General features: G+C 67.7%; 54 protein-coding genes (2 of these 54 running past the window's edge). 25 read left to right on the top strand and 29 right to left on the bottom strand.

Translation table 11 applies throughout. The annotated features are described in order from the left end of the window. The 4 genes from BS38_RS0110080 to BS38_RS0110065 form a co-directional block, all read left to right on the top strand. Nucleotides 1-777: the 3' portion of a triose-phosphate isomerase family protein gene (locus tag BS38_RS0110080; RefSeq protein WP_028270687.1), read on the top strand. It extends 60 nt beyond the left edge of the window; only the last 777 of its 837 coding nucleotides appear in the window; its start codon lies beyond the left edge, outside the window; the stop codon is at nucleotides 775-777. Beyond that, complete coding sequence (locus BS38_RS0110075) at nucleotides 774-1,586, top strand: sugar phosphate isomerase/epimerase family protein (protein WP_028270686.1); 813 nt, start codon at nucleotides 774-776, stop codon at nucleotides 1,584-1,586. The genes BS38_RS0110080 and BS38_RS0110075 overlap by 4 nt, the downstream gene beginning before the upstream one ends. Before the next feature lies 1 nt (nucleotide 1,587). Then, a complete protein-coding gene (locus BS38_RS0110070) occupies nucleotides 1,588-2,448 on the top strand; it encodes a phosphogluconate dehydrogenase C-terminal domain-containing protein (RefSeq protein ID WP_028270685.1) in 861 nt (286 codons plus the stop codon). Nucleotides 2,449-2,625: 177 nt separating this feature from the next. After that, a complete protein-coding gene (locus BS38_RS0110065; RefSeq protein WP_051628828.1) occupies nucleotides 2,626-2,862 on the top strand; it encodes a hypothetical protein in 237 nt (78 codons plus the stop codon). Between the two features lie 47 nt (nucleotides 2,863-2,909). Here BS38_RS0110065 and BS38_RS0110060 read toward each other — a convergent pair whose 3' ends face one another. The 4 genes from BS38_RS0110060 to BS38_RS0110045 form a co-directional block, all read right to left on the bottom strand. Further along, the gene (locus BS38_RS0110060; protein WP_028270683.1) at nucleotides 2,910-3,146 is read right to left on the bottom strand and encodes a hypothetical protein; all 237 of its coding nucleotides are present in this window, start codon (nucleotides 3,144-3,146) and stop codon (nucleotides 2,910-2,912) included. A gap of 165 nt (nucleotides 3,147-3,311) precedes the next feature. Beyond that, nucleotides 3,312-4,904 carry a histidine ammonia-lyase gene (hutH, locus tag BS38_RS0110055; RefSeq protein WP_028270682.1) on the bottom strand — a complete coding sequence of 531 codons (1,593 nt, stop codon included), beginning with the start codon at nucleotides 4,902-4,904 and terminating at the stop codon, nucleotides 3,312-3,314. Between the two features lie 97 nt (nucleotides 4,905-5,001). Further along, a complete protein-coding gene (hutU, locus tag BS38_RS0110050; RefSeq protein ID WP_028270681.1) occupies nucleotides 5,002-6,699 on the bottom strand; it encodes a urocanate hydratase in 1,698 nt (565 codons plus the stop codon). Nucleotides 6,700-6,913: 214 nt separating this feature from the next. Next, nucleotides 6,914-7,741, bottom strand: a complete 828-nt coding sequence (locus tag BS38_RS0110045; protein ID WP_028270680.1) for an IclR family transcriptional regulator — start codon at nucleotides 7,739-7,741, stop codon at nucleotides 6,914-6,916. A gap of 225 nt (nucleotides 7,742-7,966) precedes the next feature. On the opposite strand from BS38_RS0110045, the gene BS38_RS0110040 reads away from it, so the two are divergent. Together BS38_RS0110040 and BS38_RS0110035 are read left to right on the top strand one after the other, a co-directional pair. Next, on the top strand, nucleotides 7,967-8,305 hold the full coding sequence (locus BS38_RS0110040) for a hypothetical protein (RefSeq protein ID WP_028270679.1): 339 nt from the start codon (nucleotides 7,967-7,969) through the stop codon (nucleotides 8,303-8,305). Nucleotides 8,306-8,315: 10 nt separating this feature from the next. Next, entirely contained in the window at nucleotides 8,316-9,233 is a 918-nt protein-coding gene (locus BS38_RS0110035; RefSeq protein ID WP_028270678.1) for an SDR family oxidoreductase, read from the top strand. Nucleotides 9,234-9,491: 258 nt separating this feature from the next. Here BS38_RS0110035 and BS38_RS24895 read toward each other — a convergent pair whose 3' ends face one another. Then, entirely contained in the window at nucleotides 9,492-11,051 is a 1,560-nt protein-coding gene (locus tag BS38_RS24895; protein WP_043438285.1) for an HNH endonuclease signature motif containing protein, read from the bottom strand. A 264-nt stretch (nucleotides 11,052-11,315) separates the two neighbouring features. Here BS38_RS24895 and BS38_RS24890 point away from each other — a divergent pair, with 264 nt between their 5' ends. The 3 genes from BS38_RS24890 (at nucleotide 11,316) to BS38_RS0110015 (ending at nucleotide 14,023) form a co-directional block, all read left to right on the top strand. Beyond that, nucleotides 11,316-12,866, top strand: coding sequence for an amino acid permease (locus tag BS38_RS24890; protein WP_043438282.1), 1,551 nt, complete (start codon nucleotides 11,316-11,318; stop codon nucleotides 12,864-12,866). 175 nt (nucleotides 12,867-13,041) lie between these two features. Continuing rightward, nucleotides 13,042-13,320, top strand: a complete 279-nt coding sequence (locus BS38_RS24885) for a hypothetical protein (RefSeq protein ID WP_043438280.1) — start codon at nucleotides 13,042-13,044, stop codon at nucleotides 13,318-13,320. 67 nt (nucleotides 13,321-13,387) lie between these two features. Continuing rightward, nucleotides 13,388-14,023, top strand: a complete 636-nt coding sequence (locus BS38_RS0110015) for a LysE family translocator (protein ID WP_028270677.1) — start codon at nucleotides 13,388-13,390, stop codon at nucleotides 14,021-14,023. A 118-nt stretch (nucleotides 14,024-14,141) separates the two neighbouring features. Here BS38_RS0110015 and BS38_RS0110010 read toward each other — a convergent pair whose 3' ends face one another. Next, a complete protein-coding gene (locus BS38_RS0110010) occupies nucleotides 14,142-14,891 on the bottom strand; it encodes a 3-hydroxybutyrate dehydrogenase (RefSeq protein WP_028270676.1) in 750 nt (249 codons plus the stop codon). Nucleotides 14,892-14,972: 81 nt separating this feature from the next. Further along, nucleotides 14,973-16,352 (bottom strand): MFS transporter, encoded by a 1,380-nt coding sequence (locus BS38_RS0110005; protein WP_028270675.1) that lies wholly within the window; start codon nucleotides 16,350-16,352, stop codon nucleotides 14,973-14,975. A 132-nt stretch (nucleotides 16,353-16,484) separates the two neighbouring features. On the opposite strand from BS38_RS0110005, the gene BS38_RS0110000 reads away from it, so the two are divergent. Together BS38_RS0110000 and BS38_RS24880 are read left to right on the top strand one after the other, a co-directional pair. Continuing rightward, entirely contained in the window at nucleotides 16,485-17,381 is an 897-nt protein-coding gene (locus tag BS38_RS0110000; RefSeq protein ID WP_028270674.1) for a LysR family transcriptional regulator, read from the top strand. A gap of 175 nt (nucleotides 17,382-17,556) precedes the next feature. Next, a complete protein-coding gene (locus BS38_RS24880) occupies nucleotides 17,557-18,315 on the top strand; it encodes a GAF and ANTAR domain-containing protein (protein WP_051628827.1) in 759 nt (252 codons plus the stop codon). Nucleotides 18,316-18,544: 229 nt separating this feature from the next. Here BS38_RS24880 and BS38_RS0109990 read toward each other — a convergent pair whose 3' ends face one another. Then, nucleotides 18,545-19,462, bottom strand: a complete 918-nt coding sequence (locus BS38_RS0109990) for a spermidine synthase (protein WP_028270673.1) — start codon at nucleotides 19,460-19,462, stop codon at nucleotides 18,545-18,547. 182 nt (nucleotides 19,463-19,644) lie between these two features. Here BS38_RS0109990 and BS38_RS0109985 point away from each other — a divergent pair, with 182 nt between their 5' ends. The 7 genes from BS38_RS0109985 (at nucleotide 19,645) to BS38_RS0109955 (ending at nucleotide 26,254) form a co-directional block, all read left to right on the top strand. Continuing rightward, nucleotides 19,645-20,709, top strand: coding sequence for an NAD-dependent epimerase/dehydratase family protein (locus tag BS38_RS0109985; protein ID WP_028270672.1), 1,065 nt, complete (start codon nucleotides 19,645-19,647; stop codon nucleotides 20,707-20,709). A 269-nt stretch (nucleotides 20,710-20,978) separates the two neighbouring features. After that, nucleotides 20,979-21,935 (top strand): hypothetical protein, encoded by a 957-nt coding sequence (locus BS38_RS24875; protein ID WP_331280047.1) that lies wholly within the window; start codon nucleotides 20,979-20,981, stop codon nucleotides 21,933-21,935. Further along, the gene (locus tag BS38_RS0109975) at nucleotides 21,932-22,354 is read left to right on the top strand and encodes a phage holin family protein (RefSeq protein WP_028270670.1); all 423 of its coding nucleotides are present in this window, start codon (nucleotides 21,932-21,934) and stop codon (nucleotides 22,352-22,354) included. Before BS38_RS24875 ends, BS38_RS0109975 begins: the two co-directional genes overlap by 4 nt. 33 nt (nucleotides 22,355-22,387) lie before the next feature. Beyond that, on the top strand, nucleotides 22,388-22,984 hold the full coding sequence (locus tag BS38_RS0109970) for a DUF3618 domain-containing protein (protein WP_028270669.1): 597 nt from the start codon (nucleotides 22,388-22,390) through the stop codon (nucleotides 22,982-22,984). A gap of 77 nt (nucleotides 22,985-23,061) precedes the next feature. Continuing rightward, nucleotides 23,062-24,195, top strand: a complete 1,134-nt coding sequence (locus tag BS38_RS0109965) for a YihY/virulence factor BrkB family protein (protein WP_028270668.1) — start codon at nucleotides 23,062-23,064, stop codon at nucleotides 24,193-24,195. Nucleotides 24,196-24,260: 65 nt separating this feature from the next. After that, nucleotides 24,261-25,199 (top strand): universal stress protein, encoded by a 939-nt coding sequence (locus BS38_RS0109960; protein ID WP_028270667.1) that lies wholly within the window; start codon nucleotides 24,261-24,263, stop codon nucleotides 25,197-25,199. 53 nt (nucleotides 25,200-25,252) lie between these two features. Continuing rightward, a complete protein-coding gene (locus BS38_RS0109955) occupies nucleotides 25,253-26,254 on the top strand; it encodes a zinc-dependent alcohol dehydrogenase family protein (protein WP_028270666.1) in 1,002 nt (333 codons plus the stop codon). A 13-nt stretch (nucleotides 26,255-26,267) separates the two neighbouring features. Here BS38_RS0109955 and BS38_RS0109950 read toward each other — a convergent pair whose 3' ends face one another. Together BS38_RS0109950 and BS38_RS27610 are read right to left on the bottom strand one after the other, a co-directional pair. Beyond that, nucleotides 26,268-29,435: a beta-phosphoglucomutase family hydrolase gene (locus tag BS38_RS0109950; protein ID WP_028270665.1), complete on the bottom strand. Its 3,168-nt coding sequence runs from the start codon at nucleotides 29,433-29,435 to the stop codon at nucleotides 26,268-26,270. Nucleotides 29,436-29,546: 111 nt separating this feature from the next. After that, nucleotides 29,547-30,197 carry a polysaccharide deacetylase family protein gene (locus tag BS38_RS27610; RefSeq protein ID WP_231511177.1) on the bottom strand — a complete coding sequence of 217 codons (651 nt, stop codon included), beginning with the start codon at nucleotides 30,195-30,197 and terminating at the stop codon, nucleotides 29,547-29,549. Nucleotides 30,198-30,240: 43 nt separating this feature from the next. On the opposite strand from BS38_RS27610, the gene BS38_RS27605 reads away from it, so the two are divergent. After that, nucleotides 30,241-30,624 carry a hypothetical protein gene (locus tag BS38_RS27605; protein WP_231511174.1) on the top strand — a complete coding sequence of 128 codons (384 nt, stop codon included), beginning with the start codon at nucleotides 30,241-30,243 and terminating at the stop codon, nucleotides 30,622-30,624. A 237-nt stretch (nucleotides 30,625-30,861) separates the two neighbouring features. Continuing rightward, entirely contained in the window at nucleotides 30,862-32,748 is a 1,887-nt protein-coding gene (locus BS38_RS0109940) for a heavy metal translocating P-type ATPase (RefSeq protein ID WP_231511202.1), read from the top strand. On the opposite strand, the gene ppsA is transcribed toward BS38_RS0109940, so the two are convergent. The 8 genes from ppsA to BS38_RS0109900 all read right to left on the bottom strand — a co-directional run bounded on the left by ppsA (nucleotide 32,700) and on the right by BS38_RS0109900 (nucleotide 42,816). Beyond that, complete coding sequence (ppsA, locus tag BS38_RS0109935) at nucleotides 32,700-35,081, bottom strand: phosphoenolpyruvate synthase (protein ID WP_028270662.1); 2,382 nt, start codon at nucleotides 35,079-35,081, stop codon at nucleotides 32,700-32,702. The two genes, BS38_RS0109940 and ppsA, sit on opposite strands and share 49 nt — an antisense overlap. Beyond that, nucleotides 35,074-37,707: a cation-translocating P-type ATPase gene (locus tag BS38_RS0109930; RefSeq protein ID WP_197024925.1), complete on the bottom strand. Its 2,634-nt coding sequence runs from the start codon at nucleotides 37,705-37,707 to the stop codon at nucleotides 35,074-35,076. Before BS38_RS0109930 ends, ppsA begins: the two co-directional genes overlap by 8 nt. Before the next feature lie 138 nt (nucleotides 37,708-37,845). After that, complete coding sequence (locus tag BS38_RS0109925; RefSeq protein ID WP_081818864.1) at nucleotides 37,846-38,700, bottom strand: glycosyltransferase; 855 nt, start codon at nucleotides 38,698-38,700, stop codon at nucleotides 37,846-37,848. 1 nt (nucleotide 38,701) lies between these two features. Next, the gene (locus tag BS38_RS0109920) at nucleotides 38,702-40,069 is read right to left on the bottom strand and encodes a bifunctional PIG-L family deacetylase/class I SAM-dependent methyltransferase (protein WP_028270659.1); all 1,368 of its coding nucleotides are present in this window, start codon (nucleotides 40,067-40,069) and stop codon (nucleotides 38,702-38,704) included. Continuing rightward, nucleotides 40,063-41,133 (bottom strand): acyl-CoA dehydrogenase family protein, encoded by a 1,071-nt coding sequence (locus tag BS38_RS0109915; protein WP_043438276.1) that lies wholly within the window; start codon nucleotides 41,131-41,133, stop codon nucleotides 40,063-40,065. Before BS38_RS0109915 ends, BS38_RS0109920 begins: the two co-directional genes overlap by 7 nt. Before the next feature lie 21 nt (nucleotides 41,134-41,154). Next, complete coding sequence (locus BS38_RS0109910) at nucleotides 41,155-41,634, bottom strand: Dps family protein (protein WP_028270657.1); 480 nt, start codon at nucleotides 41,632-41,634, stop codon at nucleotides 41,155-41,157. An 85-nt stretch (nucleotides 41,635-41,719) separates the two neighbouring features. Beyond that, nucleotides 41,720-42,367 (bottom strand): O-methyltransferase, encoded by a 648-nt coding sequence (locus BS38_RS0109905; protein ID WP_028270656.1) that lies wholly within the window; start codon nucleotides 42,365-42,367, stop codon nucleotides 41,720-41,722. 86 nt (nucleotides 42,368-42,453) lie between these two features. After that, entirely contained in the window at nucleotides 42,454-42,816 is a 363-nt protein-coding gene (locus BS38_RS0109900; RefSeq protein ID WP_028270655.1) for a thiamine-binding protein, read from the bottom strand. Nucleotides 42,817-42,929: 113 nt separating this feature from the next. Between BS38_RS0109900 and BS38_RS0109895 the strand changes: the two genes are divergently transcribed. Beyond that, nucleotides 42,930-43,565, top strand: a complete 636-nt coding sequence (locus BS38_RS0109895; RefSeq protein WP_028270654.1) for a TetR/AcrR family transcriptional regulator — start codon at nucleotides 42,930-42,932, stop codon at nucleotides 43,563-43,565. A 53-nt stretch (nucleotides 43,566-43,618) separates the two neighbouring features. On the opposite strand, the gene BS38_RS0109890 is transcribed toward BS38_RS0109895, so the two are convergent. From BS38_RS0109890 to BS38_RS24870, 3 genes are all read right to left on the bottom strand, one after another. Beyond that, complete coding sequence (locus BS38_RS0109890; protein ID WP_028270653.1) at nucleotides 43,619-43,957, bottom strand: hypothetical protein; 339 nt, start codon at nucleotides 43,955-43,957, stop codon at nucleotides 43,619-43,621. 13 nt (nucleotides 43,958-43,970) lie between these two features. Then, entirely contained in the window at nucleotides 43,971-44,690 is a 720-nt protein-coding gene (locus BS38_RS0109885; protein WP_028270652.1) for a GAF and ANTAR domain-containing protein, read from the bottom strand. 78 nt (nucleotides 44,691-44,768) lie between these two features. After that, entirely contained in the window at nucleotides 44,769-45,506 is a 738-nt protein-coding gene (locus BS38_RS24870) for a GAF and ANTAR domain-containing protein (protein ID WP_051628826.1), read from the bottom strand. Between the two features lie 168 nt (nucleotides 45,507-45,674). Here BS38_RS24870 and BS38_RS24865 point away from each other — a divergent pair, with 168 nt between their 5' ends. Then, complete coding sequence (locus BS38_RS24865; RefSeq protein WP_043438273.1) at nucleotides 45,675-45,923, top strand: hypothetical protein; 249 nt, start codon at nucleotides 45,675-45,677, stop codon at nucleotides 45,921-45,923. Nucleotides 45,924-45,987: 64 nt separating this feature from the next. On the opposite strand, the gene BS38_RS24860 is transcribed toward BS38_RS24865, so the two are convergent. Genes BS38_RS24860 through BS38_RS0109855 form a run of 4 tightly spaced genes read right to left on the bottom strand, consistent with a single transcriptional unit; the run spans nucleotide 45,988 to nucleotide 47,894 of the window. Further along, nucleotides 45,988-46,305: a hypothetical protein gene (locus BS38_RS24860; RefSeq protein WP_043438270.1), complete on the bottom strand. Its 318-nt coding sequence runs from the start codon at nucleotides 46,303-46,305 to the stop codon at nucleotides 45,988-45,990. A gap of 52 nt (nucleotides 46,306-46,357) precedes the next feature. After that, nucleotides 46,358-46,669, bottom strand: a complete 312-nt coding sequence (locus BS38_RS0109865; RefSeq protein WP_028270651.1) for an AzlD domain-containing protein — start codon at nucleotides 46,667-46,669, stop codon at nucleotides 46,358-46,360. After that, nucleotides 46,666-47,421, bottom strand: coding sequence for an AzlC family ABC transporter permease (locus BS38_RS0109860; protein ID WP_028270650.1), 756 nt, complete (start codon nucleotides 47,419-47,421; stop codon nucleotides 46,666-46,668). The genes BS38_RS0109865 and BS38_RS0109860 overlap by 4 nt, the downstream gene beginning before the upstream one ends. Next, a complete protein-coding gene (locus tag BS38_RS0109855) occupies nucleotides 47,418-47,894 on the bottom strand; it encodes a DoxX family protein (RefSeq protein WP_028270649.1) in 477 nt (158 codons plus the stop codon). Before BS38_RS0109855 ends, BS38_RS0109860 begins: the two co-directional genes overlap by 4 nt. Before the next feature lie 137 nt (nucleotides 47,895-48,031). Between BS38_RS0109855 and BS38_RS0109850 the strand changes: the two genes are divergently transcribed. Both BS38_RS0109850 and BS38_RS0109845 read left to right on the top strand, forming a co-directional pair. Then, entirely contained in the window at nucleotides 48,032-48,940 is a 909-nt protein-coding gene (locus BS38_RS0109850) for an ABC transporter ATP-binding protein (RefSeq protein ID WP_028270648.1), read from the top strand. After that, nucleotides 48,937-50,589: an ABC transporter permease gene (locus BS38_RS0109845; RefSeq protein ID WP_081818863.1), complete on the top strand. Its 1,653-nt coding sequence runs from the start codon at nucleotides 48,937-48,939 to the stop codon at nucleotides 50,587-50,589. The genes BS38_RS0109850 and BS38_RS0109845 overlap by 4 nt, the downstream gene beginning before the upstream one ends. A 15-nt stretch (nucleotides 50,590-50,604) precedes the next feature. On the opposite strand, the gene BS38_RS0109840 is transcribed toward BS38_RS0109845, so the two are convergent. Beyond that, nucleotides 50,605-51,504 carry a glycerophosphodiester phosphodiesterase gene (locus BS38_RS0109840; protein WP_028270646.1) on the bottom strand — a complete coding sequence of 300 codons (900 nt, stop codon included), beginning with the start codon at nucleotides 51,502-51,504 and terminating at the stop codon, nucleotides 50,605-50,607. Nucleotides 51,505-51,554: 50 nt separating this feature from the next. Between BS38_RS0109840 and BS38_RS0109835 the strand changes: the two genes are divergently transcribed. After that, nucleotides 51,555-52,904 (top strand): DUF445 domain-containing protein, encoded by a 1,350-nt coding sequence (locus BS38_RS0109835; RefSeq protein ID WP_028270645.1) that lies wholly within the window; start codon nucleotides 51,555-51,557, stop codon nucleotides 52,902-52,904. A 162-nt stretch (nucleotides 52,905-53,066) separates the two neighbouring features. Here BS38_RS0109835 and BS38_RS0109830 read toward each other — a convergent pair whose 3' ends face one another. The 3 genes in view from BS38_RS0109830 to narJ are tightly spaced (at most 46 nt apart) and all read right to left on the bottom strand, a layout consistent with a single transcriptional unit that may run on beyond the window. Then, nucleotides 53,067-54,290: an MFS transporter gene (locus tag BS38_RS0109830; RefSeq protein WP_028270644.1), complete on the bottom strand. Its 1,224-nt coding sequence runs from the start codon at nucleotides 54,288-54,290 to the stop codon at nucleotides 53,067-53,069. A 46-nt stretch (nucleotides 54,291-54,336) separates the two neighbouring features. Further along, the gene (gene narI / locus BS38_RS0109825) at nucleotides 54,337-55,134 is read right to left on the bottom strand and encodes a respiratory nitrate reductase subunit gamma (protein ID WP_028270643.1); all 798 of its coding nucleotides are present in this window, start codon (nucleotides 55,132-55,134) and stop codon (nucleotides 54,337-54,339) included. Between the two features lie 2 nt (nucleotides 55,135-55,136). Beyond that, on the bottom strand, nucleotides 55,137-55,456 hold the 3' portion of the coding sequence (gene narJ / locus BS38_RS0109820; protein WP_028270642.1) for a nitrate reductase molybdenum cofactor assembly chaperone. Its footprint extends 301 nt past the window's final position; only the last 320 of its 621 coding nucleotides appear in the window; its start codon lies beyond the right edge, outside the window — the gene reads right to left on this strand; the stop codon is at nucleotides 55,137-55,139.

The following is a 55,456-nucleotide window of genomic DNA, read 5'->3' as shown; positions in this document are numbered from 1 at the left end:
GCCATCATCGGCGTCAGCCTGAAGATGTACTTCGGCTACCAGCGCTCGGTCGACTACTGCCGCGACGTGGCCACCATCGCGTTCGCCCACCCGGCGGTCCAGAGCGGCGACATCGAACTGTTCGTGCTGCCCACCCTGCCGGTGCTGCCCGAAGCGGCCCGCATCCTGGGTGCGGCCGGCGCCGCCGCCGGAGCCCAGGACATCTTCTGGGAAGACGAAGGCGCGTTCACCGGCGAGGTCGGCGGCACGACGGTGGCCGAACTCGGTGGCCGCTACGCCGAGGTGGGCCATGCCGAACGCCGCCGGATCTTTGGCGAGGACGACCGAGTCATCGGGCTCAAGACCGCCGCAGCCTACCGCAACGGCCTCACGCCAATCCTGTGCGTCGGCGAACTCAACGCCGGGTCACCGGAAGAAGCCATCGCCCAGTGCAGCGCCGAGATCGATGCCGCCCTGAACCGCGCGCAGTCCCTGGGACCGGCCGGACGCACCATCGTGGCGTATGAGCCGCAGTGGGCCATCGGCGCCCCCGAACCGGCGTCACCGCAGTACATCAGTGCCGTCATCACCGGCCTGGACGCACACCTCCGGGCACTGCCCGGCCAGGCGGACAGCCGGGTGATCTACGGCGGCAGCGCCGGCCCAGGCCTGATCACGGAACTGGACACCGCCGTCGCCGGCCTGTTCCTGGGCCGGTTTGCCCACGACCCCCAGGCACTCAAGACCATCCTTGACGAGACCGCCGCACGGCTGGCCGCGAAGAAGGTGGCCGCGTGAGCTCCCCCGCCAAGAGCCGGATCGGCCTGAGCAGCTACGCGTTCTTCTGGCAACTCTCGGACCAGGTGTCCGAACCGCTCAGCATCCACCAGGCACTGGAACGGACCGCCGCCCTGGGCGTGGACCTCTTCCAGATCTGCGACTACGCCCCGCTGGAAGCCATGACGGACGCCGAACTGGAAGCCGTCCGCGCCACCGCGGACTCGATGGGGATAGCGCTGGAGCTCGGCACCAAGGGCATCCGCCCGGAGCACCTGCGGAAATTCCTGCACATCGCCGGGATCCTGGGCTCGCCCCTGCTGCGGACCATGTTCAACGTCCCGGGCCACACCCCGACGGCGGAGGAAGCGGTGGCGATCTTCAAGGACGTCCTGCCCGAGTTCGAGGCAGCCGGGGTGAGGATCGCGGTGGAAACCTACGAACAGGTCCCCACTTCCCGGATCCTGGACGTCATCCGCGGAGTGGACAGCCCATCCCTGGGCATCTGCAGCGATCCGGCCAACACGGTCGCGGCGCTGGAGATGCCGCGCGAGGTGATTGACGCCGTCGCGCCCTACGTCCTCAACATGCACATCAAAGACTTTGCGTTCAGCCGCAAGGAGGGGTGGGTCGGGTTCACGTACTCCGGCGCTCCCCTCGGCGAAGGCCTTCTCGACTATGACTACATGGCCGGGAAGCTTCAGCCCAAAGAAAGAAACATCAACCAGATCGTCGAACACTGGCTGCCGTGGCAGGACACCGAGGCGGACACCATCCGCCTTGAAAACCAGTGGACCCAGCAAAGCATCGATTTCCTAAGGAGCAAGTGAAATGTCAGCAGAACAATTGACCGTCGCCGTCATCGGAGCCGGTGGCAAAATGGGAATGCGCGTTTCCCGGAACCTCCAGAAGAGCGCCCACACCGTCTTCTACAGCGAGAACTCCCCCGCCGGCCAGGACCGCGTCCGCGCCGAAGGCCGTGACATCACCTCCACCGACGACGCCGTCAAGGGCGCCGACGTGGTGATCCTCGCCGTCCCGGACACCGTCCTGGGCGTTGTGTCCGAAGGCGTGGTCCCCCAGATGAAGGCCGGTGCGATCCTGCTCACCCTGGACCCCGCCGCCGCCTACGCCGGGCTGCTGGCCAAGCGCGACGACGTGGTCCAGGCCGTGGCGCACCCGTGCCACCCGTCCGTGTTCCTGGAGCGCACCACCAAGGAGGAATGGGCCGACACCTTCGGCGGCGAAGGCGCCCCGCAGAACGTGGTTGCCGCGATCGACGAGGACGCCCCCGCAGCGACCCGCGACTCGGCCGAGGCCGTCATCCGCACCATCTACGCCCCCGTCATCGACGTGCACTGGGTCACCGTGAAGCAGCTCGCCATCCTGGAACCCACCCTGGTGGAAACCGTGGCCTGCATGATCGGCACCCTGCTCAACGAAGCACTGCACGAGACCGTACACACCGCCGGCGTCCCGGAGGAGGCAGCCAAGGCCATGCTGTTCGGCCACGTGCAGATCGCCCTGACCAACGCCCTCCGCGGCTCCAACCCGTTCTCCGAGGCCTGCGAAATCGCCATCCAGTACGGCAAGGACACCATCATCAAGGACGACTGGAAGAAGATCTTCGACGACTCCGAGCTCGACGGCGTCATCGCCAAGATGCTGAAACTGGACGCCGTCAAGCGCTAGGCGACCGGCCCTGCCGCAGGGCTCCAGCCCCCTTCGGGGCGGCTTAAAAAGGCTGTCCCTCCGGGCTTCGGTAGACCCGAAACCCGGAGGGACAAATGCCAGACATCTTACCTATTTTGACAAAGCCGGTAGAATGGATCGTGGCCATCCGGCACATCGTTTAGAGAAAGTCCTGCAATGAGCTCAGCAACCATGGAACGCCAGACCACCGACGTTCGGTCCATCCACCTGACCTTTTCAACCGCCGAAGAGGTTCACCACGGCCTGGACAGCGCCGTAAACGAACTCATCGAAGCTGCCGTAGCAGACGGCAACTGCGGCATCCGCGTCACCCGCCACGAGCCGGGCGCGTTCACCGTAGCACTAGACGAATCAGTACCCTTCGGTGAAACCTACGAGGACATCGCCGCCTAACCACGCGGCCGGATCCTGGTCTTAGATCCTGGTCTTAGGTCCTGGTCTTAGATCCTTCGGATCTGGACACCGTCCGACTTCATAAAGAGCTGGGATTCCGAAGGGCCCGTGGGCACCAGCCAGAGCACGTTTCCGCTCACGGAAACTTCCTCAACTTCACCCGCGGCCACCACATGCGCATGCTTGAGGATTTCCACCCGCTCGCCTGCTTTGAGGTTCCTCCAGTCGGAAACCGTGGCAGCAAATGCCGCCCGCCTGGACAGAACCGTCCCCCGTGCTTTCATTGAACTTCTACCCCTTTGTATATGTTCTTTTGCCACAACATCATTGGTGTGGGCTTCATCACTACATCTTTAGTTCTACTACAATTCCCGGGCCCCCGCCTGTTGTGTCGCGCAGTATTTCGGGGGCGCCGGGAAATTGTCATTCTGGATGCATAAAATTCACTTTTAGGCCAGAATTCCGACGGCGGATTCGGCTGCCGCCCGCACCTTGCCGGACGCAACGAGCCGGTCTGCCTCCTCCAGTTCCGGTGACAGGAACCGGTCCGTGCCCGGACCGTCGACGACGTCGCGCAGCGCCGCGATCACGGCCGCGCCGGCAGGCCCCGGAGCCAGTTCTCCGCCGGAAAGCTGGGTCCGCATGTCGATGGCCCGTGCGGACGTCACCAGTTCGATCGCCAGGACGCGGCGAAGGTTCTCCACGGCCTTCCTGAGCTTCCGGGCCGCGTGCCAGCCCATGGAGACGTGGTCCTCCTGCATCGCGGAGCTCGGGATCGAGTCCACGGACGCCGGGACGGCCAGCCTCTTGTTGTCCGAGACCAGTCCGGCCTGGGTGTACTGCGCGATCATCAGGCCGGAGTCCACTCCGGGATCCGCTGCCAGGAAGGCCGGCAGGCCGTGCGAACGCGCCGGGTCCAGCATGCGGTCGGTGCGGCGTTCGGCAATGGAGCTCAGGTCCGCCACGGTAATGGCCAGGAAATCGAGAACGTAGGCCACCGGGGCGCCGTGGAAATTGCCGTTGGAGCTGACCCGGCCGTCCGGAAGGACCACGGGGTTGTCGATGGCGGCGGCGAGTTCGCGGGAGGCTACGAGGGCGGCGTGGTCCACGGTGTCGCGGACGGCCCCGGCCACCTGGGGTGCGCAGCGCAGCGAGTAGGCGTCCTGGACCTTGGTGTCGTTGATCCGGTGCGAGGCCACGATCGGCGAGTTGGACAGGACCCGGAGCATGTTGTCCGCGCTTGCGGCCTGGCCCGGGTGCGGCCGGAGTGCTGCGTGCAGCTCGGGCAGGAACACCTGGTCCGTACCGAGCAGCGCCTCGACACTGAGCGCGGCGGTGATGTCCGCCGTCGTCAGCAGCTGGCGGATGTCCGCGATGGCCATCAGGAGCATGCCCAGCATGCCCTCGGTGCCGTTGACCAGCGCCAGGCCCTCCTTCTCGGCGAGCGTGACGGGTTCGATCCCGTGTTCGGCGAGCAGCTCGGCGACAGTCCGTTCGCCGCGCCCGCCGTAGGTGACGCCGTCGGGCCCTTCTGCTTCACCCTCGCCCATCAGCACCAGGGCGCAATGCGACAGGGGCGCGAGGTCGCCGGAGCAGCCGAGCGAGCCGAATTCGCGGACCACCGGCGTGATGCCGGCGTTGAGGACGTCCACCATGGTCTGCAGGACCACGGGGCGGACGCCGGTGCGGCCGGAGGCGAGGGTCTTGGCGCGGAGGAACATGATGCCGCGGACCACTTCGCGTTCCACGGCCGGGCCCATGCCGGCGGCGTGGCTGCGGATCAGCGACTTCTGCAGCTGGGTGCGCAGCTCGTTGGGGATGTGCCGGTTGGCCAGGGCGCCGAAGCCGGTGGAGATGCCGTAGGCCGGGATCTCGCTGTGGGCGAGGTCGTCGATGTGGGCGCGGACCTTGGCTACCGTGTCGAGGGCTTCCTGGGAGATGGTCACCTTGGCGTCGTGGCGGGCGACGGCGACGACATCCTCGGGGGTGACGCCGCTGGAGCCGAGGGTGACGGTCAGCGGTTCGTGGGTGGTGAGAGTCATGATTCCTACTTCAATTCTCATCGATTGCTCCGTAAGTGCCCTTTTGGGACCTCATAACGGCTCTTACGGAGCAATCGATGTGGGGTTGGGACCGTGGTCAGCGGGTTTCGTTCATGGGGATGCGGACGCCGCGTTCGTTGGCGACCTCGACGGCGCGGTCGTAGCCCGCGTCGGCGTGCCGGATGACGCCCATGCCGGGGTCGTTGGTGAGGAGGCGCGCGAGCTTTTCCGCGGCGAGGTCGGTGCCGTCGGCGACGGAGACCTGGCCGGCGTGGATGGAACGGCCGATGCCGACGCCGCCGCCGTGGTGGATGGAGACCCATGTGGCTCCGGATGCGGTGTTCAGCAGCGCGTTGAGCAGCGGCCAGTCGGCGATCGCGTCGGAGCCGTCGGCCATGGCCTCGGTTTCGCGGTACGGGGAGGCGACGGAGCCGGAGTCGAGGTGGTCGCGGCCGATCACGATGGGTGCCTTGACCTTGCCCTCCTTGACGAGCTGGTTGAACAGCAGCCCGGCCTTGGCGCGTTCGCCGTAGCCCAGCCAGCAGATACGGGCCGGCAGGCCTTCGAACTCGACGCGCTCGGCGGCCGCGTCGATCCAGCGGTGCAGGTGCTTGTTCTCGGGGAACAGTTCCTTGATGGCTGCGTCGGTGACGGCGATATCCTCGGGGTCACCGGAAAGCGCAACCCAGCGGAACGGGCCCAGGCCCTCGCAGAACAGCGGGCGGATGTAGGCCGGGACGAAGCCGGGGAACTCGAAGGCCCGGCCGTAGCCGCCCTTGCGGGCCTCATCGCGGATGGAGTTGCCGTAGTCGAAGACCTCGGCACCGGCGTCCTGGAACTCCACCATGGCCTGGACGTGCTTCGCCATCGAGGCCTGGGCCTTCTTGGTGAAGCCCTCGGGGTCGGCCGCGGCCTCGCGGTGCCATTCCTCCACCGTGATGCCCTCGGGCAGGTAGCTCAGGGGGTCGTGCGCGGAGGTCTGGTCGGTGACAATGTCCACGGTCAGCTCGCCGGCGTTGTGGCGGCGCAGGATCTCCGGGAAGACCTCGGCGGCGTTGCCGACGTAGCCCACGGACCAGCCGCGGCGCTCTTCCTTGGCTTTGAGGACCTTGGCGATGGCGGCGTCGAGGTCGGTCTCCACTTCGTCGAGGTAGCGCTTGCCGGCGCGGCGGCGCAGGCGCGTTTCGTCGACGTCGACAATCAGGCAGGCGCCGTCGTTCAGGGTGACGGCGAGCGGCTGGGCGCCGCCCATGCCGCCGCAGCCGCCGGTGAGGGTCAGGGTGCCGGCGAGGGTGCCGTTTTCGTCTCCGGTGAGCTTGCGGGCGATCGCGGCGAAGGTCTCGAAGGTGCCCTGCAGGATGCCCTGGGTGCCGATGTAGATCCACGACCCGGCGGTCATCTGGCCGTACATCATCAGGCCCTCGGCCTCGAGCCGGCGGAATTCAGGCCAGTTGGCCCAGTCGCCGACGAGGTTGGAGTTGGCGAGCAGCACGCGCGGCGCCCATTCGTTGGTGCGGAAGACGCCCACCGGCTTGCCGGACTGGACCAGCAGGGTCTCGTCCTTTTCCATGGTTTCCAGGGTGCGGGTGATCGCGTCGAACGCGGCCCAGCTGCGGACGGCGCGGCCGGTGCCGCCGTAGACCACCAGGTCGTCCGGGCGCTCGGCGACCTCGGGGTCCAGGTTGTTCATGAGCATGCGCAGCGGGGCTTCCGTCTGCCAGCTCTTGGCGGTGAGCTCGGTGCCGCGGGCTGCTTTGACCGGGCGGGCACCGGTGGTGAAATCGGCGGGTGCCATGAGGCGCTCCTTCGTGTGCTTGGTGGTTCGACCGGCGTCCGCCGGCTCATTGAGGTTCTGTATCAACTAAAGCCTGTCCGCAGCCCCGGAAACAGTGGGTTGAAGCCGGTGCTGTCCGGTATTCCAGACGCGCACCACTGTTCCCAACTAGGTAGCAGCAGGTGTCGTTTTGGGCCTTCAAAACGACACCTGCTGCTACCTAGTTGGGTAAGGGCTACTTGGCCGGGCGTCCGTGGATGCGGACGGAGAGTTCGTCCGCCACTTTCCGGACGCGGGCAGCGAGCGCCGGCCATTGGTCCGCCGGCAGTTTGTCCTCGAGGAACGTGACGGCGACGGCCGCCGTCGGCCATCCCACATGGTCCGTGACCGCGGCGGCAATCGAGCCGAACCCGGGTGTCACCTCGCCGTGTTCGGTGGCATAGCCGCGTTGCCGGACCTGGTCGAGGTGCGAGGACAGCGCCGAATACTTCATGATGGCGCCCTCCACGTCGTGCCGGGCCGTGAAGGCGGCCGCATTCGGGTACAGCGCACGGACCTGCGACTTGGGCAGGGCCGCGAGGATGGCCCGCCCGCTGGCCGTGAGGTGGCTGGGCAGCCGGACGCCGACGTCGGTCACCAGGGACGGCCTGTTCTTGGCGCGTTCCTCGACGATGTACAGCACATCGCGGCCGTGCAGCACTGCCAGGTGAGCGCTTTCGCCCACGACGTCCACCAGCGAGGCGAGCATCGGCCGGCCGATCCGGGACAGCGGCTCCTGCCGCGAATACGCGGAGCTGAGTTCGAAGGCGCTGATGCCCAGCCCGTACCGCTGCTCCTCATGCAGGTGCATCACGAAGCCGTTGGCCTCCATGACGCCGAGCAGGTGGTAGACGCTTGAGCGCGGCAACCCCAGGGCCGTGGCAATGTTCGACGCCGCCATCGGCCCGCGCTTGGAGGCCAGGAGTTTGAGGATACGCAAGGTATTTTCCGCCGCCGGGACTTTCGACGCCACCTTCGCGGTCGCCTTTGCCGCCGTCCGTGCGGGCGATTCGCCGTCCGCCATGTTTCCTCCATCGTTCGCGCCGGATCAAGGGGTGTCCGGTATCCCGTACTTAAGCGTGTTCCCTGCGCGGCACCGCATACGGCCATCGAACCACTTTGCCGTCCGGGATACCAGACATACATCAGGACGGGGACCGGGTGAGGACGTCCGGGGACTTCCGCCCCTATGCCGCTTCTCCCGTCCGGTGCTTCGATGGAGGTCACGGACTGTTGCGAGGAGGCGACCATGGTCTGGATTGCCGGACTCTTCCTGGTTGCCCACGGCTTGATCCACCTCGCCATCTGGCTGCCGAAGGCCGATCCGAATGCACCCATCGACGCCGGCCACTCCCCTTTCGCCGGCAATGTCAGGCGCGCCGCGGCCGCCCTGGCCGTTGCGGCCGCAGTGGTGTTGGCAGCCGGCGGCCTGGGACTCATTGGAGGGGCATCCTGGTGGCAGCCGGCAACCATCACCGGGGCAGCCCTCTCAACCGCGCTGCTCCTGCTGACCTTCAACAAGTGGTGGCTCATTGCCCTCGGCATCAATGCCGCGATCATCGTGCTGAGCGTGCAGCAGGATGCCTAGGAACGCAGCCATGACCAAACCGCTGGCAGGAAAAGTCGCGCTGGTGGCCGGGGCCACGCGGGGCGCCGGCCGGGGCACCGCCGTCGCCCTGGGCGAAGCAGGCGCCACCGTGTACTGCACCGGCCGCAGCGCCGGAGGCCGCAGGTCCGACTACAACCGGCCGGAGACCCTCGAGGAAACGGCCGTGCAGGTCAATGCCGCCGGTGGAGTCGGCATTCCCGTGGCGGTGGATCACCTGGACCCGGAGGCCGTACAGTCGCTGGTGCAGCGGATCGACGACGAACACGGGCGCCTGGACATTCTGGTCAACGACATCTGGGGCGGTGAAAACCTCATCGAATGGGACGCTCCATTGTGGTCCCACCATTTGGAGTCCGGCCTGCGGATGCTGCACACCGCCGTCGATACGCACCTGATCGCCAGCCATTTCGCGCTCCCGCTGCTCATCCGGAACCCCGGCGGCCTGGTGGTGGAAATGACCGACGGCACCCGCGAGTACAACGCCGGGCACTACAGGGTGTCGGCGTTCTACGACCTCGCCAAGAATGCGGTGCTGCGGCTCGCTTTCAGCCAGGCGGAGGAACTGAAGCAGTTCGGCTGTACCGCCGTGGCGCTCACGCCGGGCTGGATGCGCTCCGAAATGATGCTGGAGCACTTCGGCGTCACCGAGGAGAACTGGCGGGACGCTGCGGACACCCAGCCCCATTTCGCCGCTATCTCCGAAAGCCCGCGCTTTGTGGGACGCGCCGTTGCCTCTTTGGCCGCGGACCCTGACGTGCAGGGTCGCACCGGTGGCTCGTTCTCTTCCGGAGGCCTGGCGCTGGAGTACGGCTTCACCGATATCGACGGCTCACGGCCCGACTGCTGGCGCTATCTGGTTGAGGTCCAGGAAGCGGGGCGCCCGGCGGACGCCAGCGGTTACCGCTGACGTCCGCCGCTTTAGCGTGCTCCGCTTTTAGCGGGCCCCGTTTAGTCGGCTCCGTCTAGTCGGCTCCGTTTAGCGGGCTCCGTTCCGCTGCCGCGACACCCTATCGAGCGTCTCCCGATGTTGTCTGCGGGAAGTTTACCTGAGGTCTTTCCGCCGAGAATCCAGGGCCGCAAGGGTGTGAATCCATCACCCAATTCAGGGCAAGACAAAGGAGGCCAACTGCGCTTCCCCATGCAGAACTTCCAGTGCGACACTTGCCTATGCAGCCGCGTAGGAGTCGTAGGCCAGGAAGAGCTCCCAGTCCTTGAAAGGGTCCTCGGCTAGCGGATGGTCCGTCAGATCGAATTCGGGTGGGGGTTCGTCCAAATAGTCGGGCATGCCTGAACCAAGCAGGCCCGGCTCCAATGTACCCGGGTCGGGTTCGCCTGGATCACGACTAGTAGTCATAGCCAGGATCTCGACTGGCAAGACGGGTGGTTCCCAGTCGGGTTGTTCGCTGGCGTAATGGCGGCCTGCGGGTGAAGTCCAGCCGGGCGGTTCAGTGGGGCTGGCGCCGGCGGGTTTCCACCCGGAGGTGTGTTTGAGGCGGTGGTGTTTGCGGCACGGTTGGCCGAGGTTGCTGATCCCCGTGCTCCCGCCGTCAGCCCAGGCGAGGAGGTGGTCGGCGTCATTGTCCAGCGACTGGTTGTTACAGCCAGGGAACGGACACTTCCCGTCCCTCAGCCGGAGCCACTGCCGCAGCGCTGTGGAAATGCGGTAGCTGGTCCGTCCTACCTCCAACGGCGCACCGTCGCAGGGGTCCGTCAACACCCTCAGGAATGAAGATGCGCCGTCAGCGACAAGGGCGCGCCCCATGGACGGCGGGATCGGGCCGTACCCGTCCAACATGGCCGGCTCCTCGGATAAGCCGAGCAACGAGAGCGCCGGAACGGTGATGAGCACCTGCGCCGCAGGGGAAGGCACGTCTCCAGCCGTTGCGTTGCCTGCCGTTTCGCGCCCCGAAGTGAGGAGCCAGGTCGCGGCGACGTCGGCGCGGAGCTGGGTAAGGGTCCTGGCCTCGTCAGCTCCTTGGAGGGATCTTGCAGCTGTGGTGATGCGGTCCCAGGCCCCTGCTGCCTGACTGGCGGGCAGGTACGCGGAGAGCCAGGCCATGCCGTCGCGGTCCGGTGTGTATTCCACCCGCCGCTCGGCGGCGCTTCGATTATGGCGCTTTTCGATGCTGACCGGATGGTGCCGTTCCCGCCAGGTACGTGCCTTAGCCCGGAACCGGGCCGGGACGAGGTCGCCGGCAGGGCAGCCGCGCGCAGCGGATGGCGCATCCGGGTCAAGGAAGTGAGCCTCTAATCCGGCAGCCCCCGCTGTGTCGAGGTTGTCGGTTTCGTCCACCATGATCCGGGCATGCTGCCACGAAATGTTCCCCGCCTGCAGCGCGGACAACGTCAGCGGCAGGGTAGTGCTCAGTGCCTGGGCTTCGGCCAGGAGGGCACCGGCGGTGCGTTCGCTGACCGTCAGGACACACGCCACCTCAGCGGTCAGGGCCATGTCCTGTGCGGTGTGTTCTTGCGGGGACCGAGCCGGTGCCGCCGAGGCCATGGCGGCGCGCGCGTAGCCGGCGGCGAAGTGCACTTTCAGGGCAGCCATTCGGGCTTCCGTCCGCGCCAGCTCTGCCAGTCCGTCCAGGCACGCATCCGCCTGGTCACGAAGCGGGTCGGCACTGGCCGTGCCCATGCTTCCCACCGCGTGGCGAACCAGACCAGACAACGCAGAGACGGAGGCCTCGACGGCCTCCATCGTCTCCACAACGGCTCTGCTTTCCATACCCAAAGTATCTCCGGAGGCCCTGACATCATTGGCGGCGTCACTGCTGGCGCCTCCGAGGGGCCGCAAGTGTCCGTTCGCGCCGGGTGCGCAGCGGGGTCACAGCGGCGGCGGGGCCGCAAGTGTCCGTTCGCGCCGGGGGCCTGGAAGCCGCCCGGACAGTCTGAAATGAAAGACACCAAACCTCCGTGAGGCTCATCACGTAGGGCGCGAAAATGGTCTGCTGGATAGCGATCCCCCTCCCAATGACGAGAAGGTATTCGCATGCAACAAGCCCCAACAGCAAGCAAAACTGCAGGACAAACAGCGCTCGAAGACACCACCACAACGTCCTCCGGCGCCGCCGGAAGCACTGCCCGCGCCGCCGCCGGCACCGCCGTCGACACCGCCGTCAACACCGCCGTCGGCACCGTCCTGAACCGCGGACTGAACATCCGCCACATCCGCTTCATGGCTTTGGGGTCGGCCATCGGCACAGGGCTGTTCTACGGCTCTGCTTCCGCGATCCAGAAGGCCGGGCCGGCGGTCCTCCTGGCGTACATGATCGGCGGCGCGGCCGTGTTCATGGTGATGCGGGCCCTGGGCGAGATGGCCGTGCGGCACCCCGTGTCCGGCTCGTTCGGCCAGTACGCCAGCCGCTACCTCGGTCCGCTGGCCGGATTCGTGACCGGCTGGACGTATGTGTTCGAGATGGCCATCGTGGCCATCGCGGACGTCACCGCCTTCAGTATCTACATGGGGTTCTGGTTCCCCGACGTCGAGCGCTGGATCTGGGTCCTGGCCATCATCTTCTTCCTGGCAGCCCTGAACCTGCTCAGCGTCAAGGTGTTCGGCGAGCTGGAGTTCTGGTTCTCGCTGATCAAAGTCGTGGCCATCATCGCCATGATCGCCGGCGGCGCAGCCATCATCATCTTCGGTTTCCAGGCCGGCGGGGCCACGGTCGCTCCGGGAATCGGCAACCTCGTGGAGCACGGGGGCCCGTTCCCCAACGGCTTCGAAGGGCTCCTGGCCTCGTTCGCCGTCGTGATGTTCGCCTTTGGCGGGATCGAAACCATCGGCGTCACGGCCGGTGAAGCGGCCGACCCCAAGAAGGTCATTCCCAAGGCCGTCAACACCGTACCCGTGCGGGTTCTGCTGTTCTACGTGCTGACCCTCGCCGTGCTGATGAGCCTGTTTCCGTGGAACGAGGTAGGCGCCAACGGCAGTCCGTTCGTCCAGATCTTCAGCGGCCTGGGTATTCCCGCCGCACCGCACATCCTCAACGCCGTGGTGATTACTGCTGCCCTGTCCGCCATCAACAGCGACATTTTCGGAGCCGGCCGCATCCTCTTCGGACTGGCCCGGCAAGGCCATGCGCCGGCAAGCTTCGGCAAGGTATCCCGCCACGGGGTGCCGTGGATGACCGTTGTGATGATGGCCGGCGTCCTGCTGGTGGGCGTGATCCTGAACGCCGTCATGCCCGAGGACGTGTTCCTGCTGATCGCTTCGATCGCCACCTTTGCCACCGTCTGGGTCTGGGTCATGATCCTGGCGTCCCATGTGGCCATGAAACGGGAGATCGCCCGCAAGGGGCTCCCGGCGTCGGAATTTCCTTCTCCGTGGTGGCCGGCGGCCTCCATCCTGACCATCGCGTTCATGGCCCTGGTGATCGCGATCCTGGGTGCGTTCGAGGATTCCCGGGTTGCCCTCTACGTGGGTGCAGTGTGGCTGGGGCTGCTGATGGTGGCCTACCGCCTGTGGGTCCGCGGCCATGGGCGCGCCCGCGCCGAACTTGTCGACGAGACGGCTCAGGGCGCTGGAACATCGGGCAAGTAGTGCCCAATAAATTTCGAGTGTTGGACGGTACAGAAGGGGTAAGAGTTACGCAAGCGACGGGTGGGATTTGGCCTTAGGTTGGACCCCAGGCGCAGACCGGACGTGAACCACTTGCCGCAGCATCCGGACCGCCTGCGAGTCCTGCTGGTTCAGGCACTGCAAAGGAGTGGTTTTGATGAAGGATCATCCAGCCTCCCGGCCTCCCTTCCCCCGCGCCCGGCGCCGCTTGATCTCATGGCTGAAGGCCGCAGCGCAGAAAATCCGCACGGCCACCGTACCGTTCAAGATCGGGGACGTAGTCCTTGCCGACGACCCCTTCAACGGCCGCCGGCTTGGCGTGGTGACGGTCATCCACGGCTCGTCGCTGGGCCTGCGGACGGCGGCTGACGCCCACCCCGACCTGGTACCCGAGGTGATCTACTACGACTATCGGCAGGTTCGAACGCCGGAGTAGCAATACTGGCCGGGCCACCCAGGGCTTCCCCGGGCTACCCAGGGCTTCCCCGGCGCTAAAATCAGTCATGGTTCCACTGAGCAATCTGCTGACTTTTGCCCTGGCCGCCGCCGTCCTGATTGCCGTCCCCGGGCCGAGCGTGCTGTTCGTGATCGGACGCAGCCTGGCCCTGGGCCGCAAGGGCGGGCTGCTGAGTGTCCTGGGAAATGCGCTGGGAATGGTCCCGCAGATCCTTGCGGTGGCGCTCGGTGTGGGTGTTGCCCTGGCGCAGTCGGTCCTGCTCTTCACGATCGTGAAGTTCGCCGGCGCAGCCTACCTCGTGTTCCTCGGCATCCAGGCGATCCGGCACCGTGGAACAAGTACGACGGCGGCCGATCCTTCGCGTTCCGGCTCCACTTTCCGGGTCCTCCGGCAAGGATTCGTTGTGGGCGCCACCAACCCGAAGTCGCTGGTGTTCTTCGTGGCGGTGCTGCCCCAGTTCGTGGAGTACTCCGCCGGCGGAATCCCGCTGCAGCTTGCCAGCCTGGGGGCGGTGTTCCTGCTGATCGCCCTCGTCTCGGACAGCATCTGGGCGCTGGCAGCAGGAACCGCCCGCCAGTGGTTCGCCCGCTCCCCGCGGCGCATCTCCACGCTGAGCACCACGGGAGGAGCAATGATGATCGCCCTCGGAGGCACCCTCGCCTTAACAGGTGCAAAGCCATAGTTTGTGCCGCGCAGTTGGAGGCGGGCGGCGTCGGGCATGTGGAAGCGTGCGTCTAAGCGAGGAACGAGCGAGCACGCGGAACATGTCCGTGCCGCCCGCAACTGCGGGCGGACCGAAACTAACGAGCCGACCAGCCGCCGTCCATGGTGTAGCTGGCGCCGGTGACCATGCCGGCGTCGTTCGAGGCGAGCCAGGCAACCAGCGACGCGACTTCTTCCGGCTCCACGAGCCGCTTGATGGCGGACTCGGTCAGCATGATTTTCGCCAGCACCTCGGATTCGGGGATGCCGTGGACCTTGGCCTGGTCGGCAATCTGCGACTCCACCAGGGGCGTGCGCACGTAGCCCGGATTGATGCAGTTGGAGGTGACACCGTGGTCCCCGCCCTCCAGCGCCGTCACCTTGCTGAGCCCTTCCAGTCCGTGCTTGGCCGAAACGTACGCGCTCTTGAACGGGGAGGCACGGATTCCGTGTACCGACGAGAGGTTGATGATCCGGCCGAAGTTGTTCGCGTACATGTGGGGCAGCGCCGCCCGGATCAGCAGGAACGGCGCCTCGAGCATGAGGGTGATGAGCCGGCGGAAGTCGGCCGGATCGTATTCCTCAATGGGGCTGATGCGCTGGATCCCGGCGTTGTTGACCAGGATGTCGCAGTCCAGGCTGAGGGTTGCCAAGGCATCCACATCCAGCAGGTCCACTGCCCAGGCGGTGCCGCCCACTTCATCGGCAAGTGCTGCCGCGGCGGCCTCGTCGACGTCGGCGATCACCACTTTGGCGCCCCGTGCGGCGAGGGCCCGCACACTGGCAGCGCCGATGCCGCCGGCGCCTCCGGTGACCAGGGCCTTGCGGCCGTTCAGCGTGTTTTCCATAACCCAGCCTTCCAGTTCAAAGATTTTTTCAGCGAGCCGGCCGGCTCCAGCGGGGCTGGAGCCGGCCAAAACTCAGGCAGCTCAGCGTGTGGCTGCTACAGGCAGGCCTTCGCGTTCGGCGTCGGCCCGGTCCACATCCTCCAGGGCAATGCCCTTGGTTTCCTTGAGGCTCAACACTGCCACCGTGGTGATGGCGCACGCCACCACCAGGTAAATGGCGGTGGGCACCCATGATCCGGTGTCCTTGAGCCACTGGGTGGCCAGGAGCGGCGCCAGCGAACCGGCGAAGATCGAGGTGACCTGCGAGCCCAGGGATACCCCGGCGTAGCGCATCCGGGTGGGGAAGAGCTCAGCCATGATGGCGGGCTGGCCGGCGTACATAAAGGCGTGAAGGCACAGGCCGATGGTGACGGCGAGGACGATCACCACTGCGTTCCTGGTGTCGAACATGGGGAAGGCGAAGAACGGCCAGGTGGCTCCGGTAATGGCGCCGACCAGGTACACGGGCTTCCTGCCCCAGCTGTCCACGAGGCGTCCCACCTGCGGGATGACCAGGAAGTGGATGACGTGGGCGATCAGCAGCGCCAGCAGAAGCGAGGACGTGTCGTACTTGTGGACGCTCTTGAGGTACACGATGGCGAAGCTGACCACGAGGTAGTACATGATGTTTTCCGCGAACCGGAGGCCCATGGCCTGCAGGATGCCCTTGGGGTACTTGCGGATGACCTCGCCGACGCCGTAGCTGACAGCCTGCTCCTGCTCCAGCTGTGCCTTCGCTTCCAGGAAGATCGGCGACTCGGAGACGTTGGTGCGGATGTAGTAGCCGACGAACACGATCACGGCGGAGAGCCAGAACGCCACGCGCCAGCCCCAGCTGAGGAAGTCCGCGCTGCTCAGGACGTTGGACATGATGAACAGGACCAGCGTGGCGAGCAGGTTGCCCACCGGAACGGCGGACTGGGGCCAGCTGGACCAGAATCCGCGTGACTTGTTGGGGCTGTGCTCTGCGACGAGGAGCACCGCGCCGCCCCATTCGCCGCCCAGCGCAAAACCCTGGATGAAGCGCAGGAACACCAGGAGTGCCGGTGCGAGGTAGCCGATCTCGGCAAAGCCGGGGAGGCAGCCCATCAGGAAGGTGGACACACCGATGATCACGATGGTGAGCTGCAGGGTGGGCTTGCGGCCCAGCTTGTCGCCGATCTGGCCGAAGACGATGCCGCCGAGCGGGCGGGCCACGAAGCCAACGGCGTACGTGATGAAGGCCTGGATGATGCCGTCCAGCTCGTTACCGGTGGCTGGGAAGAAGTACTTCCCGAACACCAGGGTCGCTGCGGTGGCGTAGAGGAAGAATTCGTACCACTCCACCACGGTGCCAACCATGGATGCTGCGACGATCTTTTTCAGGCCCGCGCCCTTTGGGGCGGAATCGGCCGGTGTTGCCGAGCGTTGTTCTACGCTCATGTTTGTTCTCCTTAGTGTCCACGATGACACGCGCTGTGATCCACAGCACTGAATGGGCTCAGATGAGTATTGCCGCAGAAACTCTGCACTTCAATGGCCAAACCAGCACCCCTTGTGTGCAGAATTGCAGATATGGACACTAATCCCGATGACCTTCTGGTCCTGCTGGCCGTCTCGCGCTCAGCTAAATTCACGACGGCGGCGCAGGCCCTGGGACTGAACCACACCACCGTTTCGCGCCGAATAGCGGCCTTGGAGAAGACGCTGGGCGGGCGGGTCCTCTCCCGGGCGGCCGGCGCCTGGGAACTCACCGAACTCGGCGCGGAGGCCGTGCTGGTGGCCGAGCAGGTTGAACAGGCCGTGCGCAGCCTGGGCCAGCCCGGCAAAGCACCTGACCCCATCACGGGGGTTGTCCGCATGACGGCCACTGACGGCTTCAGCGCCTACATCGCCGCCCCGGCGGTGGCACGGCTGCGCCGCCAGCACCCCGGGCTCAGCGTGGAGATCGTGACCGTCACCCGGCGGGCCCTGCAGCAGCGCTCCGGACTGGACATCGAGGTGGTGGTGGGTGAGCCCCAGGTGCACCGTGCCGAGGCCTTTAAGCTGGGCGAATACGTGCTGGGAATGTACGCCTCCCGGGCCTACCTGGCCGAAAACGGAACGCCGGCAACGGTGGAGGAACTGACGGAACATCCTCTGGTCTACTTCGTGGACTCGATGCTCCAGGTGGACGATCTCGACGCCCCGCGCCGGCTCGTCCCCGCCATGAAGGACGGCCTGAGCTCGACCAACGTTTTTGTCCATGTGGAGGCGACCCGCGCCGGCGCGGGCATCGGCTTCCTGCCATGCTTCATGGGAGACCTGCACCAGGACCTGGTCAGGCTGCTTCCGGATGCCTTCTCCGAACGGCTTCCCTACTGGATGGTGCTGCGGCCGGACTCCATGCGGCGGCCGGCGGTGGCCGCCGTGGTGCAGGCGCTACGGGACCAGACAGTCGAGCACGGGGAGGCCCTCCTGGGCAGGCGCTGAGCCCTATGTTCGGGCCTCTACACAGCGTAGTGTCAGAGGTAGGAGATGTCGGAGAGCCTTCGCTGGTGACAGTGCGTCGAATCTGTCCATATCCACCACCGTGGTTGCGGGCGATCAAGAGTCCGCGGCCTCCGACCGGCCCCAAGTGGCCCGGCTTTCAAGGATCGAGGCCGCCATGGCTCCCGAGACAGACGACGCACCCACGGCCGAGCAACTCCAGGACCTGCTGCTCGACAGTCCGGGATTCACCGAGTTCCTTCTGAGCCTGACCACCATCTCCGCTTCCCGCCTGGGCGGGCGCGATCCGATGCTGTGCGCCATCACAGTTGAGCGGAACGGCAGCCCGGCAACCGTGGCCAGCAGCGACGACGAGGCCCTGCGGATGGACGAGAAGCAATACGACTACGACGACGGTCCTTGCCTGACGGCCCTCCGGCAACAGCACACGGTGCTGGTCCCGGATCTGCTCAATGACAGCCGGTGGGAGCACTATGCGGAGGCCGTCTCGGGAGAGGGCATCCGGTCAGTCCTCGCCGTTCCGATCCGCACCGACCAAGGCGCCGCTGCTGCGCTGAACTGCTATGCCCGCAGCACCGACGCGTTCGACGCCGCCACGATCGCTTCGGTCGAGGAGCACACCGACTCGATCTCCCGGATCCTCCGGCTCGCGCTGCGTGTCCATCCGGCGGAGATCTATCCCGAGCACCTCCGCTCAGCCCTCAAATCGCGGGCTGTCATTGACGCCGCCGTGTCCCTGGTGATGCTGCAGAACCGCTGCAGCCGGGACCAGGCCATGGACCTCCTGCACCTGGCGGCACGGGCCAACGACAGCAAGCTGCACGCCATCGCCGCGGATATCCTGTCCGGCGCGGAACTTCCGGGTAGCGAACTTCCGGGTACCGAGCTTCCCGGTACCGGGGGCCGGCCGCACTAGAGGTAGAAATGAAGGAAGCCCCTGCGCGAGTCAGTGGACTCAAGCGCGGGGGCTTCCTGCCCTCCGGTCTTGGGGGAAAGCGGAGAGCTTCCACAAACTTACAGCGCGCACAGCGCCCGGATGGCGAAAAACGGCACAAAAGCCGATTCTTGAGCCAACTTTGCGGCTGCCGGGGCTTTTGTTGCACCGGTCTTGCGCCTACGTTGTGCGGCCGCTATAGAGGTGGCGGCTACGCAGCCGACGAGCCGCGCGTCGGCGGTTCGGGGTCATGGCGGACGGCTGCGCCGGCTGCAAAGGCCCGAACTTTGGCGTCATCCCAGATGTGGGCGGGGACGCCGCCGCCCAGGAGCCTGCGGGCCAGTTGGGGGTCGTCGTCGAACGGCTGGTCGCTGCCGGCCATCACCATGTTGCCGTAGCGCCTGCCTTTGAGCATGGCGGGATCGGCAATGATCAGGGTGTGCTCGAAGACGGCCGCGATGGTGGCGGCATCCTCACGGGCATTCTTCAGGTCCGGAGCGTCGCCGGAATTCACCACATAGATCCCGCCGGGAGCCAGCACGCGCTTGGCGTGCCCGTTGAACTCGGCAGTGGTCAGCGGCCGGGGCGTCAGGGCACCGGCAAACACATCGCGGATGATCACGTCACGGGTCTGGGGCGTCAGCGACTCCGTCACCTCACGCGCTTCGCCCACGCGCAGCCGCAGCAACGGGGCCTTGGGCAGATCGAACCAGCCGCGGACGTACTCGGCGAGCTTGCCGTCCAACTCCACCACCACCTGGCGGGCTTCCGGGTACGCGGCGTGGAAGTAGCGCGCCAGCGAGCACGCACCGCCGCCCAGGTGCAGGGCGCGCAGCTTGGGCCTGGCCTCCCGGGGCCACCGTGATTCCACCAGCGCGGACATCCAGCGCATGTACTCGAAATCGAGGAAGAGGGGGTCGGCAAGGTCGATGTGCGAGCTCATGACGCCGTTGATCCGCAGGAGCCAGCCGTTTGAGTTGTCCTGGTCCGCGATCAGCTCGCAGTCCCCGGTATCGATGTAATACACGCCCTCAACCGGCCCGTCAGGGCGGGTTCCCTTCGGCACTTCCACAACTCCCGGCGTCGAACGTTCAGGGTTCCTGCCGGCAGCCCGGCCCTTACGTGCCATTTAGCCGGCCACCGTGTTGCTCATGCATCAACCCTAGTTGACCCGCCCCGCCTCCGACGGCGGCAGCGTCACGGTTGCTCATTAAGCGGTGGCCTGTAGCGTTAATTCCGAACCAAACACGCTGGCCGGCCCGACCGGTACGTCGGTCGGTGCTTTCCAGCCATTCGGAAGGGCGGACGGGCATGCGGATCGTCATCACTGGCGCCAGCGGAAATGTGGGCACGGCCCTGTTGCGGCGCCTCCAGCAGGAGCGGTCGGCGCGGCACGGTACCGAACGGCCAAACACAGACGGGCCGGGTGAGCTGGAACTTGCGGGAATCGGCCGCCGCACGCCGGACCTCACGGTGGCGCCCTACTCGGGCGTGGAATGGCACGCCCTGGACATAGCGGACGACGACGGCGGGCAGCTGCGCGCGGCGCTCGCCGGGGCGGATGCGGTGGTGCACCTGGCGTGGATCCTCCAGCCGAACCGCGACGAGGCGGTCCTGCATCGGACGAACGTGACGGGGACTGCGAACGTCCTCCGCGCAGCCAGGGAAGCCGGTGTGCGGCACGTGGTGTGCGCGTCCTCCATGGGGGCGTACAGCCGCTCCGGCAAGGAAACGCGGCGGCACGAGGACTGGCCGGTCACCGGCATCGAGGAATCACACTACAGCCGGCATAAGGCCGAACAGGAAGCCCTGCTGGACAGGTTTGCAGCAGAAAATCCTGGCATCACCGTTTCAAGGCTGCGTCCGGCGCTCTCCTTCCAGGCTGAGGCAGGCAGCGAGATCGGCCGGTACTTCCTCGGCCGCCTGATTCCCCGGCTGCTGCCGCGGAATCCCAGCCTGCCGATCATTCCGTTGCCCCGCGGCCTGGCCTTCCAGGCGGTCCATGCCGACGACCTCGCTGACGCGTACTGGCGCGTTCTCGACCGCCGTGCGGCCGGCGCGTTCAACATTGCCGCCGAGCCCGTGATCGGGCCGGTGGAACTCGCACGGATTTTCCATGCCAAGAGGTGGCTGCCTGTTCCGTTCCCGCTGGTCCGAGCGGCCGTGGACTTAAGCTGGCGGCTTCACCTGCAGCCAACGGACGCAGGCTGGATTGCGATGGCCGAAGGCGCCCCGGTAATGGACACCAGCCGCGCGCGCGAGGTGCTCGGGTGGGAGCCGCACACCTCCTCGGTGGATGCGATCCGTGGGGTGATCGACGGGCTGGCGGGCGGGCGCGGCATGGCAGGCTCTCCCCTGCTGCAGCCGCGCACCTAGCTGGCGGAGGCGGCCGGGACAGTCTGCCTGGACTAGCCTGCGGAGCCGCCGGGCGGCTGGGCACCGGAAGATTCGTGCTGCGAAAACTAATACACCAAGGGTACTTACTATCTGATAGTAATCATGCTTACTATTTAACGGCCAGTTCTTACTGGTTCTTGATCAGTAGCCGACCTTCTTGGAAAGAGAGTGCGAAGATGACAGAGAACCGATGGCCACAGGACGGTAGCTACGGCACCCCTGGGGTTGCAGAGCAAACCGCATACCCGGTGACTCCGGATAATGACGCTGCCTACCCGGCAACTCAGGTAACCAACGACGCTTACCCGGCGGCTCCGGCAACCCAAGGCATGCCGTCGAAGACGGAGACGGCAAAGCGCGAGGCCGGGGACCTCGCCCACCAGGCCACCGATTCCGCCCAGCACGTAGCGGAAACCGCCAAGGCCGAGGCAGCCAATGTCGCCGGAGAGGTCAAGGCAAACGCCAAGGATCTGCTTTACCAGGCCAAGACGGACCTCACGGATCAGGCAGGCCTCCAGCAGCAAAAGGTAGCGCAGGGTCTCCACTCCATTTCCGGGGAACTCCGCACCATGGCTAACGCGTCCGAGCAGCCCGGCGTAGCCACGGACCTGATCCGGCAGGCCGCTGACCGGTCTGCCTCGGTGGCATCATGGCTGGAAGGCCGCGACCCCGGCTCACTGCTGAACGAGGTGAAGACGTTCGCCCGGCAGCGCCCGGGAACGTTCCTCGTGCTGGCGGCGGGAGCGGGCATCCTGGCTGGCCGGCTCACCCGCAGCCTCAGTGCGGGCGCACCCGATTCATCGGGCGCCGTTCAAAGCGGGCGCACCACCACGGCTCCTATTTCAAGTGTGCCGGGCTATGTTCCCGATACCGGAACCGCAGTTCCGCCGCCGCCGGTGCAGATGCCGGCCCCGAACGCGACCACTGCCGGTATGGCCGGCACCGGAGCGGGCACGGGCGCCTACGCCGACAGCGATTATGGCGACAGCGCCTACGCTGACAGCCCCCAAGCCGGTACCGGAGACTATCCGGCGGACACCTACCCGCCCAATCCACTGGACGGTGAGGGAACGCGCCGTGACGAGACGGACCAGTGGGCAGCAGATCCGCTGGCCAAGGATCCCTTGGCCACGGACCCCCTGGCCGACGATCCGTACCGTGAGGATCCATATCGTGAGGATCCCCCGCGCGGAGGGCAGCGATGAGCAGCCAGTATCCTGAAACACCCCCTTCGGCGGCCCACGCAAAAGCTGACAACACCTCCCTCGGTGACCTGCTGGGCGACGTGACGCGGGACCTCTCCACGCTGATGCGCCAGGAGGTGGATCTCGCCAAGGCCGAACTGAAGCAGTCAGCCTCCCGTGCCGGGAAGGGCGGCGGAATGCTCGCCGGGGCCGGCGTGGCCGGCCACTTCGTCCTCCTGTTCCTGTCCCTGGCCCTCTGGTGGGCGCTGGGAACGGTCATGGGCCTCGGCTGGTCCGCCGTCGTCCTCGCCGTTCTCTGGGGCATCATCGCCGCCGTCCTGGCGTCCGTTGGCCGCAAGCAGCTCAACGCGATCAAGGGCATGCCGCAGACGGCGGAGACGCTCCAGGAAATCCCCCCCACCCTCAAACCCAGTCATTAGACCCAGGTACACAGAGAGCTCGAGGTACACACGATGAGTGAAAACCCGGACGCCATCCGCGCCGACATCGAAGCAACCCGCGCGCGGCTCGGCACCAATGTCGACGCCGTGGCGGACAAAGTTACCCCGTCCAACATCGTCCACCGGCAGACGGACAAAGTTAAGGACGCCGTGTTCGGAGTGAAGGAGAAAGTCATGGGAGCAGCGGATCACACCACTGACCGGATGCATTCGGGCACCAGCGGTGGCGGGGCCCACCTGTCGGACGCCGGCGCGGCCATCGGGGACGCTCCCCGCCAGGTCCGCACCAAGACGCAAGGCAATCCACTCGCGGCAGGGCTCATCGCTTTCGGTGCCGGGATGCTGTTCTCGTCGCTGATCCCGGCGAGCGAGAAGGAGCGCGAGGCTGCCGAGGCGCTCAAGGTCAAGGCAGAGCCTCTGACGACGGAGCTGACCGAGGCCGCGAAGGACGTCGCCGAAGGGCTGAAGGCCCCCGCGCAGGAAGCCATGGAAAACGTCAAGGCTACTGCCGCCGACGCCACTGACCACGTCAAGGCCGAAGGCCAGGGCGCAGTGGACGACGTGAAATACCGCGCCGCGGACGCCAAGGACAACGTCCAGCAGGTGTAACGACACCGGATCCTGGCCGGGCTGCTCCACCCTTGCGGCGGGGCGGCCCGGCCCCGGCAGATTTGAGGATATTTCGTATGGCCAAGAACCCCGCCACCCGGAACGGCACCGCAGCCCGTCCCGACGCCGAGACGCAGGAGAGCAGCACCGCCAAGGCCCGCACGGCGCCCGCACCGGATGATTCGCGCAAACCCGACAGCCCGCGTGATGTCACCAAACCTTCCTGGCAGTACATCGCAAAGAAGACCTTCCGGGAATTCACCAAAGACCAGTGCCCGGACCTCGCCGCCGCCCTGACCTACTACGGCGTCCTTTCCATGTTCCCGGCCCTGCTGGCCCTCGTGTCGCTTCTCGGGATCTTCGGACAGGCGGAGAAGACCACAGCGGCGATGCTGGAGATCGCCCAGGGCATAGCCCCGGGCTCCACGCTGGACATCATCCGGCAACCCGTCGAAGAGCTCACCAGTTCCTCCACCGCCGGCTTCGCCCTGATCATCGGCATCCTGACGGCCCTGTGGTCCGCGTCCGGGTACGTGGGCGCCTTCGGACGGGCCATGAACCGGATCTACGAAGTGGACGAAGGCCGCCCCTTCATCAAGCTCCGCGGCACCATGCTGGCCGTCACTTTGTGCACCGTGATCATCGTGGCGCTGACGGCAGCCATGCTGGTGCTCAGCGGCCCCGTGGCCGAAGCCGTCGGTAATGCCATCGGCCTGGGCGGCGCGTTCCTCACCGCCTGGAATATCGCCAAGTGGCCCGTGATCGTGGTGCTGGTGGTGGTGGTCATCGCCATCCTCTACTACGCCACCCCGAACGTGAAGCAGCCCAAATTCCGCTGGATGAGCATGGGCTCTTTGATCGCACTGATGATCTTTGTCCTGGCTTCGCTGGGCTTCGGCTTCTACGTCGCCAACTTCAGCAACTACAACAAGACCTACGGCGCAATCGGCGGCGTCATTGTGATGCTGCTGTGGCTGTGGATCCTGAACATGTCCCTGCTGTTCGGCGCCGAGTTCGACGCCGAGATGGAACGCGGCCGCCAACTCCAGGCCGGCATTGAAGCCGAGGAAACAATCCAGCTGCCGCCCCGGGACACCAAGCAAAGCGACAAGCTGCAGGTCAAGGAAGAAGAGGACATCCGGCGCGGACGCGACCTCCGCGAACGCCATGAGCGTGAACGCCGGAACGACGAACGGGACCAAAGCCCCTAGCGCGGAGGGGTACTCCGGACTCTACTGGGTGGACGTTGCGCCGCTGCCTATGGAGGGGAGGTCCCATGCCGACGGCTTCACCGAGGAATGCGCCGAACCCGAACGGACCGGTCGCTGTGGGCTACGACGGGTCCGAACCGGCACAGCTTGCCGTCCGCTGGGCCGCCGGGTATGCCGCCGCCACGAACCGACGGCTGAAGGTGATCCATGCCTGGGTCTGGCCCGTCTTCACCAAGAACCTTGGTCCTGTAAAAGGCGTTGAGGGCAGCGGGCTCAGACACGCCGCCGAAGCTACCCTCCAGGAAGGCCTGGACCTCGCCCGCTCAGTTGCGGCCGAGGTTGAAACCGCAGCGGCCGCCCGGCGCGAGGGCGCCGGGCCAGAGGCCGCCGAACCTGAGGCAGCCGAAGGCAGGGCGCACCCCCTGGAAATCGACGGCGTCATCGAGCCGGGGCTGCCCGGCCAGGTTCTCCGCGCCGCGGCGGAGGGCGCCAGTGTCCTGGCAGTGGGCCACCGCGGCATGGGCCGCTTCCTGGGGCAGCTGGTGGGTTCCGCCTGCCTCGACCTTGCCGTCCACGCGCCGTGCCCCCTGATGGTGGTCCGCTACCCGAACCGTCCCGGCCAGCCCGTCGCGGCCGGAATAGACGACAAACCCCGGCGTGACCAGGTGGTGGCGGAAGCGGCCAGCCTGGCGTCCGCCCTGAACGTGCCGCTGCAATTGATCCATGTGGCCGGCGACCAGCACCACGCAACACACGGGCGCCATGCACCGCTGCACGGTAAGGAGCTCCTGGACCAGGCCGTGGAACTCGCCAGGAGCCTCGCCCCCGACGTTCCCGTGGAAGGCATCCTGCTGGAGAGCCATCCCGTGCAAAAGGAGCTCTTGACCGCTGCGGCGCAGGCCGACGTCCTGGTTCTGGGCGCCCATCACCGGGAAGGCCATCCGGGGAGTACCGTGTCCTCGGCCCTGGAGCGGGCGCTGTGCAACCTGCTGATCACGCGGTGAACCCCGTGCCCCCAACGAGAGCCGTGCCGGAATAGCAGGACAGGGAGTGTGCCGTGCGTGCTTGGTGGGTTGGCAAACCGGGCCCCGTGGCGGGGCATCCGCTGGTGTTCGGCGAACGCCCCGATCCGAGCCCCGGACCGGGAGAAGTCCTGCTTGACGTGCGAGTGTGCGGCGTGTGCCGCACCGACCTCCACCTGGCCGAAGGCGACCTGCCGCCCCGCCAGCCCGGCATCATTCCGGGCCATGAGGTGGTGGGGGAAGTGGTGGAGCTCGGTGAAGGCGCCGCCAGGTTCCGGATCGGGGAGCGCGTGGGCGTCGCCTGGCTGGGGGGCACCTGCGGACGCTGCCGCTTCTGCCTCCGTTCGCAGGAAAACCTGTGCCTTTCCCCCACCTTTACGGGCTGGGACCGGGATGGCGGTTACGCGGACCGGGTGACGGTCAACGAGGACTACGCCTACCGGATCCCGGAGGTTTTTTCGGACGAGCAGGCCGCTCCCCTGCTGTGCGCGGGGATCATCGGCTACCGCGCCCTGAGCCGGGCCCAGGTGCCGGACGGCGGCCGCCTCGGCATCTACGGTTTCGGCGGTTCCGCCCACCTGGCCGCCCAGGTGGCCATGCACCGCGGAGCCAGCGTGTACGTCATGACCCGTTCCGAGGAGGCCCGGCGCCTCGCCCTGGAGCTCGGGGCGGCTTTCGCGGGGGACGCCGACGACGAACCTCCCGTGCCGCTCGACTCGGCCATTCTTTTTGCCCCGGTGGGCTGGCTGGTGCCGCAGGCGCTGCGTGCCCTGGACCGAGGGGGCACTCTTGCCGTGGCTGGCATCCACCTGAGCGACATCCCGCCGATCCATTACGGATCCGAGCTCTTCCAGGAACGGCAGCTGCGCAGCGTCACCGCAAACACCAGGGCAGACGGCGAGGAGTTCCTCCGCGTCGCGGCGGACATTCCGCTCCGGCCCACCACGGTGCCCTACCGGATGGAGGCGGCGGCCCAGGCCCTTCAGGACCTTGCCGCAGACCGCATTACCGGGGCCGCCGTCCTGCATATGGACTAGCCACAAACCCGCCTTAGGATCCGGTGCCCAGCCGGAATTCGTGGTCCTGCCCGGCGTGCAGCAGGACGTGCTGGGTGCCGAGCCGGACCTGCACCGGGGAGGCGTCTCCCGGGGCCGCGCTAACCCTCAGCCGGTCCTTCTCCAGGTGCACTGCCAGGAGCTGGTCCCGGTACCGCACGTTGAACGTGACTCTGCGGAGTTCCTTCGGAAGGCTGGGTGCGAAATCCAGGGCGTCCCTCGTGATGCGCAGCCCGGCGAAGCTCCGTTGCACCACGTCGATGGATCCGGCCATGGCGCCCAGGTGGATTCCCGCGCTGGTGGTGCCGCCCTGGGTATCGTCCAGGTCCGCGTCGAGGGCTTCGCGGAAGGTGTCCCATGCCTGCTCCGGGTCAAGCTGCGCCAGCACCGAGGCGTGCGCCACCCGGCTCAGGGTGGATCCGTGTGCGGTCCGGGCCAGGTAGAAGTCAACAGTCTGTGCGATCTGCTCGGACGTCACGGCATACCCGAGGCGGTCCAGGAAGGTGGTGAGCTGGTCTTCGCCGAGGACGTAGAGCAGCATGAGGACGTCCGCCTGCTTGGCCAGCTGGTAGTGGTTGGTGCTGGTGCCTTCGGCTTCGAGGATGAGGTCCAGGCGCTGGACGTTCCGGTAGGTGCGGCGGTAGTGCTCCCAGTCCAGCTCCTGGAGATTCTCATAACCGGCGAACTGGCTCATGATGCCGTCGGCGTGAAATGGCACGAATACCCTCCGGCCAAGCTGCGCCCACGCCTCGATTTCGCTTTCAGTGACGCGCAGCCGTTTGCGGAAATCGTCCATGTCGAAGCCGTGCAGGGAAGTCATGATCCACACCGCCAGATCGCACACCCATGCTGCCATGACGTTGGTATAGGCGTTGTCGTCCAGGCCTCCCCCGGGGTTGTCGGGGTAGCCGGTGTGGTATTCGTCCGGGCCCACCACAGCCCGGATGTGGAATCTGTCATCCGCGGGGTCGTGGTCGGCCATCGAGGTGAACAGCCGGGCCACTTCCACAATGATTTCCGCACCGTGGTGCATCAGCCAGGCCCGGTCCTGGGTGGCTTCAAAGTACTGCCAGGCGTTGTACGCCACGGTGAGGCCCGAGTGGCGCTGCAGGTGGGAGTAGTCCGGGACCCAGTGGCCGGAACGGGCATTAAAGAGCAGCTTCGGTGTTTCCTCGCGGCCGTCGCTGCCGCTCTGCCACGGAATCAGGGCTCCCTTGAACCCTGCCGCCCTGGCGGCGTCCCGGGCGGTCCCCAGCCGGCGCCACCGGTAATCGAGGAGCGCCCGCGTCACGGCGGGAAGCCTGGATGTCAGGAGGGGCAGGACAAAGAGTTCATCCCAAAAAATGTGCCCCCGGTAGCCTTCGCCGTGCAGGCCGCGGGCGGGAACACCGGCGTCCAGCTCCGCGGTATGCGCGGAGATGGTCTGGAGCAGGTGGAAGACATGCAGGTTCAGGATCAGCTGGGCCTGGTTGGAGGCGTCGAACTCGATGATGAAGGGCGTGAGCAGTCCCCGCCATGCCGCCTCGTGACTGGCCAGCAGCTCCTCGAAGCCGCCCCTGGCGCGGTTCAGGACGTCCAGGGCGGCGGTCCGGGGCGAGGAAATGGCGTGGTCGCGGGACGTCACCACGGCCACGGTTTTGGTGACGGTTACCGGATCGCCGTCCCGGAGGTCCGCCTCAAAGCGGTGGACGAACAGTCCGCCGAGCTCTTCAGGCGTGGCACGATGCAGGCTGGCGGGCACGTCGGTCCGGCTGGCCAGTGCAATGCCGATCCTGCTCTGGCTTGTCCGCGCCACAACCACCTGGGTGGCCGAGCCTGGCCCGTCGTCGGCACCGGAGACCGTGATGCCTGCCAGGTGGCGGTTGGACAGGAGGGCTTCCACCGGCACGTTCGAGTTGGTGATGTCCGTGTCGCAGCCGCTGCGGATGGCCACCCGGCCGGCCCATCCCACGGCGGTCACCGTCATCTCGAGCGCGGCGAGGTGCGGCTCCGCCATGGACACCAGCCGGCGCTGGACCACCTGAAGCTGCCTGCCGGCGTCGTCCTCCAACACGGCCTCCCGCGTCAGCAGGGCACGCTTCAGATCGAGGGTGCGCCGCTCGCTGCGGAGCTGCAGGCCGCCGTCGGACCACCACCGGCCGCCCTCCACGGAGAGGTCCAGCGGCAGCCAGTCCGGCATGTTGACCATGTGTTCGTCTTCGGTTTCCTGCCCCTGGATCACGCTGGTAAGCCGGTTGTAGACACCGGCGAGGTAGGTTCCCGGGTAGTGCACACCGTCCCGGCGGTGTTCAGGGGCCGCGCCCCGCGTGGCCATGTATCCGTTGCCGAGCGTGGTCAGGGCTTCCCGGTGGCCTTCGTGCGCGGGATCGAATCCCTCGTAGACCAGTTGCCAGGGGTCCGCGATGACCAGGCCAAGGTCCAGTTCGCTGACGTCTTCAAGCACGACGTCGGCGCCCGCGGCTTCCAGCTCGGCCCGATGCCCGGCCCGGTCAATCCCCACCACCAGGCCGAATCCGCCGCGGCGGCCCGCTGCAACGCCGGCCACGGCGTCCTCGATGACCACCGCACGTCCTGGCTCCACCCCCAGCTCCCTGACGGCATGGAGGAACAGGGCGGGGTCGGGTTTGCCGGCCAGCCCCAGCCGTGCTGCCGTGTTTCCGTCCACCACGAGGTCGAAGGCGTCGTGGAGTCCGGCGGCTGCCAGCACGGCGCGGGCGTTCCGGCTGGCTGTCGCGAGCGCCACCGGGACCTTTCCTGCCCTGAGCCGTTCGAGCAGGGCCACCGTTCCAGGGAAGACGGGCACGGGCCGGCGGCCCAGCAGTTCTCCGAAGATGCCGTTCTTACGGGCGCCGAGCCCCACCGCGGTCCACTCCCCCGGGCCGTCGGCGTGCCCGCCGGCCGGCAGTGTGACCCCCCGCGACTGCAGGAACGCCATTACGCCGTCCTCCCGGGTGCGGCCGTCCACAAAGCGCAGGTAGTCAGTGTCCGTGAACGGATCGCGCCGGGCGTCCGCCGGCATCCGGCGGTCCTGGAGGACGGCGTCGAAAAGTTCCTTCCATGCCGCCGCATGGAGTTCCGCGGTGTCCGTGACCACACCGTCGAGATCGAAGACCACGGCGTCAACCGGGGCCAGCGCAGCGGCGACGGTTGGCGACTCAGTCATGGCTTAGTCCTACCAGCGTTGGCCGGGCCTGCCCAGTGACGTTGGACCCGTCTTCCGGCTGACTGGCCGGCCGGTTCCCCGGCCGGCTCCCGGGCCGTCAATCCGGGCTGGTTATCCGGCGACCAAGGTGTCCAGCGTGATGAACCCGTAGCCGGCCTGGCGCATCCTCTCGATCATTCCCGGAAGGGCGTCTGCGTCCAGGGTTGAGCCGTCGGTCGGGTTGGACCCGATGTGCATCAGGACGATTTCGCCGGGCTGCAGGGCGGACAACGCACGGTCCGCCACCTGCTGCGCTGTGACACCGCCGCTTGTTCCCTTCCAGCCGAGGGTGTCCACGGACCAGCGCACCGGCACATACCCCAGGTTGTTCACAGCGGCGATGGTGCGGCCATCACGGGCACCGAACGGGAACCGGAACAGCGGCCGGGGGTCGGCTCCGGCGGCTGTTATCGTCTGCTCCGCCGTGCGGACCTGGTCCCCGATTGCGGTGTCCGGCAGGCCGGTGAAGTCCGGGTGGGTCTGGGAGTGGTTGCCCACACGGTGGCCGCCCGCCACGATGGCGGCCACCCCGGCAGGGTTGGCCGCAGCCCAGGATCCCGTCAGGAAGAACGTCCCGCGGACCCCTGCGCCCGCCAGGGTCTGCAGGATCGAGGGGAGGCCGGCCGAGTTGGCGCCGGCGTCGAACGTCAACGCCACCGACGCACCGGCACCGGGAACCACCTCCACGTCCTGGCCGGCCAGGGCAGGGGGAAACGGGGCCACCGGCGGAGGCGGCTGCGGAACAGGCAGCGTTTCGGGCGGCGGCGTGGGGCCGGACGCCACAGGGGCCGGCGCGGGCGTTTCGCCCGGAGTCTCGGACGGCGCGGACGGGGAGTCGGACGGCTGTGGTCCCGAGGACTGGCTTCCCGACGGCGAGGCGGCCGGGCTTGAGGGGGCGGGCGTCGACGGCGAAGACGCCGAGGTCTGGCTTGCCGCCGGCTGGCCCGCCGGCGGGCCCGATTCCCGCGGAGCACCGGCCAGGATCACGGCCACCACCACCGCCGCGATCGCAACCACCGCCACGACGGCAGCAGCCGCCAGCCTGCGGCGTCTGCGCGGATCGGCGGGCGGTTCGGCGGGCGGTTCGGCGGGCGGTTCCCCGACCATGTTCGACACCCTTCAACCATGGCAGGGGCAGCCCCGCCGCTGACAGGGCTGAAAGGCCTGCAGGCTCCACCGCATGCCGGCTCAGCGCAGGCGCCGCATCAGGGACCTATTCCCCTTGTTCCGCAACGCGGGTTCAATGGAGTGTTACCCATAGGTATGCGTCCTGTGGGTGCGTCCTTTCAGTGTGTGCTCAGACGCGGCAGCTAACCAGACGAAGGCGGGTCTGCCTGTGAAACTTGCGCTCCGGTATCCGCTCGTTGCGGGCACGGTACTGGCCCTGATGGCTGTCGCCGCCCTGGTGATGTCCGGCCAGCCGGTGATCGCGCAGTTTGCGGCGAGCGGCTATGCCCTGGCGGTGGCGGCCTACCTGTCCGTCGGCATGATCCGAAGGCTGCGCAGCGGGCACTGGGGCATCGATATCCTGGCCGTCACGGCGATTGTCAGCACGGTGCTGGTGGGCGAGTTCATTGCGTCCATGATCATCGTGCTCATGATGGCCGGCGGCACGGCCCTTGAGGACTACGCGGCAGGCCGGGCCAAGAGCGAACTCAGCGCCCTGCTGGCGCGCGTCCCGCAGACGGCCCACCGGGAGCGGAGCGGCGGTGCCGGGAATGGCACCACGCAGAACGGAACGCAGAACGGCACAGCGGAAAACGGCGCGCACGAGGACGTTGCGGCCACGGACGTCCTGGTGGGCGACATCCTGCTGGTCAAACCGGGCGAAGTCGTCCCGCTGGACGGCGTGCTGCTCTCCGATGCCGGCACGTTCGATGAATCCTCCCTTACCGGCGAAAGCCTGCCCGTGGAGCGCACGGCGGGCGAGGGCATTATGAGCGGCTCCGTCAACGGCGAGGCCGCCGTCCGGATCCGGGTTACCGCCGTCATGGAGGATTCCCAGTACAGCCGGATCGTGGCACTCGTGAAGGAAGCCTCGGAAAGCCGCGCCCCCATGGTGCGCCTCGCCGACCGGTACGCCATCCCGTTCACGGCCTTTGCCTATGCGCTGGGTGCCATCGCCTGGATTGTCAGTGGCAGCCCCACCCGCTTCGCCGAAGTCCTGGTGGTGGCCACACCCTGCCCGCTGCTCATCGCGGCGCCGGTGGCGTTCCTGGGCGGCATGAGCCAGGCGGCCAAGTCCGGCATCATCGTCAAGTACGCGGGTGTCCTGGAACAGCTTGGCAGGGTGCGCACCGCAGCCTTCGACAAGACCGGCACGCTCACCTACGGCCGGCCCTCACTGGTGGCCATCGTCACCGCCAATTCCATGGGCCAGGACGAACTCCTCCGGCTGGCGGGCTCCGCGGAACAGTACTCCTCCCACGTCCTGGCAGCGTCCGTAATGGAGGCCGCCACCTCCCGGGACCTCCGTTTCGAGACCGCCAGTGAGGCGATGGAGCATGCCACGCACGGGGTGCGGGCGGTGTTCGACGGACGGGAAGTGGTGGTGGGCAAGCCGTCCTTCGTGGCCGAATTCGCGCCAGGCGTCGTGGAAGCGGACCTGGCCAGCGGCCAGCTGGCCATCTATGTGGGCATCGGCGGGGTGTACGTCGGAGCCCTGGTCATGAGCGACCCGCTGCGCGCCGAAGCCCGCCGGACCCTGGCCGAGCTTTCCGCACTCGGGGTCACCGAAACGGTGATGCTGACCGGCGACGCCCTTGCCACGGCCAGGCACATCGCCGCCGAAGCAGGGCTCACGGATGTCCGGGCCGAGTGCCTTCCGCCGGACAAAGTGGAAGCCGTGAAGTCACTGCCGCGCCGTCCCGTGATGATGGTGGGCGACGGCGTCAACGACGCCCCCGTGCTGGCAGTGGCCGACGTCGGAATCGCCATGGGCGCGCGCGGTTCCACCGCGGCAGGCGAGTCTGCCGACGTCGTGATCATCCTGGACGATCTGTCCAAAGCGGCGCATGCCGTGCGGATAGGGCAGCGCACCGTCAGGGTGGCGATGGAGAGCATCTGGATCGGCATCGTGCTGAGCGTCGGGCTCATGGTGGCGGCAGCCGCGGGCTACGTGCCCGCCATCGCCGGGGCGCTCTCGCAGGAACTGGTGGACCTGGCCACCATCCTCAACGCGCTGCGCGCCCTGAGCCCTGGCCGGAACGTGGCACCGGCCAAGGATCAGGCCGAGCCTTCCACGTCCGCGATCACCCGCACCGTTTTGAGGTAACTGTCCGGGTTGAGCGAGATGGAGTCGATGCCCTCGCCCACCAGGAAGGCCGCGAAATCCGGATGGTTGCTGGGCCCCTGGCCGCAGATCCCGATCTTGATTCCGGCCGCGTGCGCCTTGCGGATGGCTTCGCTGATCATCGCCGTGACGGCGCCGTCGCGTTCATCAAATAAGGCGGCCAGCTGCTCCGAATCCCGGTCCACGCCCAGGACCAGCTGGGTGAGGTCGTTGGAACCGATGGAGAAGCCGTCGAACTTCGGCGCGAACTTTTCGGCCAGGACCACGTTGGAAGGGATCTCGCACATCATGTACACCTGCAGGCCGTTTTCACCGCGCACCAGGCCGTTCTGGTCCATGACCGCCAGCACCCGGTCCGCTTCGTCCGGGGTGCGGCAGAAGGGGATCATCACAATGACGTTGCGGAAGCCGATGGTTTCCCGGACCCGTTTGAGCGCGGCACACTCCAGCGCGAAACCCTCCCGGTAGCGCTCGTCGTAGTACCGCGACGCGCCGCGGAAGCCCAGCATGGGGTTCTCTTCGGACTGCTCGAACGAGCCGCCGCCGATCAGGTGCGCGTACTCGTTGGTCTTGAAATCGCTGAGCCGGACGATCACCGGGTTGGGGTGGTAGGGCGCGGCGATCTTGGCGATCCCCAGCGCCAACGCCTCCACGAAATACTCCCGGGGGTCCGCGTAGCCGCTGGTCAGTTCCTTGATCCGCCGGGCGTCGTCCGGGTCCGTGACCCGCTCCGGATGCACCAGGGCCATCGGATGGACCTGGATCAGGTTGCTGATGATGAATTCCATCCGGGCCAGGCCAACCCCCGCCGCGGGCAGCCGCCACCACTGGAAGGCGGCTCCCGGAGTGGCGATGTTCACCATCATGGCCGTGCGCGTGGCGGGCAGGGTGCCCAGATCCACTTCCTCGGTGTCGAACGGCACGGTGCCTTCGTAGACCCGGCCCAGGTCTCCTTCCGCGCAGCTCAGCGTCACGGCCTGGCCTTCACCCAGGACGCTGGTTCCGTTTCCGGTGCCGACGACGGCGGGAACGCCCAGTTCGCGGCTCACGATGGCCGCGTGGCTGGTGGTCCCGCCGTGGTCGGTGACGATCCCGGACGCCCGCTTCATCACGGGCACCCAGTCCGGGTCCGTCATCTCGGTGACCAGGATGGCGCCGTCGCGGAAGGCGTCGATGTCACGCGCGCTCCGGATGACGCACGCCGTGCCGTGCGCGATGGAATCCCCGATCGCGGCACCGGAGGCCAGGACCTTGCCCGTCCCGCGGAGGTGGTGGATGGTGAAGCGCGTCCCGCTCTTGAGCGCCTGGACGGTTTCGGGCCGCGCCTGCACCATGAACAGCTCCCCGGTGGCGCCGTCGCGGGCCCACTCCATGTCCATCGGGCGGCCGTAGTGGTCCTCCACCGTCACTGCCCAGCGCGCCAGGTCCAGGATCTCGGCGTCGGCCAGCACGAAGGAGCTCCGTTCCTCCGCTGAGGTATCCACCATCCGGGTCCGCGCGTGGCCGCCCCGGCTGTAGACCATCTTGCGGGCCTTGGAGCCGAGCGTCTTCTCGATGATCGGGGCCAGGCCGGTGTCCGCCAGCAGCGGCTTGAACACCACGTACTTGTCCGGGTTGATGCTGCCCTGGACCACGGTTTCGCCCAGGCCCCAGGCCGCGCTGATCACTGCCGCGCGGGGGAAGCCCGAATCGGTGTCGATGGAGAACATCACACCGGACGCCCCGACGTCGGACCTCACCATCCGCTGCACACCGATGGAGAGGGCCACGTCCAGGTGCTCGAATCCCTTCACCTCCCGGTAGCTGATGGCCCGGTCCGTGAACAGCGATGCGTAGCAGCGCCGGCAGGCGTCCAGGAGCTCGCGTTCGCCGGAAATGTTCAGGAATGTCTCCTGCTGCCCGGCGAAGCTGGCGTCCGGGAGGTCCTCCGCGGTGGCGCTGCTGCGGACGGCAACGGAGGGCCGGTCCACTCCGGCCCTGTCGGCGAGGGCGCGGTAGTGGCTGCGGATTGATTCGGCGATGTCCGCCGGGAATTCGCTGTCCAGGAAGAGCTCCCGGATGGCCTCGCCCGTGGACCGCAGCGACGTCTCGCCGGCCCGGTACTCCCCGATCCGGGCGCGCATGGCGGCGTCGATGCCGTTGGCTTCGATGAACGTGCGGTAGGCGGCGGCCGTGGTGGCGAAGCCGTCCGGCACCCGCACGCCCCGGGACTTGAGCGAGCGCGTCATTTCCCCCAGCGACGCGTTCTTGCCGCCTACCTGGGGCACATCCTCCATCCCGATTTCGTCGAACCACACCACGTGGCTTTCAGTCATGGCTGCTCCCGCCGCTTGGTCCTCCATGGATTGATCCTCGTTCGCCGGCCCCCCGCGGGTCAGAGGCTTTGGACCTGCGGTGCCGGACCACTTTGTACAGCCAGTCCGCGATGATGACGGCGGGAATGGCGGCGAGCGCCACGGCAAGGCCCCCGGGCGACGGCGGTGCGTGGCCCAGCAATGCGGCGATGGGGCCGACGAACAGGAAGACCAGCAGCAGCCCGACTTCCGCCAGCACCGCCCAGACCAGCAGCCTGTTGGTGGCCCAGCCCAGCCGCCACGGCGGGGTGCTGGCGCTGCGGCAGGCGAACGCGTTGGCCAGTTGTGCCAGCACCACGGTGGTGAAGGCCGCCCCGGAGGCCGCCATGAGAACGTCCGACACGGGTAGTTCCGCACCCGGCCGCCAGCCGGCACCGAGGAGCACTGCGGTGTAGGCGGTCATTTCGAAGAGGGCCTCCACCGGACCCAGGAGGCCGAACACACGGAACATCAGGGCGCGGTCCATCAGGTGCCTCCGCTCCGGCGGACGTTTCAGCGTGCCTTTGCTGGGGGCTTCGCTGCCCAGGGCCAGCGCCGGGAGCAGGTCGGTGCCGATGTCGAGGGCCAGGATCTGGAGCACGCTGAGCGCCAGCGGGAAGCGTCCGCCGGAGAGTGCCCAGATCACGAAGGGGGTGAGCTCGGCGACGTTGTCCGTCAGATGGTAGGTCAGGAACCGCCGGATGTTCGCGTACGTGGCGCGGCCCTGCTCCACGGCGGCGATGATGGTGGCGAAGTCGTCGTCCAGCAGCACAAGGTCCGCCGCTTCGCGGGCCACGTCGGTACCGCTCAGTCCCATGGCAATGCCGATGTCGGCCTGCTGGAGGGCGGGGCCGTCGTTGACGCCGTCGCCGGTCATCGCCACCACGTGGCCGCGGTGCTGGAGAAGGCGTGCCACGCGGAGTTTCTGTTCCGGGGTGACCCGGCTGATGACGACGCCGTCGCGGTCCAGCAGGGCGGTCAGGACGGCGTCGTCCTCAGGGAGGGTGTGGCCCTCCAGCACCAGCTCGGGTGAACCGATCAGCCCGGTTTCCCGGGCGATGGCGGCCGCGGTGAAGGCGTGGTCGCCGGTGACCATGGCCACCTTGATTCCCGCCTCGCGGGCCGCCTCGAGCGCCAGGCGCACTTCGGCCCGGGGCGGATCGTGGAGGCCGATCAGCCCCAGCAGCGTCAGCCCCGCTTCAACCTCCTCCAGCTTGACGCTTTCGCCCGGCAGTCCGGGCAGGCTCCGCTCGGCCACGGCCAGTACCCGCAGCCCGTGCGAGGCCATCTGGTCAACCATCTGCAGGGCGCGTTCGGCGCCGCTTTCGCCACACAGCGGAATCACGGATTCCGGGGCACCCTTGACGTACAGCATGGTGCCGACGATCGCGGATTCGCGCAGCCGGCGCGGGTCGAAGGCGAAGCGGTGCGACACCTCGGGGTCATCGGGCTTGTTCCCCGGGCCGGCCAGCCGGATGGCAAGCGCATCAATGGCGGCCTCCATCGGGTCACCCTCGGCGATCCACTGCCCGTTGTGGAGCACGGCACGCCCCGCGGAGGCGGCCAGCGCAGCGGTGCTGAGGTGCCGGGCTTCCCCGGTTCCCTTCCCGGTGACTTCGGCCTCGGGCCCGTAGCCCGCACCGATGATGCTGAGCAGCCCTGCCGGGGTCCAGACCTCGACGGCGTTCATCCGGTTCTGGGTGAGTGTGCCGGTCTTGTCCGTGCAAATGAAGGTGGTGGAGCCGAGGGTTTCCACCGCCTCCAGGTTCCGGACCAGCGCGTTGCGCTGCGCCATCCGCTGCGCCCCGACGGCCAGCGAAAGCGTCACCGTGGGCAGCAGGCCCTCGGGCACCAGCGCCACCGCCACCCCGATCGCGAAGAGGAAGGCGTCGCGCCAGGAAATACCCACCAGCAGCGAAAGGATAAAAAACAGCACGCCGATCCCCAGCGCCACCGTGGCCGTGATGCGGACAATCCGCTGCAGCTCCAGGGCCAGCGGGGTTGGAGGCGCCTCCACCTTGCCGGTCAGCGCGGCGATTTCGGCGAGACGGGTGCCTCCGCCGGTGACCGTGACAATTCCTTCAGCCTCGCCGTTAACCAGGAACGTGCCACCGAGGACGGCGTCGCCCGGGACCTTGGCTACGGCTTCGCTTTCGCCGGTGAGCATCGACTCGTCCACCGAGCAGCCGGCGGCAAGCACCAGCCGGAGATCCGCGGGGACCCTGTCGCCGGCAACCATCACCACCACGTCGTCCGGCACCAGCTCGGTGGTGTGGACCTTGACAATGCGGCCGTCCCGGCGGACCGACACGATGGCGGGAAGCAGCTCACGGAGCCTGGCGGCAGCCCGCTGTGCACGTTCCTGCTGGATGTAGGCGAAGAGGCCGTTGACCAGGATCACCACGACGATCGCGACGGCCAGCTGCGGCATGCCGGCCACGTAGGCAAGTCCGGCCGCCACCCAGAGCATGATGGCAAAGAAGTGGGTCATTTCGGCCAGCAGTTTGCGCCAGCGCGGCACCGGGCGGACTTGCGGCAGCCGGTTGGGACCGACGTTCCGCAGCCGGAGGGCAGCCTCCTCCGAGCTGAGGCCCAGAGCGCGTGGCAATGCACCAGCTCCGGAGCCGGCAGCAGGAATCACGGCCGCAGCCCGCTGTTCACGGGCAGCGCCGAGCACACGACACCACGGCCCTCAGGAGGAACCCCATGGGTCGAGGATGCGGTCTAGGAGTTCAGGCTCCTAGGGTCAAAGGTCACCACTGTCCCGGTCCAGTGCGGGCAGCTCCAGCGCGGGGAGCTCCAGCGCCAGCGCCCTAAGGTAGGCAGCGAACCCCTGCGGTGCGCGGGAATGGGTGCGGCCCGACGTCAGCACCCGGATGGTGTCGGTGGCCAGCACGCTGTAAGCCTGCTTGCGCAGGTTCTCCACCAGGATCCGGTCCTCGTGGGCGCGCGTGCGGGGAAACCCGCCGGCCGCAAGGTACGCGGAGGCCCGCACGCCGAAATTCGCGCCGTAGATGTGCGGATGGTCCTCCCTGAACGGGTGCCGCTCCAGCCAGCGCCGCAGGACGGCAGGATCGGTCCCGGCCGGATCCGGCTCGACGGATCCCAGGACAGCATCAGCCCCGGCATCGGCCAGTTCGACCTGGCGCACCAGCCAGTTCTCCGGGACGGCGGAGTCCGCGTCGGTATTGGCCAGCCAGACATGCCCCGGCCACTGCCCGGTCCAGTGCCCCGGCCCTGTCAACCGCCCCGCGCCTGTCCACTGCCCGGCGGCAGCCACGACCCCGGCGGCGCGGCTGCCGCCGGTACTTCCCAGCCGGACCTGCACGGCCGCGAAGCGCGGGTCTGAGGCGACGTAGCCGGCCGTGATGTCCGCCGACCGGTCCGTGCAGCTGTCCAGCACCACCGTGATGGACAGCCGCATACCGGGCCGTTCCCGCTCCAACGCGGCAGCGGCGGCACGAAGCGCCGAGAGCGCCCGGTCAAGGTGCTGGTCCTCGTTGTGTGCCGGCACCACCACTGCCACCCGGTCGATGCCCGGACGGGACCGGACTTCCTCCGCGGGACAGCCGCCCGCCCGTTCGGTGGTCCGGCTGGTCATCTCAGGGCCGCTCCGGCCCCGGCGAAACAAACACTTCCAGGACGAAGTCCTTTTCCCGGTAAAGCCCTGCCGTTGGCCACCGGAGCTGCTGCCGGGCCAGGGCGTGCACGGTGTCCCCGTCCAGTTCCCAGCCGGTGACCGGGTGGCGCCAATGGCAGAGCAGCAGGGTCCCCCCGGGGTTCAGCGAGCCTTTCACCCGCGCGAACAGTTCCGCCAGCTCCTCCGCCGTCAGGTAGTACCCGGTCTCGGACACCACCACCAGGTCGAAGCGGCCATCCGGCCAGTACTGCGGGACCGTCAGGTGCAGGGTCCGGGCGGAGGGATGGGACCCCAGCCGCTCAGCGGCCCGGACCAGGGCGGCGCTGCTGGCGTCCACCGCCACAAACTCCCGGCAGCGGGCCGCGAGCTCCACACTGAGCGTGCCGATGGAACAGCCGATTTCCAGTCCGGAACCGTACTCGGCGTCCGGCAGGACGGCCACGGTGAGCGCCCTCTTGCGCCTCTCGTACCAGCTGGTGGCGTAGCTCCAGGGATCGGTGGCCCCGGCGTGCACTTCGTCGAAGATCCGCTCGGCGTCGCCCGCGGTGTTGGCCCCGCCGGCGGGCCGGTGCCACGCGAACGTTTCCCAGGGGCGGGAGAAGTGATCGACAAAGCTGGCGGCAAGAAGCGCCTCGTCACCGGGCTGGTCGGACAGCGGCTGGATCTGCGAGGTGTGCGCCAGGAGGGCTGCCGCCTTGGCCCGCTGCTCATCCGCCGTCAGCGGCACGCGGACCCACGACTCCCAGGCGCCGTCCGCCGGGGACGCCCACAACCAGTACCAGACGGGGTACTCCAGCAGCCCGTGGCCGCCCTGCGCGGCCACCTCGGCGGCCACGGAGCCCAGGACGTCGTGGTCCGTGTGGCCGTCGGAGCGGTACGGCGCAACGATTACCACCCGGTCCGCCGGGCGCCCGGACGCTGCGATCGATTCCCTGACGGCGGCGGCGATCCGGTCCCGGTCCGCGTCAAGGTGGCCGTCCCGGAAATGCAGGAACTCCCGGGCGGCTCCGGGGGCCAGCCCGGACACCGCCGCCCTGAACTCAGCGAGCCGGACGGCAGCCAGCTGGTCCGGCGTCGTGCTCGGGGAGTCCGGGTGGGAGGCCTCCCCCGCTGTGCACAGCAGCACGTCTATCGCCGCGCCGGCGGCGTTCAGGCGCGCGAGGAACCCTCCGGCGCCCAGGGTCTCGTCATCCGGATGCGCAGCCAGCACAACGAAGGCCATGCCCGCGAGTTCGCCCAGGTCCAGGGGGAGTTCCGGGAGGACGGCCAGGCCGCTTCCCTCCCATTCGGACTCGGCAGTGCCGGTATCGGCGTGTGAGAAGCTCACCACGAGCGGTCCCCCTTCAGGGTCAGGGCGCCTAGTTGCGCGTCGTCCCGCATGGCGTGGTGCTGGCGGAGGTACAGCGACAGGTCCGCCATGCGTTTTCCGTACTCTTCGTTGAAGGCCAGGGGGCCGGGGCCCAGGTTTTGGGCCACTAAAGCCTGGATGCGTTCGACGGCGGCGGCGACGGTTCCGCGGACGCGCAGCGCCTCGCTCCACGCACCGGGGCCGGACAGCTCACCGGCGTCAATCCGCTCGGCCGTTCGCGCCAGGTAGCCGGACACGGAGGCGAGGAGCCGGTCCGTTTCGCCCAAATGGGCCAACGCGATCTGGTCCGGTTCACGCCCGTTGACCGCAGCGGCGGTCAGCGCGGAGCTGAAATCGCGGGCCACGGCAACGGCTCCCCCGAACCAGCAGGCTGCAACGCCCATGCCTCCCCATGCGAAGCCCGGGCGCTTGAAGTACCAGCCGGATCCACCCACCGGAACGGCGCTGACGCCGTCGAAGTGCACGGTGCCGCTGGGGATTTCCCGCAGGCCCCGGCTGGTCCACAGCGGGGTCTCGCAGGACACCCCTGGAGCATGCAGGTCCACTGCGAAAGCGGCCCGCCCGCCGTCTGCACGATGCGCGGTCAGCACGGCGCCGTCCAGGTGGGCGGCGAGCGAGCACCACGGCTTGGATCCGTTGAGGAGGTAATTCCCGGCGCCGTCCGGTGTTGCCTCAAGCAGCAGCCCGGGCCCCTCCGCAGCGAAAACGCCCCAGGCCCTGTCCGTTGATGAGTCCGCGAGAGGTGTACCCGCCTGGGCGAGGATGGCCAGCGCATCGAGGTGCGGTTCGAGCACCCGGCCTGCGGCGACATCCACGGAAGCCACGGACGCGAGAAGTTCCCAGAGCCGCGCCGTGCTGCCCTCGCCGGGCCGGGGCGCTGTCCGTCCGATCTCCCGCGCCAGGGCAAGAAGCGCCGGCACGTCTCCTGCCGCATCGCGCACGGCCCCAAGCAGCATGGCAAGGGTTTCGGGCGGCTCCGCTGCGGAACCGATGCGCACCGGGCGCGGTTTTGCCTCAGGATCCATTCCGCTGGCCGCTGCGCCGGCTCAGCCGTGGTCCGGTGCCGTGACGGAGGCTCCCGCGGACATGGTCTCGGCGTTCACCATCCACGCCAGCTGTTCCAGCCGCGCAATGCCGGCGTGGAGCAGGTCTGCGCTGGTGGGATCTTCCTCATCCACCTCGTCATGGACGTCGCGCATGGTCTTCACGGTGCGCTCCAGCCGGGCCGTGATCAGTTTGACGGCGTCCTTGGTGGAGGTGAGCCCTTCGGGGAACTGTTCCAGCCGGGTGTCGGCGGACACCGTGGTGCTCCTGCCGTCCGGCAGCGCGTGCAGGGCGCGCATCCGCTCCGCTGTTTCATCCGCGAAAAGCCTCACGCTAGTGACGATTTCATCGAGCTGCAGGTGGAGGTCGCGGAAGTTCGTACCCACGATGTTCCAGTGCGCCTGCTTGCCCTGGACGTGAAGTTCGATCAGGTCCGTGAGGACCATCTGGAGATTGCTGGCAAGGGTCGGTGAAGCCTTCATTTCTTCCTCCACTGCAGGCGGTGCGGGACGGGTTCGTGCCGCGTTAGCTTATTCTAAGCATACTTAGCATCTTGCCCGGGTGAAGTCACTTGACCAGAGCCAGCGCGAAGCCGTCCCAGCCCTTCGACCCCACGGTCTGCATGACCGTCGCGTCCAGCCGGGGATCCTCCCCCATCATTTCCAACGCGGCGACGATTCCCGGCGCGTTGACCTCGTCCAGGGTTGGATCCAGCAGCGCCCCCTCCCACACCACGTTGTCCATCACAATCGCGGTGCCCGGCCGGCCCAGCCTGACGGCCCAGTCCAGGTACTGCGGGTTGTTTTCCTTGTCGGCATCGATGAACACAAAATCGAACGGGCCGCGGCCGTCATCCTGCAGCCCCGGCAGGGTGTCCAGGGCGGCACCCACGCGGATGTCCACTTTGTGCCCCACTCCGGCAGCGTCGACGTTGGCGCGGGCCACGCCGGCATGTTTGGGGAGGTATTCGCACGTGATGAGTTCGCCGTCGTCGGGCAGTCCCTGGGCCATCCAGATGGTGCTGAACCCGGCCAGCGTGCCGATTTCGAGGATCCGCCGGGCGCCCGAAAGCTGCACCAGCAGCTTGAGCAGCTTCCCGGCGTTGGGCGCCACTTCGATGGCCGGCATCCCGGCGTCGACAGCGGACGTCACGGCCCGTTTCAGCGGGCTGCCGGGGCGGACGACGACGTCGGTCAGGTACTGCTCCACTGCCACCCACTGGGGCTAGGGCCGGTGCTCAATCATGGGCCCAGTCTCGCAGTTGCCCTTGCTGCGTGGGAAGCACCAAGGGCAGGCCGGAATTAGCCGGCGTCGGCGATGGCGCTTTCCAGCCGCTCCACTTTGGCGGTGAGCTCGCCGGAGTACCCGGGGCGGATATCAGCCTTGATGACCAGTGACACGCGGCTGCCGAAACGCCCTACAGCTTCGGTGGCCTGCTTCACCACGGCGAAGACCTCATCCCACTCACCCTCGATGGTGGTGAACATGGAGTCCGTGTGGTTGGGGAGGCCGGAATCCCGGACAATCTTCACGGCGGCAGCGACGGCGTCGTGGACCGAAGCGTCTGCGGATACCGCGTCGGAAACGGCACCGGAATCAGAGGCGGATTCAGCGCTGAGGTGAGCCGGCTGGCCGGAGGGTGCAACTGAGAATGCGAGCAACATGGACCCAGTCTGCCACAGCGGAATTCCTCGATACATTCGTCATATAGGGAGTACATTCGCGGCTACCAATCAGTAACCCGGGCGCTCAGGCCCAGCGTTGCTAACCTTGAAAAATGAACCTCGCAGTGGAACGCAAGCCCCTCCGTGCGGATGCTGCGCGCAATGTGGACAAGATCATCACCGCCGCCCGCAACTGCTTCCGTGAGTACGGCCCGGAAGTACCGTTGCAGACCATCGCCGTCACGGCCGGCGTCGGACCCGCAACCCTGTTCCGGAACTTTGCGGACAAGGAACAGCTGGTTCTTGCCGCGCTCAACCGCCAGCTCCGGCTGATGGTGGACCCCGTGATCGACGACGCCCTGGCCGGCCCCGATGCCGCCGACGGGCTGTTCCGCGTGATCGATGCGCTGATGGCAGCCGCCAGCGAGGATGCCAACCTGCTCGGCGCAGTGGCCGGACGCCGCGGCCTGCTGACCGGAATCACCGGCAGCCTCTTTGAGTCCGTGGCCGTCCTGCTGGGCCGCGGCCAGGGCCAGGGGACCCTGCGGACTGACATCTCCATGACTGACGTGATCCGCCTGCTGGCCATGCTGATCGGCGTCGTGGACACCATGGAACCCGGGTCCGATGCCTGGCGCCGCCCCGTGGCGCTGGTGGAGGACGCCATCCGCACGGAACGGCCCCACCGGCCGCTGCCTCCCCAGTCGCCGCTCCCGGGCACGGCCTTCGATTCGATCGTCCTGCCCTGAGTCTTCCTCGGGCGTAATTTCCGTCGGGCCGTAATTTCTATCGGGCCGCGGGCTCAGTCGTCCTGCCCTGAGTCTTCCTCGGGACGGTCCGTGTCGTCATGCGGCCGCTCGTCATGGAGCCGGCCGGCGTCCTCGGACCCGCGGCTGTAGGACGCCCTGCCGTCGGGGGCATGGATCTCGTCCAGGCGCTCGTTCAGGGCGTGCGCCAGGATATCCCGCTGCAACGCAGGCAAGGCGATGGCACCGTGGATGTAGGCTTCGACTTCAAATTGGCCAGCGATGCCGCCAATGCTGAAATACCTCAGCCACAGCTCCTCGACGCGCAGGTCAGCGTTCCGGAGCATTTCCTCAAAGCGGAGCCTTTGCTCATCTTCGTCCTTGCCCAGGGCCAAAACGCACCCCCGCTCACCGGGGCAGCTGGGTGGAGGACACCAGCTCGACGGATATGTCACGGAGCGACCTTTTGGCCCGCCGAGACTCCATCAGCAGGTCCTGCATGGCCGTGTCCTCGTCAAGTCCGTGGCGGGCCATCAGAATTCCCTTGGCCACGGCAATAATTTCGCGGTGGGCCAGGGCGTCGCGAAGGTCCTCACTAATCATCCGGGCACTCTCGCGGGCCTGGGCATTGATCAGGAAGATGGTGGCCTGCGCGGCGAAGAGTTCCAACAGGCGCACGGTGGCTGGGCTGAAACTGTTCTCATCACGGGCGTAGAGCTTGACGGCGCCCAGCGCGGAATCTCCGGTGAGCAACGGTGCGCTGACGGAGGACCGCAACCCCAGCTCGGTGGCCGCACTGGCCCACGCCTGCCAGCGGTGGTCGTTGCGGACGTCGCTGACCAACACCGGTTCGCCGCTCGCCCAGGCGAGGAGGCAGGGACCCTGGCCCAGGTCGTACTGGCGCGCGTCGGCAACCTCCACCAAGGTGTTGGAGGCACTCGCCGTATGTTTCCGGCCGTCGGCATCGATAAGTGTGACGCCCGCGCCCGCGGCGCCGGGCACGGCCGCTTCCGCAGCAGCGGTGATCAGCTCTAGGGCCCTGGATACCGTCTCGTCCGTCAGCAGGAGCTCGGAAGCACGGGCAAAGATTGCCGCCAGTTCGTCCGCGAGGGGTAGTTTTACCGCCATGGCCGCACCCACTCCACTGCTTTGCCGCCTTTCGCGAGTTGACCGGAACCCTTAAAAGCATAGCCTCAGGCGGGTCCGTTAGCCGGTGAAGTGGGTGGTGTCCGGCGCCGTATCGAATTTTCGCAGCAGGTCCTCGGCCACCACGCGGAGCTTGACGTTGCGGTTGCTGGAGACCTTGCTCAGGATGGCAAACGCTTCGGCCTGCGAGCAGCGGCTCTGTCCCATCACAATTCCCGAGGCAAGGTTGATGCTGGTGCGTGACTTCAAGGCCTCGAGAAGGTCGTCGTTGAGGTCCTTCGAGGCGCCGATGCGCACGGCCAGCCGCAGGGCTTTACCGGCCCGGGCCGCGAACGCTTCGCAAATGACGATGGCCTCGTCGTCGAACGCTCCTGCTTCCGGCGCGAAAAACGACACGGACGCCGCGGCCTCCGGATCCAGCCGCAGCGGGAGTGACAGGACACTGAGCTGGCCGGCCCGCATCACGCCGCGGTTGTAGCGCGGCCAGCGGGAGTCGGTCCGGGCATCGGGCACGGAAACCGTAGCCCCGGACTCCACGGCGGCCAGCGGAGGGCTCTCGCCGGTAGCCTGCTGAATCTCCTCAAGCAGCCTCGCCCCAGGTCCGCTGCCGGCGGACGTCACGGACCGCCGGGAGCGCAGCAGGGTCACGGCGCACAGCACGGGAAGGCCCGTCGTCTTCCCGATGAAGCCCGCCGAGAACTCACACAGCTCCCGGAGGAAGTCCTGCACATCGGCACTCTCGAGGACCAGGTCCTGCAGCCGTTCCGCCAGGTACTGGCCCAGCCGGGCGCCCGTCACGGCCCGCCGCCGCTTCTCGAATCCCCTGCTCGACGGCCCGAGGCCGCGAGATTGTGGTGGCCGTCACACAATATTAGAATTGTGGAGGTTACGCAGTCAGCCACCGTTTCTCGTTTTGGAGTTCGACATGGACTACGGACTACGTTCACCTTCCCTTCCGGTACTGCCATGACCCGCCAGCAGCTTGCCTTGCTCATGAACGGCGACGCCGACCCGCTGCTGGTCATCTCGACGGCCAGCACGTCGGAACTGCAGGCACTCACAGACGCCCTGTTCAGGGACCTGGATACGTCCCACCCGGTGTTCGGGGCGCAGTTCTGGTACGACCTGGCGTTGGAAGAGTTGGACAACAGGAACAACGGAGCCTCCCCACAGGCCGACGACTTGGCTGTTTCAGATGAGTTTGGCGCGGCCTAGGCAACGCTGTTCGGCCTATGGGCAACGCTAATCGGCCCAGTCGCACCGCTCGGCCCAAGCAGCGTCACTCGGCCGGCCTGGTGCCGGCCTCCCGCTCGCCTTCCGCGGCGTGTTCGTCCGCGGTTTCCGGGGCTTGACCTTCGGGAGAAGCTTCCTCGTGCCCATGCGGCACCGGCACCTCCTTGTGGTGGGCCTTCATGTGCGCTTCGTGGAGCTGGTCCGCTTCCTGCAGATGCTGCTGGAGCTTCTCCTCGGCATCGCGGCGGCGGCGGGACATCTCGCGCATTTCACGGGTGGATTCGGATCCAGGCGATGGCACATAGGGCCTGGATTTGGGGTCCTTTGCGGCAGCAGGAACCGCAGGCGCTTGTTCTTCGCTCATGGTGGCATCCTGCCACAGCACGGGCGGACCTACTAGGGCCGAACGGCCGTCATCAGCTCCAGCCCAGCAGCCGCAACCCGGCCGCAGCTCCGGCTCCGGCCAGGACCACCACCAGGAAAGGGGCCCGGAGCCACAGGGCGATTCCGGCTGCGGCGAGGGCGCCAATCCGGGCGTCCAACGCCAGGGCCTGCCCCGATGCCACCGCGTTCACGATGGTGAGGGAAGCCAGCAGGCCGATGGTCATGGTGCCCGCAATCCGGGACATCCGCGGGTTGCGCAGCAGGCTGGCCGGGACCAGATAGCCAAGGAGCTTCCAGCCGTAGCCCAGGAGGCAGGCAAGCAGCAGCCACATCCACAGGTTCATCTGCCGGCCTCTTCTGAATGCGGGTCCTGACGCGGGTGTTGGTGGTGCTCGGCATAGGGATCCACGTCGGGCTCCAGCCCCTCATCGCTGCGGCCGTGGCTGAACCAGCCGATCGCCGCCGCCACGAATGCCGCGATCAGGATGGGAACTCCCGCGGGTACGAACGGCACGGCCAGCACCGTTGCCAGCGCGCACACCACTGCGATGGCCACCGGCTCGCGGCCCTTGAGCCGCGGCCAAAGCAGGCCGAGGAAGGCCGCCACAGCGGCGCCGTCGAGCCCCCATTGCTTGGGGTCCCCCAGCGCGCTGCCCGCCAGCGCCCCGACCGCAGTGAAAATGTTCCAGAGCACGAAGATGCCGATGCCGGCCGTCCAGAATCCCCGCTTCTGTTCGTCGGGGTCCGTCTGCCCGGTGCTGGTGGCCGTTGATTCGTCGATGGTGACGTGGGCGGCGGCGTATTTGCGCCACCCGCGCGGTTGCAGCAGCGCGTTGAGCTGCATGCCGTAGATGCCGTTGCGCATGCCCAGGAGCGTGGCCGCGCCCATCGCCGCCACTCCGGATCCGCCGCCGGCCACCACACCGATGAACGCGAACTGCGAACCGCCGCTGAACAGCAGCAGGCTGAGCGCCATGGTCTGCCAGAAATCAAGCCCGGATGTGACGCCGAGAGCCCCGAAGGAAACCCCGTAGAGGCCGGTGGCGATGCTGATGGACAGCCCCACCCGCACGGCCGGAGACTGCAGCAGCTTCACTGCCGCGCCCCGGGAACGCTCCGAGTCCCGGCGGGACGGAACGGCTTTCGCAGGCTCCAGGCCCAGAGGATCAGCGGCACCTGCAGCGGAAGCCGGGCGGTGTGCACCTTCCGCTGCCCCGGCGTTCCGGCCGGACCGTACGCTCGGCGCAGTGCGTCGGCATGCCCGGCGACGAAGGCCGTAAACATGGCAGTAACGCCCCACGCGGCCGGTTTGCGGGTGGCCGGGATCAGGAGCCCGACGGCGGCGCCCGCCTCGAGCAGGCCGCTGAGCGCCACCCATTCGTCCCGGGTCATCACCGCATACGGGCCGTTGGGCCGGGCGCCGGAGTCGTCACGGCACAGGAAATCGGGAACCACTTGGTAAAAGAATGCGGGTTCGCGGAAATGCTTCATGGCGCTGGCCAGCAGCAGGGCGCTCAGGGCAGTCGCTGAGAGGGTCTGGGTGGCCCGGCCGGACCAGGTGAATGGCATGGATCCATGCAACCACAGGCGCTGACGCCCCCGTTAACCGCGGGCGCGCCGCCCCTGCGCGAAAGGACAGGGTGGCAACGGGCGGACGGGACTTTCCGCCCGGGTCAGGACGCGCAGCGCGGCGTAGCTTATTGACTATGAGCAACGTGGTGGAAATGACCGGCGTCGTCAAGCGTTTCGGAACGGTAGCTGCCCTCGACGGCCTCGACTTCCAGGTCGCTGCCGGCGAGGTGCATGGCTTCCTGGGTCCCAACGGGGCCGGCAAGTCCACCACGCTGCGGCTGCTGCTGGGCATGCTGCGGGCCACCTCGGGGTCGGCCAGGGTGCTGGGCCTTGACCCGTGGCACGACGTTGCCACGCTGCACCGCCGGCTGGCGTACGTACCCGGGGACGTGGCCCTGTGGCCCAACCTGACGGGCGGCGAGGTGATCGACCTGCTAGGGCGGCTCCAGGGCGGCCAGGACCGTGCCCGGCGTGACCGGCTGCTGCAGACTTTCGACCTTGACCCCACCAAGAAGTCCCGCACCTATTCGAAGGGGAACCGGCAGAAGGTCGCCCTGGTGGCCGCCCTGGCCACCGACGCCGAGCTCTTCCTCCTGGACGAGCCCACCAGCGGGCTGGACCCCTTAATGGAGGATGCCTTCCGCGGATGCGTCCGCGAGCTCCGCGATCAGGGCCGCACCATCCTGCTCAGCAGCCACATCCTCAGTGAGGCCGAGGCGCTCTCGGACCGGGTCAGCATCATCCGGGCCGGCCGCGTGGTGGAGTCCGGGCCGCTTGCGCAGCTGCGTCACCTGACCCGGACATCGGTCACGGCCGACGTCGCAAGCGTGCCCCCGGGCCTGGACCTCCTGCCCGGCGTCCACGACGTTGTGGTGACGGACCACCGGGTCAGCGCCCAGGTGGATCCGGCCGGGCTGGCCCCGTTCCTGCAGGCCCTGACGGCCGCGGGGCTGCACGCACTGACCAGCCAGCCGCCCACGCTGGAGGATCTGTTCCTGCGCCATTACGGGCCGGCCGGATCGCTCGAAACGGCACGGCGATGACCGGGACACTGGACCGAGGCGACTCGCCGGCCGGCAGGACGCGGACCCGGCCGGCGATGACCGGGACACTGGCCGGCACCGGCGTCCTGGTCCGGCTCGCGCTCCGGCGGGACCGCTGGCTGTTGCCGCTCTGGATCCTGGGCTTCGCCCTGATCGCTTACTCGACGGCGGCGGCCGGCGCCGAGCTGTACCCGGATGAGCCCAGCCGGGTGGCGGCCGCCACGGCACTGAACGCTACGGCGTCCATGGTGGCCCTCTTTGGGCGGATCTACGATCCGGCCTCGCTTGGCGCCCTGTCGCTCATCAAATACACCGCCTTCATGACCGCCATCCTCGCGGTGTTGATGGTCATCCTCACCATCCGGCACACCCGCGGAGACGAGGAAAGCGGGCGGCTGGAGCTCCTGGGCGGCGGACGGCTGGGCCGTGACGCGCCCCTGGTGTCCGCCCTGGCCATCAGCTTCGCCACGAGCATCCTGACCGGGCTGTTGTCGGCTGCGGCGCTTTCCCTCGGCGGCTTGCCGGGCCCCGGATCACTCGCCTTCGGGCTGGGCTGGGCTGCTACGGGGATGGCGTACAGCGCCGTGGCGGCCCTGGCTGCGCAGCTGACGGCCAGCGCCCGGGCCGCTACCGGGCTCAGCATCGGCGTCATTGCCGTCACGTACGGCATGCGCGCGGTGGGCGACCTCGCCGAGCCCGGACCGTCGGTGTGGTCCTGGCTTTCGCCGATCGGGTGGAACCAGCAGGTGCGGGCCTATGCCGGGGACCACTGGTGGGTGCTGTCACTGCCCCTTGCGCTCTGCGCCGTCCTTGTTCCCGCGGCGTTCGTCCTCCGCGCGCAGCGCGACCTCGGTGCCGGCCTGCGCGATGAGCGGCCCGGACCCGCCCGCGGACAACTCTCCGGGGTGCTGGGCCTCGCCGTCCGGCTCCAGTACCGGGTCCTGCTGGCATGGTGTGTGGCGTTTGTCCTCTTCGGAGTGGTGATCGGCTCCCTCGTCGGCAATGTGGCGGACTTCCTGAGCTCGCCCGGCGCCCAGGACCTGATGCGCGCCCTGGGCGGTCCGCGCGCCCTGACCGACGCGTTCCTCGCCGCCGAGATCAGCATCATGGGAGTCATCGCGGCCGCCTACGGAATTTCCGCCGCCAACCATCTGCGGAGCGAGGAAACGGCCGGGCACACCGAAGCTCTGCTGGGCACTGCCACCACCCGGCTCCGCTGGGCCAGCAGCCACTACGCCGTGGCGCTGGCAGGGGTGGCGCTGCTGCAACTGCTGACCGGCCTCTCGATCGGCATCGGGGCCGCGTCCGCCGTCAACGACGGGGAACTGGTGCCCCGCTCCCTGGTGGCGGCCCTGGCCCAGATCCCGGCTGCCTGGGTGCTCACCAGTGCCGCGCTGGCGGTGTTCGGTTGGCTGCCGCGGCTGACCGGTGCCGTCTGGGTGCTCCTGCTGGGACTTATTGCACTGGGTGAATTCGGGGTGCTGTGGAACGCACCGGAATGGCTCATGGAGCTCTCGCCGTTCCGGCACACCCCGCTGCTTCCGGTGGACGCTGAAGGAATTCCGGCGCTGGCGGCCCTCACGATTACCGCCGCGCTGCTCGGCGCGCTGGGCTACGCCGGCTGGCGCCGCCGGGACCTGGCGGCCTGAGGTTCCCCTTCCCGTTCAGCTGACGGAATGACTGCTTTCGCCGAGCCGGGCCAGCACCTCGGCCGGCCGGTTGGTGGTGATTTCGTGGATGCCCACGTCCCGGCACAGCGCCACGTCCTCCTCCGAGTCCACGGTCCACACCCTGAACCTGCGGCCGGAATCCATCCAGCGCTTCACGGCGCGGGCGTGCTGGCGCACGTAATCGATGCCCGGTCCCGCCAGCCGCACTTCGCAGTCGTTCAGGATCCGTTCGCCTTCCACCTGGGCGGCCCGCATAACGTTCGCTACGGCCCCGCCGGTGATAACCCCCAGCCCGAGTTCTTCCCGGACTTCCTCCACCTTGATGTCGTCCACCAGCTGGCAGATGAACTCGGCCGGAACAGTCTTGAGCAGGTGCTTGATGGCGTCCGGGCTGAAGCTCATGAAGGACACGGAAATGTTGTCCACCCGTGAAGTGCGGGGATCCCAGCCTTCCGATTCCAGCACCTCCAGCACCCGGTCCTCCAGTGCCAGCAGGTACGGGCTGGGATGCTTGAGCTCAATGGCGAGCCCGATGTCCCGGCCGGCCGCCCGGAGGATGTCCAGCAGTTCCGGCAGCGTCAGCAGCTGGTCGAACTTTCCGCCGTATTCAAGGGGAATCCGGGCGCCCTTCCACGAGGAAAAATCCAGCAGCCGCAGTTCATCGAGGGTCCGGTCAGCCACGGGGCCGGTGCCGTCCGAGGTGCGGTCCAGGTTCGCGTCGTGCAGCAGGACCACGTGCTGGTCCCGGCTGAGATGGACGTCGCATTCCACGCCGTCGGCCCCGTCTGCAATGGCCTGGAGATAGGCGGCCCGCGTGTGCTCGGCGAAGGCGGCGCTGGATCCCCGGTGGGCGTAGACCAGCGGCCGGGTGGGGGCGGACTCGTCGGTAGTCATGCTGACACGTTAGCGGACGCCCGCGGCGGATGCGGGACTAGGCTGGGCACATGCAGGTGAACAGTGAACAAACCACCCGTCCCGCTGCAACCAGACCTCCGCATGCCGGCACAGCAGGTACCGGCTCCGGCGCCGGTGCCGCCGTCGACCGGGGCCTGGGCAGTGATGCCGAAAAGGCCGCCGCGCTGCGGAAAATGAAACTCCTGGCGCTGGGGCTGTTGATTATCATGGCAGTGATCTTCGTGTTCGCCTTCGCGCTGCAGAAGCAGTACCCGTGGCTGGAGTACGTGCGGGCCGCGGCTGAAGGCGGCATGGTGGGCGCGCTTGCGGACTGGTTTGCCGTGACGGCGCTCTTCAAGTACCCGATGGGGATCAAGATCCCGCACACGGCCATCATTCCCCGCCGCAAGGACCAGATCGGCGCCTCGCTGGGCGAGTTCGTGGAGACGAATTTCCTCTCCGAACAGGTGGTCCAGGAAAAGCTCGCCTCGGTGGACATCGCCCGGAAGGCCGGCGCATGGCTGTCCGGTCCCGGCGGTGCCGAGCGCGTGGCCAAGGAGGGTGCCGCCGTCATCCGCGGAGCGTTCAAGGTACTGAACGACGACGACGTCCAGGCCGTGATCGAGTCCATGGTCCGCAAGCACCTGCTCACTCCGCCGTGGGGGCCTCCGGTGGGCCGGCTCGCCGAGCGGATCTTCGCCGACGGGCACCACCACACCCTGGTGGACCTGCTGGTGGACCGGACGGTGGACTGGGTCCGCGACAACCACGAGACGGTCAGCAGGCTGGTTTCGGACCGGTCCCCGCAGTGGGTTCCGCAGTTCGTGGACGGGCTCGTGGGAGACAAGGTCTATGTGGAGATCCTCAAGTTCACCAAGGCCGTGCAGGCCGATCCGCAGCACCAGGTCCGGCAATCGATCGACACGTACCTCACCTCGCTTGCGCAGGACCTGCAGCACGATCCCGTGATGATCGCCCGGGCCGAGGGCATCAAGGCGCAGGTGCTGGGCGACCCCGAGGTCCGCGAACTGGCCTCCCGCACGTGGGGCACCATCAAGGCGGCGCTGCTCGGCGCCGTCGACGATCCCCACAGCGAACTGACCGTCAAGTTCAAGGCGGCCGTGCACGACTTCGGCACCCGGCTGGTGGTGGACCCCGAACTGGCGGGCAAGGTCAACGCGTGGATCGGCGACGCCGCGGGCTACCTCGTGAAGACCTACCGCTCAGACATCGCGGGCGTGATCACGGACACCGTGGCGCGCTGGGATGCCGAGGAGACCTCGCAGAAGATCGAGCTGCAGGTGGGCAAGGACCTGCAGTTCATCCGGATCAACGGCACCGTGGTGGGCGCCCTGGCCGGTCTGGCCATTTTCACGGTGGCGCACCTGGCCTTCGGCTGACGAACCAAGCACCCAGCGCCCAGCGCGAACGGACACTTAAGCACCACTGCCCAGCGCGAACGGACACTTAAGCACCACTGCCCAGCGCGAGCGGACACTTAAGCACCCCCCGCCGCGCTTCGGGAGGGGCCGCAAGTGTCCGTTCGCGCTTTCTGGGCCAAGCTACGCCGGCACCGCTTTTGCCCTCGGCCGGCCCTGCACCGCGAAAACCGTAAACACCAGTGCCACGAGCGCCGTGACCACCAGCAGGAGCAGGCCGATCGAGTAGCTGTGGGTCGCGGCGTCGTACGTTGCCCCCATGACGAGCGGCGGGAAGTAGCCGCCGAGGCCGCCCGCCGCGCTGACCACGCCGCTGATGCTGCCCACTTTCCCGTGCGGCGCCAGCACGCCCACCCAGGCGAAAACCCCGCCCGCGCCCAGGCCGAGGGCCGCAGCCATGGCGACGAATGTCAGGCCCGCCGGGACCTCGCCGTCGGGCTGCAGGTTCACCACCCATGCGAGGACCGCGACGGCGGCAAGCGAGACGATCACCACCGGTTTGGGCCCGAGCTTGTCCGCGAGCACGCCGCCCACCGGCCGTGCCAGCACCGCGGCGAGGGCGAACCCTGCCGTGCGCGCACCGGCGCCGCTCGGATCGAAGCTGTACACGTCGCGGAGGTACGTGGGCAGGTAGGTGGCAAAGGAGACGAAGCCGCCGAAGACGACGGCGTAGAGGAAGCACATCTTCCAGGTGACCGGTGTTTTGGCGGCGTCCAGGAGTTTGGGCAGCACCGGGGCGTTGCTGCGGGTCCAGCCCGGGGATTCCTTCATCAGGAACCAGACCAGGGCCGCCATGACGGCAAGGACCCCGGCGATCAGCAGGTGCGTCGGGAAGTATCCGATGGAGGCGACGAGCCGGGGGTTGAGGAAGGCGGCCAGCGCCGTTCCGCCCATGCCGGCACCGAAGACGCCGGTGGCGAAGCCCCGCCGGGACGGTTCGTACCATCCGCTGACAAAGGGGATTCCGACGGCGAACACGGTTCCGGCGACGCCGAGCAGCAGGCCGGCGCCCAGCACCAGCGCGAAGGAGCGCAGGGTTCCGCCGACGGCCACCAGCAGGATCGGCACGATGGCGGCAAGCAGCACGAAGGTGAACATCGCCCGGCCGCCGTACCGGTCCGTCAGGGTTCCGACGACGATCCGCCCCAGCGAGCCGACGAACACCGGCATGGCCACCAGGACGCCGGTGGTGGCCGGGTTGAGCTGCAGGTTCTGGGTGTAGAAGGCGCCGAGGGTGGCCACGGAGTTCCAGGCCCAGAAGCCTGCCACGGACGCCGCGGTGGCCAGCACCAGGTTCCGGGTCTGGCCCGTGGAAGCGGACGTTGGGGACGGTGCTGTTCCAGCCACTGTTCACTCCTTTGGATTCAGCCGGTTTTGGATGGGCCCGGCCACTTCAGCGGTTACGGGTGTCCCTGTCCCGGGTTCCCACGGGCGCCCAGCCGCGCCGGGTGGCTGCGTCCCGCGAGCGGTAGACGATGTAGGGGCGGAAAAGGTAGTGCAGCGGTGCCGTGAACGCGTGGACCAGCCGGGTGAACGGCCAGATGACGAACAGGGCCATGCCCACGAGGGTGTGCAGGTGGAAGGAGAACGGCGCCGCCGCCATGGCCGCGATGTCCGGCTGCAGGACGAACAGCGAGCGGAACCAGGGCGCCACGGTCTCACGGTAGTTGTGCCCGTGCTCGCCCTCGAAGACGCTGGCCAGGGTGGTCCAGAGGCCGAAAACGATGGCGGCGGTGAGGACCACGTACATGGTCTTGTCGTTCGTGGTGGTGGCCATGAACACCGGCCCGGTGGTGCGGCGCCGGTAGATCAGCAGGATGATCCCGCCCAGGGTGCCCACCCCCGCAATCCCGCCCACAAACAGGGCATTGAAGTGGTAGAAGTCCTGGCTCATGCCCACCGCCTGGGTCCACGCCATGGGGATCACCAGGCCGAAGAAGTGCCCGGCAATCACCGCCAGCAGGCCGAAATGGAACAGCGGGGACGCAATCCGGAGCATCTTCGATTCGTACAGCTGGGAGGACCTGGTGGTCCAGCCGAACTGGTCGTACTTGTAGCGCCACACCAGGCCGCCCACCAGCACCACCACCATGACGTACGGCAGGACGCCCCAGAGCGCGGTGTCCAGGGCGGTGATTTCGACGGCGGATCCGGGCTCGGCTTCGAAGGGCGCCGTTTCAAGAGTCACCATGGTCAGGCCCCCTTCACGGGCAGGAGTCGCGGATCGTAGGGGTCCAGCCCCACGGCCTCGGTGGGCGGGCCGTAACCGGCCATCCGCATCACGGCCTGCTCGTCTGCGGGCGATTTCCCGGGGAGCGTGGCGCAGACGGCCTGCAGGATCCGGGCGTGCGGCAACCCGTCCCGCAGCAGCCCGAACCGAAGCATCTCGAGGCTCGCCCGGAAGCGGGTGAGCAGTTCCCGCCCCGCTGCCAGGTCCACCACCGCGGCGTATTCCAGGACCATCGGCAGGTAGTCCGGCAGTTCGCCGCGGGTGTCCACCAGGATGTCGCTTT

Source organism: Arthrobacter sp. UNC362MFTsu5.1, from assembly GCF_000685965.1.
Lineage (GTDB): Bacteria > Actinomycetota > Actinomycetes > Actinomycetales > Micrococcaceae > Arthrobacter.
The sequence above is the reverse complement of the archived record's forward strand: the minus strand, read 5'-3'. Positions and strand labels throughout refer to the sequence as shown.

Excerpts from the sequence above, each read along its gene's own strand:
- BS38_RS0110070 (WP_028270685.1), top strand. The coding sequence starts at position 1,588 with ATGTCAGCAGAACAATTGACCGTCGCCGTCATCGGAGCCGGTGGCAAA.
- BS38_RS0110065 (WP_051628828.1), top strand. The coding sequence starts at position 2,626 with ATGAGCTCAGCAACCATGGAACGCCAGACCACCGACGTTCGGTCCATC.
- BS38_RS0110060 (WP_028270683.1), bottom strand. The coding sequence starts at position 3,146 with ATGAAAGCACGGGGGACGGTTCTGTCCAGGCGGGCGGCATTTGCTGCC.
- hutH (WP_028270682.1), bottom strand. The coding sequence starts at position 4,904 with ATGACTCTCACCACCCACGAACCGCTGACCGTCACCCTCGGCTCCAGC.
- hutU (WP_028270681.1), bottom strand. The coding sequence starts at position 6,699 with ATGGCACCCGCCGATTTCACCACCGGTGCCCGCCCGGTCAAAGCAGCC.
- BS38_RS0110045 (WP_028270680.1), bottom strand. The coding sequence starts at position 7,741 with ATGGCGGACGGCGAATCGCCCGCACGGACGGCGGCAAAGGCGACCGCG.
- BS38_RS0110040 (WP_028270679.1), top strand. The coding sequence starts at position 7,967 with ATGGTCTGGATTGCCGGACTCTTCCTGGTTGCCCACGGCTTGATCCAC.
- BS38_RS0110035 (WP_028270678.1), top strand. The coding sequence starts at position 8,316 with ATGACCAAACCGCTGGCAGGAAAAGTCGCGCTGGTGGCCGGGGCCACG.
- BS38_RS24895 (WP_043438285.1), bottom strand. The coding sequence starts at position 11,051 with ATGGAAAGCAGAGCCGTTGTGGAGACGATGGAGGCCGTCGAGGCCTCC.
- BS38_RS24890 (WP_043438282.1), top strand. The coding sequence starts at position 11,316 with ATGCAACAAGCCCCAACAGCAAGCAAAACTGCAGGACAAACAGCGCTC.
- BS38_RS24885 (WP_043438280.1), top strand. The coding sequence starts at position 13,042 with ATGAAGGATCATCCAGCCTCCCGGCCTCCCTTCCCCCGCGCCCGGCGC.
- BS38_RS0110015 (WP_028270677.1), top strand. The coding sequence starts at position 13,388 with ATGGTTCCACTGAGCAATCTGCTGACTTTTGCCCTGGCCGCCGCCGTC.
- BS38_RS0110010 (WP_028270676.1), bottom strand. The coding sequence starts at position 14,891 with ATGGAAAACACGCTGAACGGCCGCAAGGCCCTGGTCACCGGAGGCGCC.
- BS38_RS0110005 (WP_028270675.1), bottom strand. The coding sequence starts at position 16,352 with ATGAGCGTAGAACAACGCTCGGCAACACCGGCCGATTCCGCCCCAAAG.
- BS38_RS0110000 (WP_028270674.1), top strand. The coding sequence starts at position 16,485 with ATGGACACTAATCCCGATGACCTTCTGGTCCTGCTGGCCGTCTCGCGC.
- BS38_RS24880 (WP_051628827.1), top strand. The coding sequence starts at position 17,557 with ATGGCTCCCGAGACAGACGACGCACCCACGGCCGAGCAACTCCAGGAC.
- BS38_RS0109990 (WP_028270673.1), bottom strand. The coding sequence starts at position 19,462 with ATGGCACGTAAGGGCCGGGCTGCCGGCAGGAACCCTGAACGTTCGACG.
- BS38_RS0109985 (WP_028270672.1), top strand. The coding sequence starts at position 19,645 with ATGCGGATCGTCATCACTGGCGCCAGCGGAAATGTGGGCACGGCCCTG.
- BS38_RS0109975 (WP_028270670.1), top strand. The coding sequence starts at position 21,932 with ATGAGCAGCCAGTATCCTGAAACACCCCCTTCGGCGGCCCACGCAAAA.
- BS38_RS0109970 (WP_028270669.1), top strand. The coding sequence starts at position 22,388 with ATGAGTGAAAACCCGGACGCCATCCGCGCCGACATCGAAGCAACCCGC.
- BS38_RS0109965 (WP_028270668.1), top strand. The coding sequence starts at position 23,062 with ATGGCCAAGAACCCCGCCACCCGGAACGGCACCGCAGCCCGTCCCGAC.
- BS38_RS0109960 (WP_028270667.1), top strand. The coding sequence starts at position 24,261 with ATGCCGACGGCTTCACCGAGGAATGCGCCGAACCCGAACGGACCGGTC.
- BS38_RS0109950 (WP_028270665.1), bottom strand. The coding sequence starts at position 29,435 with ATGACTGAGTCGCCAACCGTCGCCGCTGCGCTGGCCCCGGTTGACGCC.
- BS38_RS0109940 (WP_231511202.1), top strand. The coding sequence starts at position 30,862 with ATGGCTGTCGCCGCCCTGGTGATGTCCGGCCAGCCGGTGATCGCGCAG.
- ppsA (WP_028270662.1), bottom strand. The coding sequence starts at position 35,081 with ATGACTGAAAGCCACGTGGTGTGGTTCGACGAAATCGGGATGGAGGAT.
- BS38_RS0109925 (WP_081818864.1), bottom strand. The coding sequence starts at position 38,700 with ATGACCAGCCGGACCACCGAACGGGCGGGCGGCTGTCCCGCGGAGGAA.
- BS38_RS0109915 (WP_043438276.1), bottom strand. The coding sequence starts at position 41,133 with ATGGATCCTGAGGCAAAACCGCGCCCGGTGCGCATCGGTTCCGCAGCG.
- BS38_RS0109910 (WP_028270657.1), bottom strand. The coding sequence starts at position 41,634 with ATGAAGGCTTCACCGACCCTTGCCAGCAATCTCCAGATGGTCCTCACG.
- BS38_RS0109900 (WP_028270655.1), bottom strand. The coding sequence starts at position 42,816 with ATGTTGCTCGCATTCTCAGTTGCACCCTCCGGCCAGCCGGCTCACCTC.
- BS38_RS0109895 (WP_028270654.1), top strand. The coding sequence starts at position 42,930 with ATGAACCTCGCAGTGGAACGCAAGCCCCTCCGTGCGGATGCTGCGCGC.
- BS38_RS0109885 (WP_028270652.1), bottom strand. The coding sequence starts at position 44,690 with ATGGCGGTAAAACTACCCCTCGCGGACGAACTGGCGGCAATCTTTGCC.
- BS38_RS24865 (WP_043438273.1), top strand. The coding sequence starts at position 45,675 with ATGACCCGCCAGCAGCTTGCCTTGCTCATGAACGGCGACGCCGACCCG.
- BS38_RS24860 (WP_043438270.1), bottom strand. The coding sequence starts at position 46,305 with ATGAGCGAAGAACAAGCGCCTGCGGTTCCTGCTGCCGCAAAGGACCCC.
- BS38_RS0109865 (WP_028270651.1), bottom strand. The coding sequence starts at position 46,669 with ATGAACCTGTGGATGTGGCTGCTGCTTGCCTGCCTCCTGGGCTACGGC.
- BS38_RS0109855 (WP_028270649.1), bottom strand. The coding sequence starts at position 47,894 with ATGCCATTCACCTGGTCCGGCCGGGCCACCCAGACCCTCTCAGCGACT.
- BS38_RS0109850 (WP_028270648.1), top strand. The coding sequence starts at position 48,032 with ATGAGCAACGTGGTGGAAATGACCGGCGTCGTCAAGCGTTTCGGAACG.
- BS38_RS0109845 (WP_081818863.1), top strand. The coding sequence starts at position 48,937 with ATGACCGGGACACTGGACCGAGGCGACTCGCCGGCCGGCAGGACGCGG.
- BS38_RS0109840 (WP_028270646.1), bottom strand. The coding sequence starts at position 51,504 with ATGACTACCGACGAGTCCGCCCCCACCCGGCCGCTGGTCTACGCCCAC.
- BS38_RS0109835 (WP_028270645.1), top strand. The coding sequence starts at position 51,555 with ATGCAGGTGAACAGTGAACAAACCACCCGTCCCGCTGCAACCAGACCT.
- narI (WP_028270643.1), bottom strand. The coding sequence starts at position 55,134 with ATGGTGACTCTTGAAACGGCGCCCTTCGAAGCCGAGCCCGGATCCGCC.